We start from the raw sequence: 57,671 nt of genomic DNA, 5'->3' as shown, positions 1-57,671 counted from the left end.
GTGGCTTGAAGCACAGTACCCAGGGCTGGCGAGTTCCAGCGATGATGCTGGCTCGGAGAAAGTTCTTGGGTCCATTGGCAAGAAGATGAGAGACGTTTTCACATGGCTGCGTTTCGGCGACCAGAAGAGCGGCAGTAGTTCTGTGGCGTCATGGCCAGTCGGGACCGCCCAAGCTGTGGATCTCTGGAAGGCCGTGCTACTCACTCTCTCGTCTGGCCCAGACATAAAAGAAGAAGCGCTCGTGCGAGCCTTCGACGCCTCTTTCGCAGATCGCATTATTCCGCAAATGGGAACACTGCGGGCATCACACATTGCCCTGATCCAAGAATACTTTGATAGCGAGCAAGATTCCCTTCGAGAGACGCGGCGAGCAATTCGCCATCTCCGCAACACGCAATCTGTGCGTTAGCGGGGAGTTCAGAGCATGAGCATTTCCGAAATGGAAACCAAGAAGGGCTATTTTGATGGAGCTGGCCGTCAAGCAGCAGCTCTAGCTGCCTTGCCGTTGCTAGGTACCTACTTTTCGCGCGGCGTCCGGGAGAAGCTCAAAGAAGCCGAAGGAGGAGTCGCTAGGTCGAGCGAAGAGAATTCCAGCAGTGCACTAGAGCAAGCTGTCGCTGGGCTGCGCTTTCGGGTGGCACTAGCCGCCGGGGAAAAGCTAGTCGAAATATTGGAATCTGTGCTTAACCGCCCCAACTTCAGATACAACGTTGAGCGCCGAGAATCTGCAGGGGTCCTAGCTGGCAAGCTGGATGTCACTCGCTGGCTAACGCGGAGATGGGAAGTGAGAGCACCCGAAACCTATCCGGTACTGAGGGTGGAACGCTCTTCGCGTACGCCTGAAAACTTGCTCGCCGCTTACAGCCTCCTCTGGATGATATTGGAAACGGAAGATTCCTATCTAAGGTCTGGGGCGCCGTCGAATAGTCGGGAGGGTAAGGCTGCTGTCGCCCTCCTTGAACGGCTTGACCACCTTATGGCTGCCTCCCATTTCGCAGATCACCGGAAGGAACTGGCACAGATCGGTACCCATGAGTGGGCGTTCGATGTTCTGGAGGATGTCGAGAGCCGCCTCAGTTCTGGTCGTGTCGGCAGCCGAGAGACCTACGAATCCCTTGCGATTTGGGTTCGGCGCACTATGTCGAGCAAACCCGTAATGCAGGACGGTGAGACGGATTGGCTATTCTACGACGCTTCGTTTGACGCCACCTTGTTTGAACTATGGTGCCTAATCGCGCTGGGTGAAACCGTGTCGCAGTTGCTTGGTCAGGAGCGGCAGATTCCTGATATGCGAACCTCATCCAAAGCCCCGAGCTATCGCTGGATTACTGCCGGCTCAGAGATCGCCATTCATTTTCAGTATGACCTGGCGAATACTGCTACTGGCGGAGAGGTAGTCTGGAAGCGCAAGGGAGGGAAACTGGGTGGTCGACCGGACCTGACAGCGATCATTAGCCCTCTGACACCCGTAGCATCGCCGCAGATCTCTGGTTCAGTCATCTACATCGATCCTAAGCTGAGAAAGCGAGATCGAGTTCCGACCGAAGAGATTTACAAATTGCTCGGATATTTCACGAATGCGGGAGTGGGCTCTGCCGGGTTGGGCGCTATCCTTTTTTATACCCCACACAGGACCCCGCAGCCGGTATATGAGTTCACCTCAGCAGAAGGTGGTCACGTGATTGCAGTCGGGCTGGACCCCGAGCGTTCCGATGACAACCGCGCCGGCCTGGAGGCGGTGGTCAAGTTGATCGTGCAACAGGCTCATCAGCCGGAGGCAACGTGATCGCTGTGAGGTTACGAGTCAGCGCACCTCGCGCGATCGCGGTCGACAGCGAAGGCCATGGTTGCGGTTCGTCACATGCCGTCAGCCCACTGAGCTTCTTCGACTTGGCCACCGATCGGGTGATGGGGCGTGAAGCGCAACGAGCGAGGCCCCCGGGCTGTTGATCGAGATGTCTGACGTCTCAATCACGTTGCTCGGGGGCCTCGTTGGTTATCCATCCTGCCGCACTCGACCTGCCGCATGCACTCGTGGAGTGGGTCACCATGCTGATCGTCACCCGTGAGGGCGACCGGCGCTGCAAGCTCCGCCCGTCCCAGCGCGCGATGGTGGCACTGGTGTACCTGCGCGAGCACACCACTCTGGCGAAGATCGCCGCCGGGTTCGGGATCAGCGAGTCCACCGCCCACGCCTACACCAGTGCGGTCGTCGGCCTGCTCGCCGAACGCGCACCGGGCCTGCTGAAGACGCTCCGCGCGCACGACCCCGAGTTCGTCCTGCTCGACGGAACCCTCGCCGAGTGCGACCGGGTCGGCGACGGCCGGGCCGACTACTCCCACAAACACCGGCGCCACGGCGTGAACGTGCAGGTCGTCACCGACCCCGGCGGCCGGCTGCTGTGGCTCTCGCCCGCCCTGCCGGGCCGCACCCACGACCTGACCGCCGCCCGCACCCACCAGATCATCCGAATCTGCGAGCGCCAGGGCGTTCCCGTCCTGGCCGATCTCGCCTACCAGGGCGCCGGCCCGTGGCTGACCACCGGCATCAGCGCAGACCCCTGCAGGAACTCGCTCCCACCGAAAAGACCCTCAACCGGGCACTGGCCGCAGCACGAGCGCCCGTCGAACGCGGCGTCGCGAGGCTGAAGTCCTGGCGTATCTTCCGCCGGTCCCGATGCAGCCCCTACCGCATGACGTCAATCGCCAAGGCCATCCTCACACTGGAGCGGCAACGCTGAAGAAGCTCATTGCTGCGCATCCGGCCGTGCATCATCGCAGCCGATGGTCGGCGTCTGCGGCCGACGGCACTAGGGTCTGTTGTGAAAGTGCTGGTCACAGCCACTCGTTGATGGCTGCGACCAGCACGGTCGCTTCGTAGCGGACGGCGAGTTTGTCGTACCTTGTGGCGACGGCCCGGTGGCGCTTGAGCCGGTTGATCCCGCACTCGACCGCGTGCCGCTGCTTGTAGTCGTCCTTGTCGAACTTCGGCGGCCGCCCGCCATGCGATCCGCGCTTGAGGCGGTTGCGGACCCGGTCCGCCGGCACCGGGATGGTGGCCTTGATCCCGCGTCTGGGCAGGTAGGAGCGATTACCGCGCGAGTCGTACGCCTTGTCGGCCCGGACCCGGTCCGGGCGCTTGCGCGGCCTGCCGGGCCCCAGGCGAGGGACCCGGATGGCCTCCAGGACCGGCTCGAACTGCGGGGAGTCACCCCGCTGCCCTGCCGTGATCACCACCGACAAGGGCTTCTGCCCCTGCTCGACCGCGAGATGGATTTTGCTGCTCAGTCCGCCGCGGGACCGTCCGAGACCGTGGTCGGCCGGCTCGACGAAGACCCCACCGGGCGACTCCTTCTGCAAGTCCCCCTTTTCACCGCCCCGGCGGCGTGCTGATGGGCCCGGCAGACCGTCGAGTCGACGTTCACGTCCCAGGTGATCAGGCCCTTCGCGTCCGCCTCGGCCTGGAGCTGAGTGAGGATCCTCGCCCAGGTGCCGTCCCGCTGCCAGCGCCGGAACAGGTCATAGACCCGGTCCCACGGCCCATAACGTTCGGGCACGTCCCGCCACGGAGCACCGGCCCGGGTCCGCCACCGTATGCCGTCTATCAGCTGCGGCCTCGACCACACCTGCGGCCGGCCCGGCTTGATGCCCCGCGGCAGCAACGGCTCAAGCCGGGCCCACTGCCCATTCGTCAGATCCCCACGTCCCACAGAACGTGATCATCAACGAACAAGATCCACTTTCGCAACAGACCCTAGGCGTCGCGTTCGCGGAGCCACAGGACGCCGAACCACGTGGCACCAACCCGTTGGACGCGCTGGGTATCGTTGTCGACCTTGACGCCGGTTACGCGCAGAACTCGCAGTGGTCCCGACGCGTTCTCGACTGGCTGCGGAAACAGGGCAGTCTCGTACGGCGTGACGACACTGCGGCCGTACTGAGCCGAATCGAACGGATGGGCCGCGGTGGTAGACGAATCGGAGGTGAGACGGGGAGCGGAGTCGAGCAACTCGTCGCCATCCAGGCAGCCTTGGGAGAGGTATCGAAGAAGGTGCGGGAGCGACTCGGTCCCGGGATCGGAAGCGCCTTACTCCTCGATGGCTATGAGCACGACTCAGACGGCAACGAAAAGCCGTGCAAGGTGCCGCCTACACACGCCTACCTTCCCCAGATGCTGCAGAGCACTGACGGAGATCGTTTCGCTGTTGCCGCAGGAAAGACTCCAGGCATCAAGTGGGTGCATCGGTCCTACTCACGCACCCTGTTGTCCCAAGCACAGTGCGGGCTGAGCCGTACGGCCTTCCTACGTGTCCTCGGGGTTGCGGACGCACCCAGGCTCATGGAGCTACAGCCGAGCGGGGAGACCAAGAAGTACGAGGCGGACTTCCGCATCGGTCTGTCCCGGGGCTGCTGGATGTCGCCAACTGCGCGCACGATAGAGCTGCGCCGATTGGGTGCGGACTACACATTGGACGACCGCAGCAGTCCGGACTTGGACGCTGTGGTGCAACACATCATCGCCGAGCAGATCCCTCAGGAGCGCAGACGTCGTACAGCGGCCCTGCTACAGACGCTTGGCAGGCCCGGCATGATCACCTCCTCCGAGCACACGGATGTACAAGCAGCTGAGGCGCGCCGACGATGGATCTCACGCGGCCAGACGGCGGCCCTCTGGGTCTGGCGGCTTCGGGAGAGCGCCTGGCTGGAGGACACCGGTGGCAAACTTCGTACTCCGGCGCAGGTGCACTTGTGCACACGCGACGCGCAGGCGCTAGATGGCCAGGACGACCCGGGGTACCTGCACCCTGCGATCCAAGAGGCCACGTCTAACCGTATCGATGTCCTGGCGGCTCTCGGGGTGAATGGAGACCCCGACGTTCCCCAGCTGATCAGTCGATTGCGGGAACTTCGGAAGCGCTCTGGGGCTCCGGGCATGGTGGACGACCGTCTCAAAGCCGAGGTCTACCTCGTTTATCGGGCTCTGGCGGGGCGGCTGAAGAGTGAGCCGGCAGGTACGTCCCGCAGCGAACTGCGGAAAGTTCGGGACGCCTTCAACGGCTCGGACTTTGTGCTCACCGACCAGGGGTGGCGAAGGGCGGGCGACTGCTTCCGTGGCCCCACAATCCTCCGCGGCTTCCGCCCCTTCACCATCCCTGATCCCGAGTTGAACCCGCTCTGGGATGCTCTCTGGATCAAGGAGCCGAAACCCGAAGACCTCGCTAATGTGCTGAAGGAGATTGCGCAGTATGGCACCCAGCTCCAGGCGGACCAGCAGCGCGTGATGCTGGAGGCGCTGAGGTCCCTCGCCGACACCGTCACTTCGACTGATGGCCCCATCTCACTTGGCCTGCGTTCCAAGCTGCGCTGGCTGCCGCTGCGCACCACCCTCGGCTGGACGCAGGAACGGCCCGTCTACGCGGTAGACCACCCCGCCATCGCGCGTACGCTCGGCCAGCACCTGCACGTTTGGCAGCCGGGCGGAGATCTCCAGCAATTCACCGACCTGCTGAGTGTCCTTAAGGTGCACAAGCTGGAGTCATCGGCAGCGCGTGTCGTCGCCCCGGACCGGGCAAGTCCTGATCGGCAGTTGACCGAGGGCTTCCGTTGGGCCGTGACCAGCCTGCAGGACAATCTCGTTCGGGATGAGCCAGCCGCTGCGGAGGCGTTCACGGACTGGGCCTGGCTGACGGAGCTTGAGGTACGGGTCTTGCCGGGGCTGAGGATCCGGTTGAACCCGGGCGAGGACCATGAGGTGATCGAGGTCCCGGTCGACGCACACGTCGATGGGGAAGCCAAGGCGCTCTTCGTCAGTAGTCCCGAGGCGCTAAGAACCAAGCCGGGAGGAGGGCTGGCCGTGGCCTCTCTCTTCTCCCGGGAGCGCATTCATGTCAGCCACCGCTGGCGCGATCTCTGGGAGATGGACTGGCAGCAGGATGGTCCCGGTACTCCGCTCGTCCCGTCCGGTCTACAAGATCATGAGGACCGCGAGCGTTTGGCCTCGCAGTTGCGGGAGCGGGAACTGTCACGGCCCCCGGGCCCCACGGTTCCGGCCCAGCCAAGTGGTCCGGCGAAGCCGCCAACGGGAGCCCCGTCACCTCGGTCCATCCCTGTTCCTCCGTCGATTCCCATGCCTTCCGGGGTGGGGTCCCCACCTGCCCCTCCGTCTGTTGAGCCTCGCAAGCTGGTCTCCTTGGCTGAATTGCAGGCGCGTACTCCGAAGGCCACCCGTACGGCTTTCTCGCCGCAGCCTCGCTCTGCGTCCTCCGAGAGGAGCCAGCGTGCCGCCTCGCTGCCGCAACCGCGCCAGGGCGGGGCTGCGCCCCACGAGCGTTCCGGCCTGCTCGGCTACCAGGACCGGGACAAGGAGAAGACAGCGCTGGCACTGCTTGCCAAAATTCTGGACGCGAGCGGACGGACCCTGGAAGACCAGCGAGGTCTTCAACGACTGGGTGCTGACGCCGTCGACTCAACAGGCCACTTCTACGAGATCAAGGCTCATGGCGGGGCAGAACCCGCCGAGGTTTCTCTCACTAGCGCGGAACTCACGCGTGCGCTTGCAGAGGGAGATAACTACTCGCTCGTCATCGCCTCGAACCTGGAAGAGGGCAGAGGTGCCCCGACACTGCGGATCATCACCGATCCATTGCGCTTCTTCGAGGTCGAATCCATGGCTGACGTGAGACTGAGGGGTGTACGTGACGCGGATGTTGACGCGACAGTGTGGCAATGGCCAGATGCCGGGGTGTGAGAGACCTGGCCCCGTGATCACGGGTGGACCGCCGAGCGTGGTGCATGATCGAGCGGCCTTGGCGACGGGGTGATGGGAGCCGTTTGGGAGCCGGGAAATGGAGTCGGCTCCCAAAACAGCCCTCGGAACCACTCAGGGGCCCGACCCGCTGAGCGGATCAGGCCCCTGACCTGGTACTTTGGCTGTCGGGGTGGCGGGATTTGAACCCACGACCTCTTCGTCCCGAACGAAGCGCGCTGCCAAGCTGCGCTACACCCCGATGTCACTGCTTGTCGCGGCGACGTCGTTTACTTTAGCCCACTGGGGGCCAGGAAACGAAATCCGGTTCAGAGGTGGCGGCTGATCGGGGTCGGGCGGGTGTGGTCGAGGGCCACGAGGAGGGCGGCCAGGGCGTAGGTCGCCAGGCCCAGCAGGAGCGCGTTGGCCAGGGTGATGCGGTAGCCGTGGGCGGCGGGGTCCAGGAAGGGGTAGAGGTAGGGGGCCCCGCGGGTGAGGTAGAAGGCCAGGTAGGCCAGGGGGTAGAGGAGCCAGGTCGTGGCCTGGTTCAGATGCAGCCGGGGTGCCGGGGTCAGGCACAGCCAGTCCAGCACGGCCGCCGCGGGAGCCACCGTGTGCAGGAGCTGGAGGGTGATCCACTGCGTGTGCCAGCGCTCCGGGGGCGTCGACAGCGCCGTCATGGAGAACGGGGTCCCGGCCAGGAGCAGGTGGTAGGTCAGCGCGGACACCACGGCGTACAGCAGGGCCGCGCCGCTCAGCCAGGAGGGGAGGGCGCGGTGGCCGCGCCACGTGCGGGACGCGGACAGGAGCATCGTCACGGCCAGGATCACGCCCGCCTGCACACCGAAGTAGCTCAGCGCGTGCGCCGGGGTGCTCCGCAGCACGGCGAGGGCCACGCCCGCCGCCGCGAGCAGCGCCGTCAGCAGGCGGTACGCCGCGGTCCGGGGGCTGTGGGACGGCACCGGCACCGCCCTCGCCGGCGCCGGGGAACGCGGGAGCAGGGGGGAGGATGCCGAGACGGGGGGCAGGCCCGGGATCTCCCTGGGTATCTGGGCGGTCATGCCCTCACGCTAGGAAGGGGCCCGCGTGAGGGCCATGTGGGCTACGCCAGGTGAGTTACCGGATGCGTCACGACCTCGGCACCAGCGTCAGCAGCGTCGCCTCCGGGGGGCACGCGAAGCGGACCGGGGTGTAGCGGTTGGTGCCGCAGCCCGCCGAGACGTGCAGATAGGAGGTACGGCCCTCCGCCGTGTGCGTGGACAGGCCCTTCACCCGGTCCGTGTCCAGGTCGCAGTTGGTGACCAGGGCGCCGTAGAAGGGGATGCACAGCTGCCCGCCGTGCGTGTGGCCGGCCAGGATCAGCGGGTAGTCGTCCGCCGTGAAGGCGTCCAGGACGCGCAGGTAGGGGGCGTGGACGACGCCGAGCGAGAAGTCGTACGACTCCGTCGGGCCGCCGGCCACCTTGGCGTAGCGGTCGCGCTTGATGTGCGGGTCGTCCAGGCCGGTCAGCTCGATCGACACGCCCTCGATCTTCAGGGCGCCGCGGGTGTTGGTCAGGTTCACCCAGCCCGCCTCGTCGAAGCCGTCCCGCAGGTCCTCCCACGGGTTGTGGATCGCGCCGACCGCCGGGGCGTTGCCGTTCAGACCGTGGCGGCCGCTCGTCCTCTCCATCAAGTAGCGGGCGGGGTTGCGGAGTTTGGGGCCGTAGTAGTCGTTGGAGCCGAAGACGTACGCCCCCGGGAACTCCATCAGCGGTCCCAGCGCGTCCAGCACCTCCGGCACGCCCTCCGGGTCCGACAGATTGTCGCCCGTGTTGATCACGAAGTCCGGCCGCAGGCCCGCCAGCGAGCGCAGCCAGCGCTGCTTCTTGCGCTGGCCGCCGACCATGTGGATGTCGGAGACCTGGAGCACGCGCAGCGGATGCATGCCCGGCGGCAGGACGGGGACGGTCACCCGTCGCAGGCGGAAGGAGCGGGCCTCGAAGCCCACCGAGTACGCCAGACCGGCGGCGCCTGCCGCCATGATTCCCAGGGGAATTCCGTATCGCGCGCGCATATGACCATCGTGTCAGACCGCGGCCGCCACCCGGGACCGGCCGCCCGTTAAATCGGCAGGCACCGCCCGCCCCGCACCTGAGACAATCGACCACATGACCACCACGCTCAAGTCGAAGCTCCAGGACGACCTCAACACCGCGATCAAGGAGCGCAACGAGCTCCGCTCCTCGACGCTCCGGCTGACCCTCTCGGCGATCACCAATGAGGAGGTCGCGGGCAAGGAGAAGCGGGAGCTGTCCGACGACGAGGTCCTCAAGGTGATCACCCGCGAGGCGAAGAAGCGCCGCGAGGCGGCCGACGCCTTCGCGAAGGGCGGCCGCGCCGAGTCCGCCGAGCGGGAGAAGGCGGAGGGCGAGGTGCTCGCCGAGTACCTGCCCCAGCAGCTGTCCGACGACGAGCTGAACGCGATCGTCGCCGAGGCCGTCGCGGAGGCCCGGGCGGCGGGTGCCGAGGGGCCGCGGGCCATGGGCGCCGTCATGAAGATCGTGAACCCCAAGGTGGCCGGCCGGGCCGAGGGCGGCCGCGTCGCCGCCGCGGTGAAGAAGCTCCTCCAGGGCTGACCCCGGGGACCGAGAGCGGCACGACCAGGACAGTACGGCGGCGGGGCCGCACCCGGAACAAAGGGTGCGGCCCCGCCGTCGTACGAGATCCGAAGGAGCGGCCCTAGCGGCGGCCGCCGGTCCCTCCGACCGCCCGGCCGTTCGCGCCGCCGTTCGTCTGCCCCTGGATGACGGTGCCGGGCGGCACCGCGCCGCCGTTGTCACCGCCGCCGGTCGCGCCGCCGCCGGTCAGACCGCCGAGCAGGCCGCCGATCAGCTGTCCGCGGCCGCCGCCGTCGGCGCCGCCGTGCTGACCGCCGTTGTTGCCCTGACCCTGACCCTGACCCTGCCCTTGCCCCTGGCCCTGCCCCGGGACCTGTCCCTGGTGGTTGTCGCCGGAGCCGTTGTCGTCCGGGATGTCGACCAGGTTGAAGTCCTCGGTCGGCTTGCCCTCCAGGGCGCCGTTCATCATGTCGCGCCAGATCGGGCCGGGGACCTCACCGCCGTAGACCTTGTCGTGCGGGATGCCGCCGATGGTGATGTCGACCATGTGGCGCCGGTGCTGCGGGTCGCCGACCCAGACCGCGCCCGCCATGTTCGGCGTGTAGCCGACGAACCAGGCGGCGAAGCGCTCGTCCGTCGTACCGGTCTTGCCCGCGCTCGGGCGGTCGCCGAGACCCGCCTCCTGGCCGGTGCCGTCCTCGACCACGCCCTTGAGGAGCGTGCTGACGGTGTCCGCCGTCCTCTCGGACATCGCGCGCGAGCAGGTCGAACGCGGCACCGGCAGGGACTTCACCCGGCTGCCGGTCGTCTGGGTGACCGACTCGATGGCGACCGGGGTGCAGTACATGCCGCGCGAGGCGAAGGTGGCGTACGCGTTCGCCATCGTCAGCGGGGACATCTCCTGGGTGCCGAGCGCGATCGAGGGGGCCTGGTCGATCTGGCGGCCGTCGGCGCGCGCCACGCCCATCTTCTTCGCCATGTCGATCACCGGGCAGATGCCGATGTCGCTGATCAGCTGCACGTAGTAGGTGTTGACCGACTTGGCGGTCGCCTCCTTCATGCCGTACGGCCCGTGCTCCGACTCGTTCTCGTTGGTCAGCTTGGCCGGCTTGGCCGGGTCGTTGCGCCAGATCTTGCCGTTGCAGGCGGCCACCGGGCTCGGGTACGGCATCTCGTACGGCGACGAGTACTGCTGTGTCGGGGACTTGCCGCCCTCGATCGCGGCCGCCGCGACGATCGGCTTGAACGTCGAACCCGGCTGGTAGCCCGCGCCGCCGCCCATGCCCTGGTTCACCGACAGGTTGATCTGCGTCTCGTTCGTGCCGAAGCCGTACGGCCGGGACTGGCCCATGGCGAGGATCTTGCCGGTGCCCGGCTCGACGATCGTCGCGGCCGTCGCCACCTGGTCGGACTTGTAGACGTGCTCCTTGATGGAGTTCTGCACGGACTGCTGGGCCTGCGGGTCGAGCGTCGTACGGATCGTCAGACCGCCCTGGTTCCACAGCTTCGCGCGCGCCTCCTTGGTCTTGCCGAAGACCGGGTCGGTGAGGAAGACCTCGCGCACGTAGTCGCAGAAGAAACCGGCGCCCTGGACGGCGGTGATGCAGCCGTTCTTCGGCTGGCTGGGCTTGAGGCCGAGCGGCTCGCGCTTGGCCTGGGCGGCTTCCTGCGGGGAGATGTCGCCCAGCTCCGCCATGCGCTGGAGCACGGTGTTGCGGCGCTTGGTGGCCTCCGCCTCGTCGTTGACCGGGTCGTAGCGGCTCGGGGACTGCACGATGCCGGCCAGCAGCGCGGACTCCTGGAGGCTCAGGTCCTTGGCGTGCTTGGAGAAGTACCGCTCGGAGGCGGCCTCCACGCCGTACGCCTGCTCACCGAAGAAGGTGATGTTCAGGTAGTTCTCGAGGATCTTCTTCTTGCCGAGCTCTTCCTCGATCTGGATCGCGTACTTCAGCTCCCGGACCTTGCGGCCCATGGTCTGCTGGGTGGCCTCGGCGACCTTCGTCGGGTCGTCGCCGGCCTCCTCGATGAAGTAGTTCTTCACCAGCTGCTGGGTGAGCGTGGAGGCGCCCTGCGCGACCCCGCCCTCCTGCGCGTTCTTGTTCAGGGCGCGCAGCACGCCCTTGAGGTCGATCGCGCCGTGCTGGTAGAAGCGCGAGTCCTCGATCGCGACGATCGCCTTCTGCATGTACGGCGAGATGTCCTTGAGGTCGACCACCGTACGGTCCCTGCTGTACACGCTCGCGATCTGCGCGCCCTTGGCGTCCAGGATCGTCGTGCGCTGACTGAGCTGGGGACTCTTCAGGTTGGCCGGGATCTCGTCGAAGCTCTTGACCGAGCCCTTGGCCGCGAGGCCCAGGGCGCCGGCCGCGGGCAGCGCGATGCCCGCCATCACGGCTCCCGCGAGCACACTGACACCGAGGAACTTCGCGGCCTGCTGCAACGGCGACAGACCACCGCCCGAGCGCTTCTTTGGCATGGGGGCAGCCTAATCCGTACTCCTGAGCGTTCTGAGGGAGCGGCTTGCCTTCGGGATGTTCCGTGACCGGTACGGGGCCCCGCGGGCCGCCTGACCTGCCTACGTTTCCATTTGCCGGACAGGCGTGCAGCCCTTGGCCTAAGCTGCTCCCAACTGTCACAGCGGTGCGGCCCCGTACCACTGCGTCCGGCGTCCCGAAGCGTCGCGAACCACCCGTGTCGTGCCCCGAGCCGCGTCCGATTGCGCCTCGTGTGTCACCTGATGCCCGCTGTGGCGCACCGTAGCTGTCCTGGTTTGCCGGGACAGTCGCATATGTCGCCAGCTCACTCCCGCGGGTGATCTGCCGCTTACCCATAGTCCGTTCGGGCCATTCAAGATTGGGCCCGACGGGGGTGTTGCGCTGTCCCCACCTTCCGTAACGTCCTCAACTGGCGGCGGTGAATATGCCGCTGCCGCCGTGGGGGAGCCTCGATTCGGGAGAGGACGGCGCCGGTATGGGCTGGGTAACCGACTGGAGTGCGCAGGCTGCCTGCCGCACTACCGATCCGGATGAACTGTTCGTTCAAGGAGCAGCGCAGAACAGAGCCAAGGCGGTGTGCACCGGATGTCCGGTACGCACCGAGTGCCTGGCGGACGCGCTGGACAATCGCGTCGAGTTCGGCGTGTGGGGAGGCATGACGGAGCGGGAGCGCCGCGCCCTGCTGCGCCGGCGGCCCACCGTGACCTCCTGGCGCAGGCTGCTGGAGACCGCCCGCTCGGAGTACGAGCGCGGCAGCGGCTTCGTGAGCCTCGACAGCGACGAGGTGTACGAGAACTACGCGGCCGTGAGCTGAGCACCGCGGGCCCGAGGCCTCTCGGGTCCGGCCAGGAGACCAGGTGAGCGCGACCGCGTCCGCTGGGACGGGCCGTGTCCGCCGTGCGGAACGTGTTCGCCGTGCGGGCCGCGTCCGCTAGGACGGTTCCGCGCGCTCCGTGGGCTCCGTGGGCGCGCCCGCCGCGAGGCGGTCGCCGATGTCGCGCAGGCCCGTGAGGTCGTGCACATCGCCGGGCAGGGCGGGTACGTCGACCACCGCCACCTCGGGGTGGCGGGCGGTGAAGCGGTCACGCGTGCGCTGCTCGCGTGCCAGGAGATGCATGCGTTCGGCGTGCAGCCTCAGCAGGCCCTCGGCGAGCCGGTCGACGGAACGTTCCTCGTCGGTGGGGGAGCCGTCGTGGGAAGTGCCGGATGTGTCGGTGCCGGTTGCGCTCTCGGATGCGTGAGGTTGTGAACTGCCGTACGTGTCGGGAGAGTTACGAAGTCCAGCTTTCCCGCCCCCCTGATCCACAATGCCGTGGTCCGCAAGATTTTCCGCGGCGTCCAGCGCCCGCTCGGCCGACAGCCGGCCCGCGCCGCTGCCGTGCACCCGGTTGAGCACCAGACCCACCAGCGGCATGTCCTCCGCGGCCAGCCGCTCCACGAAGTACGCGGCCTCGCGCAGCGCGTCCCGCTCCGGGGCCGCCACCACCAGGAACGCGGTGCCGGGCGCCTGGAGCAGCTTGTACGTGGCGTCCGCGCGGGTGCGGAAGCCGCCGAAGGTGGTGTCCATCGCGGACACGAACGTCTGGACGTCCTTCAGGAGTTGGCCGCCGAGCAGCTTGCCCAGGGTGCCGGTCATCATCGACATCCCGACGTTCAGGAACGCCATGCCCGCGCGGCCGCCCAGCTTGGCGGGGGCGGTGAGCAGGCGGATCAGCCGGCCGTCCAGGAACGAGCCGAGCCGCTTGGGGGCGTCCAGGAAGTCCAGGGCCGAGCGGGAGGGCGGGGTGTCGACCACGATCAGGTCCCATTCGTCCCGCGCCCGCAGCTGGCCCAGCTTCTCCATGGCCATGTACTCCTGCGTGCCCGCGAAGCCCGCCGAGAGCGACTGGTAGAAGGGGTTCGCCAGGATCGCGGCCGCCCGCTCGCGGTCCGCGTGCGCCTCCACGACCTCGTCGAAGGTGCGCTTCATGTCGAGCATCATGGCGTGCAGCTCGCCGTCGCCGTCGGTGCCCTTCACCCGGCGGGGAACGTTGTCGAGGGAGTCGATGCCCATCGACTGGGCCAGTCTGCGGGCCGGGTCGATGGTGAGCACGACCACCTTGCGGCCCCGCTCGGCCGCGCGCAGGCCCAGGGCGGCGGCGGTGGTCGTCTTGCCGACGCCGCCGGAGCCGCAGCACACCACGATGCGCGTCTTCGGGTCGTCCAGCAGCGCGTCGACGTCGAGCGTCCGGGAGGACGCCAGCCGCCGGGCCGCCGCCTCCCGCCCCTCGGCCCCGCCCCGGCCCCCGGCCCCGTCGCGGCCCTCGCCCCGGTCCTCGGCCGCCGTCTCGCGCTTGGCGGCCGTGCCCTGCTCCTCGGCTGTCATGACACCTCCTGCTCACGCAGCTCGGCGGCGAGTTCGTACAGGCCCGCCAGGTCCATTCCCTCGGCGAGCAGCGGCAGTTCGTGCAGCGGCAGCCCCAGCTCGCCGAGCACACCGCGCTGCTCCTGCTCCAGGGCGTGGCGCTCGGCGTACTCCGCGGCCTGGGCCAGCAGCGGGTCCACCAGTTTCTCCGCGTTCCCGCCGCGCCGCGCGCCGCCGAGGCCGGCGGCCGACAGGGAGCGGGCCAGGGCGGTGTGGTCCACCGTCCGGACGAGTTCCAGATCCTCGGTGTCCAACACCTCGGGCCGCACCATGTTCACGATGACCCGGCCCACCGGCAGCCGCGCCGCGCGCAGTTCGGCGATGCCGTCGGCGGTCTCCTGGACCGGCATCTCCTCCAGCAGCGTCACCAGGTGCACCGCCGTCTCCGGCGACTTGAGGACCCGCATCACGGCCTGCGCCTGATTGTGTATCGGGCCGATCTTCGCCAGGCCCGCCACCTCGTCGTTGACATTGAGGAAGCGGGTGATCCGGCCGGTCGGGGGCGCGTCCATGACCACGTAGTCGTAGACGAACCGGCCGCCGCGGTCCTTGCGGCGCACCGCCTCGCACGCCTTGCCGGTCAGCAGGACGTCCCGGATGCCGGGCGCGATGGTGGTGGCGAAGTCGATGGCGCCGAGCTTCTTCAGGGCTCGGCCGGCGCCGCCCAGTTTGTAGAACATCTGGAGGTAGTCCAGAAGGGCCAGTTCGGCGTCTATGGCCAGTGCGTACACCTCCCCGCCCCCGGGAGCCACCGCGATCTTCCGCTCCTCGTACGGCAACGCCTCCGTCTCGAAGAGCTGTGCGATTCCCTGCCGGCCCTCGACCTCCACGAGAAGCGTCCGCTTCCCCTCGGTCGCGAGGGCCAGCGCGAGTGCGGCGGCGACCGTCGTCTTTCCGGTCCCGCCCTTGCCGCTGACGACCTGGAGCCTGCTCACGTCTTCGAGACTAACCAGTCCGGCCGACCGTCACGCAGGAGGCTGTGGATAACGGGGAGACGACGAGGGAGTGATCGGTCACAGCGGATACAGTCGGCCCATGACCAAGTGGGAATACTCAACCGTGCCGCTGCTCGTCCATGCCACGAAGCAGATTCTGGACAACTGGGGCGAGGACGGCTGGGAGCTCGTCCAGGTCGTGCCCGGACCGAACCCCGAGCAGCTGGTCGCCTACCTGAAGCGGGAGAAGCAGGCATGAGCGCGGTCGAGGAGAGGCTGGCCGGTCTGGGCCTGAGCCTGCCGGAGGTCGTACCGCCGCTGGCCGCCTACCAGCCGGCCGTGCGGTCCGGTGCCTACGTGTACACCGCGGGCCAGCTGCCGATGGTCGAGGGCAAGCTGCCCGTCACCGGCAAGGTGGGCGCCGAGGTCACCGCCGACGAGGCCAAGGACCTGGCCCGCACCTGCGCGCTGAACGCGCTGGCGGCCGTGAAGTCCGTCGCCGGCGACCTGGACCGGATCGCGCGCGTGGTCAAGGTCACCGGGTTCGTCGCCTCCGCGCCCGACTTCACCGGCCAGCCCGGTGTGCTCAACGGCGCCAGCGAACTGCTCGGCGAGATCCTCGGCGACAAGGGCGTGCACGCCCGCAGCGCGGTCGGCGTCGCGGTGCTCCCGATGGACGCGCCGGTCGAGGTCGAGATCCAGGTCGAGCTGGTCCCGTAGCCCCGTCCCGCACCGCCGACACGGCCCGCGCCGCCCGGCGCCTCGGGTACCTCTCGAACATTCGCCCTACACGGGATAGCCTCCGGCCATGGCGAACGGTCAGTGGTACCCCCCGGAGTGGCCGGACCGTATCCGCGCGCTCGCGGACGGCACCCTCACCCCGGTGTCCCCCAAGCGCGCGGCGACGGTGCTCCTGCTGAAGGACACCGAGGCCGGACCGGCCGTCCACATGCTGCGCAGACGCGCCTCCATGGCCTTCGCCGGAGGCGCGTACGCGTATCCCGGGGGCGGCGTCGACCCGCGCGACGACGACACGCGGATCCGCTGGGCGGGCCCCCCGCGCGCGTGGTGGGCCGAACGGCTCGGAGTCGACGAGGCCGGCGCCCAGGCGATCGTCTGCGCGGCGGTCCGGGAGACGTACGAGGAGGCGGGCGTCCTGCTCGCCGGGCCCGGCCCGGACACGGTCGTCGGCGACACCACGGGCGACGACTGGGAGGCGGACCGCGCCGCCCTGGTCGCGCGCGAGCAGTCCTTCGCCGAGTTCCTGCACCGGCGCGGCCTGGTGCTGCGCTCGGACCTGCTGGGCGCCTGGGCGCGCTGGATCACCCCGGAGTTCGAGGCGCGCCGCTACGACACCTGGTTCTTCGTTGCCGTCCTCCCGAAGGGGCAGCGCACCCGGAACGCCTCCACGGAGGCCGACCGCACGGTGTGGATCCGCCCGGCCGAGGCCGCCGCCGGATACGACCGGGGCGAGCTGCTGATGATGCCGCCCACCATCGCCGCGCTGCGCGAGCTGCTGCCGTACGGCACCGCCGCCGAGGCCCTCGCGGCCGCCGCCGCGCGCGATCTGACGCCGGTGCAGGCCACCGCCCGGCTGGCGGACGGCGAGATCGTGCTGTCCTGGCCGGGGCACGAGGAGTTCACCAAGCACGTTCCGTCGAGTCCGGCGCCCGCCGACGCGACCGGGGGAGGCCGCGCATGACCGACGCGAGCGCGCTGCCCGGCCAGCCCAGGGGCGCGGTCGGCTCCGGGCCCGCCACCGCCCGGGCCGTCAACGTCCTCGCGCCCAACGCCTCCGCGATGACCCTGGACGGCACCAACACCTGGATCGTCGCCGAGCCGGACTCCGATCTGGCCGTGGTGATCGACCCGGGCCCGCTGGACGAGGGCCATCTGCGCGCGGTCGTGGACACGGCGGAGAAGGCGGGCCGCCGGATAGCCCTGACCCTGCTCACGCACGGGCACGAGGACCACGCCGAGGGCGCGGGCCGCTTCGCCGAGCTGACCGGCACCCGGGTACGGGCCCTGGACCCGGCCCTCCGCCTCGGCGACGAGGGCCTGGCAGCGGGCGACGTGATCACCACCGGCGGCCTGGAGCTGAGGGTCGTACCGACCCCCGGGCACACCTCGGACTCGCTGTCCTTCCACCTCCCGGCCGACCGGGCGGTGCTGACCGGCGACACCATCCTCGGGCGCGGCACGACGATGGTGGCGCACCCCGACGGGCGGCTCGGCGACTACCTGGACTCCCTGCGCCGGCTGCGCTCCCTCACGGTGGACGACGGCGTGCACACCGTGCTGCCGGGGCACGGTCCGGTCCTGGAGGACGCCCAGGGCGCCGTGGAGTTCTACCTCGCCCACCGCGCCCACCGGCTCGCCCAGGTGGAGACCGCCGTCGAGAACGGCCACCGCACCGCGGCCGATGTCGTCGCCCATGTCTACGCCGACGTCGACCGCTCCCTGTGGCCGGCCGCGGAACTCTCGGTCCGGGCCCAGCTGGAGTACCTCGGCGAGCACGGCCTGATCTAGAGCCGGTCCAGGGCCGGTCTAGGCCGCGCCCTCCGGCCCCTGGCTCTTCACGCCGTGCACGCGCGCGTACTCGGCGGCGAGCCAGGGGCCCAGGTCGTCGACGTGGCCGCGCAGCACCCGCGGGTCGCCCACGGGCTCCCGGCCGTACTCGGCCGCCGTGAGCAGCTGTGCGGCCCGCTCGGGGTAGTACGCGCCGCAGACCTCGGCCATCTCGCGCAGATCGCTCGTCCAGCCGTTCCAGCGGGTCATGACGAGCGTGAAGCCGGTGCGGACGAGGTGGCGGGACATGTAGCGCACCAGGCGCCGCCGGGCGGCCTCGTCGTCCCCGGCGGCCGCGATCCGCTCGCGCCAGCGGGGCAGCAGCCGGGCGAGGTCGCCGTTGGTCCCGCGGGCCAGCGGGGAGTCGGGGCGGTAGCGGGGCAGCCGCCCGGCCAGGTCGTTGCCGAGCAGCGGGGTGCACAGACAGGCCAGGAACCAGCCCATGTCGTACCGCTCCGGCTCGCTCAGCAGCCGCTCCCGGCCGTACAGCAGCGTCCCGGCCCCGTCGATCTCCGGGAACCGCCGGTCCAGGTCCTCGCCGAGGGCGCGTACGGCGGCGCGGTCGGCGTCGGCCGGTTCCTCGCGCAGGACGATCAGCAGGTCCAGGTCGCTGCGGCCCACCCGCGCGGTGCCCCGGGGGATCGACCCGTAGAGGTACGCCCCGTCCAGGCGCGCCCCGAACACCTCCGGCAACCGCTCCCGTACGGCGGCCACGACCGGCCGGAAGGCGGCGGGCACGCGCGCGAGGGAGCCCTCGCGGAGGAAGAAGCCGTCGGGGTCGAGGCCGTGGGGGCGGGGTGGGGCGGGCGGTCCGGGCATGGCGCCATCGTGCCGTGTCCGACCGGTCCGGGGCAGCCGGTTTATGCGGGGAGGGACGACTCAGGGCGCGGCCCCCGAGGAGCCGCGCCCTGGATGTCGTACCGGGGAAGGACCGCGCGTCAGCGGGACCGCTTGGCCAGTCGCTCCACGTCCAGCAGGATGACCGCGCGCGCCTCCAGGCGCAGCCAGCCGCGCTGGGCGAAGTCGGCCAGGGCCTTGTTGACGGTCTCGCGGGAGGCGCCGACCAGCTGGGCCAGCTCCTCCTGGGTGAGGTCGTGGACGACGTGGATGCCCTCTTCGGACTGCACGCCGAAGCGGCGCGACAGGTCGAGCAGGGCGCGCGCCACGCGGCCGGGGACGTCGGAGAAGACCAGGTCCGACATGGCGTCGTTGGTCTTGCGCAGCCGGCGGGCGACGGCGCGCAGCAGGGCGCCGGCCACCTCGGGGCGGGCGTTCAGCCAGGGCTGGAGGTCGCCGTGGCCGAGGCCGAGCAGCTTGACCTCGGTCAGCGCGGTCGCGGTGGCCGTGCGCGGGCCCGGGTCGAACAGCGACAGCTCGCCGATCAGCTCACCGGGACCGACGACGGCGAGCATGTTCTCGCGGCCGTCGGGGGAGGTGCGGTGCAGCTTCACCTTGCCCTCGGTGACGACATACAGGCGGTCGCCCGGGTCGCCCTCGTGGAACAGGGAGTCGCCGCGAGCGAGGGTGACCTCGCCCATCGAGGCGCGAAGCTCCGCGGCCTGCTCATCGTCGAGCGCCGCGAAGAGCGGGTTGCGCCGCAGAACGTCGTCCACGAGTTCTCTCCTTGTCGACCTGCTCAGGGGAACGTGCTCCCCCTGTGTGCCAGGGACCGTGTTCTCATTTTGCCGGACGGTCCAAACAGTGTGATCTGTCACAAGGATGCCGCACCGGTGTGCCGGGGTAAGCGTCAGGGGTCCAATCGGGGGCCGATCTTCGGGGTCCGGGGCGGATGTCGGTGCCGGGCTCTAGGCTGGCCGGGTGTCCAAATCGCCGGTGAGAGCACAGGCCAAGGGGGCTTAGCGGGTGGTTGTACGTCGCGATTCCGCTGTGGGCGAACAGGGCCCCGGAGGCAGTAGGAAAAGTAGAAAAAAGGCTGACATGGCGGAAGAGACCGGTTCGGCAGGGAAGGCAGGGTCTGCCGGGAAGGCGGCATCTGCCGCGAAAGCGCCTTCCGTGAAGAAGGCCGCCCCGGCGAGGGAGAAGGCCGCCCCGGCGAAGAAGGCCGTGGCCGCCGGTGGCGCGGTCCCGGTGAAGAAGGCCGTGGCCGCCAAGAAGGTCGCCGTCGAACCGGTGGGCAAGGAGTCGCGGACCGCGCTGGTCCGCCGGGCCCGCCGGATCAACCGCGAACTGGCCGAGGTGTACCCGTACGCCCATCCGGAGCTGGACTTCGAGAACCCCTTCCAGCTGCTGGTCGCGACCGTCCTGTCGGCCCAGACCACCGATCTGCGGGTCAACCAGACGACCCCCGGACTCTTCGGCCGCTATCCCACCCCCGAGGACCTGGCCGCCGCCAACCCGGAGGAGGTCGAGGAGATCCTGCGCCCCTGCGGGTTCTTCCGGGCCAAGACCCGGTCGGTCATAGGGCTCTCCAAGGCGCTGGTGGAGGACTTCGGCGGTGAGGTGCCGGGGCGGCTGGAGGACCTGGTCAAGCTGCCCGGCGTCGGCCGCAAGACCGCCTTCGTGGTGCTCGGCAACGCCTTCGGGCGCCCCGGGATCACCGTGGACACGCACTTCCAGCGGCTGGTGCGGCGCTGGCGCTGGACCGAGGCGACCGACCCCGACAAGATCGAGGCCGCGGTCGGCGCGCTGTTCCCGAAGAGCGACTGGACCGACCTGTCCCACCACGTCATCTGGCACGGCCGCCGCATCTGCCACGCCCGCAAGCCCGCCTGCGGCGCCTGCCCGATCGCCCCGCTCTGCCCGGCCTACGGCGAGGGCGAGACCGATCCGGAGAAGGCGAAGAAGCTGCTGAAGTACGAGAAGGGCGGCCTGCCCGGCCAGCGGCTCAACCCGCCCCAGGCCTATCTGGACGCGGGCGGCAGGCCCGCCCCGCCGCTGGGGGCCGCGTGACGGAACGATCCCGGTGCCCCCGGCGTTGGACGACACGGAATGACGGGGGTGGGCGATGACATGGGCCAGTGAGACGCGAGGCGACGCGGTGGTGCTGGACGGCCGGGGACTGCCGAACTGGCTGGCCCCGGTGGCGCGCGCGGCCGAGACCGTCGAGCCCCGCCAGCTCAGCCGCTTCCTGCCGCCCGAGAACGGCTCGGGCCGCCAGTCGGCCGTGCTCATCCTGTTCGGCGAGGGTCCTCGCGGCCCCGAACTGCTGCTCATGGAGCGCTCCGGCTCGCTGCGCTCGCACGCGGGCCAGCCGTCCTTCCCGGGCGGCTCCCTCGACCCCGAGGACGGCGACCCGCTCGGCGAGGGCCCGCTGCGCGCCGCCCTGCGCGAGGCCGAGGAGGAGACCGGGCTCGACCCCCGGGGCGTGCAGCCGTTCGCCGTGCTGCCCCGGCTGTACATCCCGGTCAGCCGCTTCGTCGTCACGCCCGTCCTCGGCTGGTGGCGCGAGCCCAGCCCGGTCGGCGCGGTGGACCCGAACGAGACGGCGCGGGTGTTCACGGTCCCCGTGGCGGATCTCACGGACCCCGCCAACCGCACCACCGTCGTCCACCCCAGCGGGTTCCGGGGCCCGGCATTCCAGGTCGAATCGACCCTTGTGTGGGGTTTCACGGCCGGGGTGATCGACCGGCTGCTGCACTACGCGGGCTGGGAGCGACCCTGGGACCGGGAGAAGCTGTCCCCGCTCGACTGGAGCTCATGACAGGGTGATCCCCGTGCTGTCTCTTTCCCGGGGACGCGGGGTCCCTCCGTTCCCATGGGGGCGGGCCGGACGCCTTGTTGGAGCCGCGGGAAGCGGAATGGAGTAGGCGAGGGCCTGAAGCGGTGAACGTGCTGGACATCCTGTTGCTGGTCGCTGCCGTGTGGTTCGCCGTCGTGGGCTACCGCCAGGGCTTCGTCGTGGGCATCCTGTCGGTGATCGGCTTCCTGGGCGGCGGCCTCGCGGCGGTGTACGCGCTGCCCGTGGTCTGGGACGCGGTGACCGACAACGCGGAGGTGAGCACCACCGCCGCCGTCGTGGCCGTGGTCGTCGTCATCGTCTGCGCCTCCGTCGGGCAGGCCCTGACCACCCACCTGGGCAACAAACTGCGCAAGCACATCACCTGGTCCCCGGCCCGCGCCCTGGACGCCACCGGCGGCGCGCTGGTCAATGTGGTGGCGATGCTCCTGGTGGCCTGGCTGATCGGCTCCGCCCTGGCCGGCACCACCCTGCCGACCCTCGGCAAGCAGGTGCGCGGCTCCAAGGTGCTGCTCGGGGTCTCCCGGGCGCTGCCCGCCCAGGCCGACGGCTGGTTCGCGGACTTCTCCTCCGTCCTCGCGCAGAACGGCTTCCCGCAGGTCTTCAGCCCGTTCTCCGACGAGCCCATCAAGGACGTCCAGCCACCGGACCCGGCCCTCGCCGGCAGCCCGGTCGCCACCCATGCCCAGCGCTCCATCGTCAAGGTCACCGGCACCGCGCAGAGCTGCGGCAAGGTCCTGGAGGGCACCGGCTTCGTCTTCGCCGACCGCCGCGTGATGACCAACGCGCACGTCGTCGGCGGGGTGGACGCGCCGACCGTGCAGATAGGCGGAGCGGGGCGGCGCTACGACGCCAAGGTGGTGCTGTACGACTGGAAGCGCGACATCGCGGTACTCGACGTACCGGACCTGAAGGCGGACACGCTGAAGTTCGCCGCGCCGGACGCGACCGGGGGCGACGGCGCGATCGTGGCCGGCTTCCCGGAGAACGGCTCGTACGACGTGCGCGCGGCCCGGGTGCGCGGGCGCATCTCGGTCAACGGCCCGGACATCTACCACCGCGGCAGCGTGCGCCGCGATGTCTACTCGCTGTACGCGACCGTCCGCCAGGGAAACTCCGGCGGACCCCTGCTCACCCCTGACGGCAGGGTCTACGGGGTGGTGTTCGCCAAGTCCCTGGACGACGCCGAGACCGGTTACGCGCTGACGGCGGACGAGATCCGGCCGGACATCGCCCGCGGCCGCACGGCGAACGAGCAGGTGGGTACGGACAGCTGCGCGCTGTGAGCGAGCAGCTGGGTACAAACCGCCGCGCGCTGTGAGCCGCGAGGCCGGTTCAGTTGCGCGGGTGACGCAGGCGCACCGAGACCCAGCGGGCCCGGCGGCGCAGGATGCGCGGGATCCCCACCCGCAGTTCGCCTTCCGCGAGTTGCGGGGTGCCTCGCTGAGGCATGCTCAGGCCCGTGGCCGAGCGGCGGTTGCGGGGTGCGTCACTGTAGTCGTGCGTCAAGCCCATACCCGTCCGTGTGCCCCCGCCCCAAGGTCGATAACCGCTTGGACGGCGGCCAATTGGCGTATGCGGCAGGCATGTGGCCGAACGGGGGACAAGCGGCGAGGAACCGGATACTCCGCGCACCGGTCCCGTCACCGTCTCGTCACCGGTCGGGCTCGGGGTCCCGCAGCCAGTTGACCAGCTCCGTCGAGAACGCCACCGGGTCCTCCTCGTGCGGGAAGTGCCCCAGTCCGTCGAACAGCCGCCAGCGGTACGGCGCTTCGACGTACTCCCCGGAACCGGCGGCGCTGCGCGTGCGGCTCACCGGATCGAGTGAACCGTGCAGATGCAGCGTGGGCACCCGCACCGGGCGCTTCATCCTGCGGTAGAACTGCACGCCGTCCGGGCGTGCCAGGGAGCGCACCAGCCAGCGGTACGGCTCGACGGAGCAGTGCGCGGTGGAGGGGATGCACATGGCGCGCCGGTACGTGCGCACCGCCTCGTTTTCCGGCTCGCGCGGCCCGGACCAGTCCCGGATCAGACGGCCCACCAGCTCCCCGTCGTCAGCCGTGAGTTGACGCTCCGGGATCCAGGGGCGCTGGAAGCCCCAGATGTAGGAGTTGGCGGCCGTCTGCCGGGCGTCGCGCAGCATCGCCGCGCGCCAGCGCCTCGGATGGGGCATCGACACCACCGCGAGCCGGCGCACCAGCTTGGGACGCATGGCCGCCGCGGTCCACGCCAGATAGCCGCCGAGGTCGTGCCCGACGAGTGCGGCGTCCGGCTCGCCGAGGGAGCGGATGACGCCGGTGACGTCCAGGGCGAGATTGGCCGGATCGTAGCCGCGCGGTGTGCGGTCGCTGCCGCCGACGCCCCGCAGGTCCATGGCCACCGCCCGGTAGCCGGCCTCCGCGAGGGCGACCAGCTGGTGCCGCCAGGTCCACCAGAACTGCGGGAAGCCATGGAGCAGCAGCACCAGGGGGCCGTCGCCGAGTTCCGCGATGTGGAAGCGGGCGCCGTTCGCGGCGACGTCCCGGTGGATCACCTGGTGTCCGGGCAGGCCGATCCGCACCAGCGAGGCAGGAGCGGGGTCATGAGCGGGGTCCGTCATGACGACGAGCGTGCCACAGCCTCGATGGCCGCGGGGCTGCGATCCTCGGGAAGCTCCGGGCGCGGGTGCGGCTTGGCCTTGCCGAGGACGTTCGCGGTCTCCTTCACGGAGGCGGCGACCTTCTGCGGGCCCCGGCCCTTCTTGGCCTTCTTCGCGAACACCACACCGATCAGGGCCAGCAGACCGGCGACGAGCACGTTGGCCGCGAAGGACAGCACGAAGCAGATCGCCAGGTTCCAGTGGGACCAGGTGCGGATGCCGTACGCCAGGGCGAAGTTGAGCATCGGCAGGGAGAAGACCAGGACCGCGCCCGCCATCGAGAACGCGCCACCGCTGGTCGCGCCGCGCTTCACGTCCTGCTTGAGCTGCGCCTTGGCCAGCGCGATCTCGTCGTGCACCAGCGCCGACAAATCGGTCGTCGCCGAGGCGAACAGCTGGCCGATGCTGCGTTCGGCGCCGACCGGGCTGCCGTCGGGTGCGCTCATCGCGTTCTCCCTTACGAGTTCTTCCGTGTCCCCGGGCCTGCCGGGCGGGCCGCCGCCCTGCCCCGGGTCACCGTCTTGATTTGTACCGTCTCGTCAGATCATGCCGGACGGCCGCCCCCGGCGCCTGCCCCGCCCGCTGCTTCCGCACTCCCGTCGCCCGCCGCGGCCGTCCGTTCGGCGGCGATCCGCCGGTGTTCGGCGGCCCTGCGCTCCAGGATCCGGGCCATGCGCAGGTGGTACGCCGGGTCGTCCTCCTCGTAGACGTCGGGGACGCCGTCCAGGTCGTCGTCGCGGTCCTCGGCCTCGCACAGCCGCCGGTACTTGGCGTTGCGTATCTTCAGCAGCACGGTGGCACAGACCGCGGCGATCAGGGAACCGGCGAGGACGGCGGCCTTGGTCTCGTCGGTGAGCAGCGCGTCGCCGTCGTAGGCCAGTTCGCCGATGAGCAGCGAGACCGTGAAGCCGATGCCGGCGAGCGAGGCGACCGCGAAGACGTCCGCCCAGGCGAGGTCCTCGCTCAGGGAGGCGCGGGTGAAGCGGACGGTCAGCCAGGTGCCGCCGAATATGCCGAGCGCTTTGCCGAGGACCAGGCCCAGAACCACGCCGAGGGTCTCCGGTCGGGTGAACAGGTCGCCGAGCGCCCGCCCGGACACCACCACCCCGGCGCTGAACAGCGCGAACAGCGGCACCGCGAATCCGGCGGACAGGGGCCGCACCAGGTGCTCGACGCGCTCGCCGGGCGAGCGCTCCTCGCCCGCGCGGGTGGTGCAGCGCAGCATCAGGCCCATGGCCACCCCGGCGATGGTGGCGTGCACGCCGCTGTTGTACATCAGCGCCCAGTTGACGGCCGCGAGTGGCAGGTAGACGTACCAGCCGCGTACGCCCTTGCGCAGCAGCAGCCAGAAGACGGCGAGGCCGAGGAACGCGCCGCCGAGGGCGGCGAAGTTCAGCCGGTCGGTGAAGAAGACCGCGATGATCAGGATCGCGAAGAGGTCGTCGACGACGGCGAGGGTGAGCAGGAAGGCGCGCAGGGCGCTGGGCAGCGAGGTGCCGATCACCGCGAGGACGGCGAGCGCGAAGGCGATGTCGGTGGCGGTGGGCACCGCCCAGCCTTGTGTGGAGCCGTGTCCGGCGAGGTTGGTGACGGTGTAGACGAGGGCGGGTACGGCCATGCCGCACAGGGCGGCCACCACGGGGAGCACGGCCGCCCTGGGGTCGCGCAGGTCGCCGGCGACCAGTTCGCGTTTGAGCTCGATACCGGCGACGAAGAAGAAGATCGCGAGGACGCCGTCGGCGGCCCAGTGGGCGACCGACAGGTCGAGGCCGAGGGCGGCGGGGCCGAAGCTGAAGTGGCTGACCGCCTCGTAGCTGTGGCGCAGCGCCGGGACGTTCGCCCAGATCAGGGCGGTCACGGCGGCGATCAGCAGGAGCACTCCGCCGACGGTCTCCGTGCGCAGGGCGTCCGCGACATAGGTCCGCTCGGGCAGGGACAGGCGTCCGAGGGCCTTGCGGGCGGGGTGCGGGATGCGGGGCGCGGTCACGATGGGGGACCTCCGGAAGCGGGCAGGACGACGTACCTGCCGACCAGACTTCCCGGCGCACCTCATGCGGATCTTGTTGACTTCTTGACGCTTTGGTTACTTTACCTAACTTCTCGGGCGAGGGAAAGGCGAGCCGGACCGGTGGGCCCTGACGTGCGGAAGGGGCGCCCGGCGAGTGCCGGGCGCCCCTTGTCCGTCGTACGGGATCAGTCCTCGCTGGGGGCGGCGGGGAGCTTGGACTGGATCAGGTCCATGACGCCGGAGTCGGTCAGCGTCGTCACGTCACCGAGCTGGCGGTTCTCGGCGACGTCGCGCAGGAGGCGGCGCATGATCTTGCCGGAGCGGGTCTTGGGGAGTTCCGCGACGGGGAGGATCCGCTTGGGCTTGGCGATCGGGCCGAGGGTGGCGCCGACGTGGTCGCGGAGCTTGCCGATCAGGGTCTCGTCGTCCGCCGATGCCGTGCCGCGCAGGATGACGAAGGCGACGATGGCCTGGCCGGTGGTCTCGTCGGCGGCTCCGACCACCGCCGCCTCGGCGACCGCCGGGTGGGACACGAGCGCCGATTCGACCTCGGTGGTGGAGATGTTGTGGCCGGACACCAGCATCACGTCGTCCACCCGGCCCAGGAGCCAGATGTCGCCGTCCTGGTCCTTCTTGGCGCCGTCGCCGGCGAAGTACTTGCCTTCGAAGCGGGACCAGTAGGTGTCCTTGAAGCGCTGGTCGTCGCCCCAGATGGTGCGCAGCATCGACGGCCACGGCTCGGTGAGGACGAGGTAGCCGCCTTTGCCGTCGGGCACCTCGCGGGCTTCGTCGTCGACGACGGTGGCGCTGATGCCGGGCAGCGGGCGCTGGGCGGAGCCGGGCTTGGCGTCGGTGACGCCGGGGAGGGGGGAGATCATCATGGCGCCGGTCTCGGTCTGCCACCAGGTGTCCACGACGGGAGTGCGGTCGGCGCCGATGTGCTTGCGGTACCAGATCCAGGCTTCGGGGTTGATGGGTTCGCCGACCGAGCCGAGGATGCGCAGGCTGGTGAGGTCGAACTTGGCGGGGATGTCGTCTCCCCACTTCATGAAGGTGCGGATCGCGGTGGGGGCGGTGTAGAGGACGGACACCTTGTACTTCTGGACGATCTCCCAGAAGCGGCCCTGGTGGGGAGTGTCGGGGGTGCCCTCGTACATGACCTGGGTGGCGCCGTTGGCGAGGGGGCCGTAGACGATGTAGGAGTGTCCGGTGACCCAGCCGACGTCGGCGGTGCACCAGTAGACGTCGGTCTCGGGCTTGAGGTCGAAGACGGCCCAGTGGGTGTAGGCGACCTGGGTGAGGTAGCCGCCGGAGGTGTGCAGGATGCCCTTGGGCTTCCCCGTCGTGCCCGAGGTGTAGAGGATGAACAGGGGGTGTTCGGCGTCGAACGCCTCGGGGGTGTGCTCGGCCGGCTGGGCGGCGACGAGGTCGTGCCACCACACGTCGCGGGTGTCGTTCCAGGCGACGTCCTGGCCGGTGCGGCGGACGACGAGGACGTGTTCGACGGTGCCGGCCTTGTCGGCGGCTTCGTCGACGGCGGGTTTGAGGGCGGAGGGCTTGCCGCGGCGGTAGCCGCCGTCGGAGGTGATGACGACCCGGGCGTCGGCGTCCTTGATGCGGGTGGCCAGCGCGTCGGCGGAGAAGCCGCCGAAGACGACGGAGTGGGCGGCGCCGATCCGGGCGCAGGCCAGCATGGCGATGGCGGTCTCGGGGATCATCGGCATGTAGACGGCGACGCGGTCGCCCTTGCGGACGCCGAGCCGGAGGAGGGCGTTCGCGGCGCGGGAGACCTCGTCCTTGAGTTCGGCGTAGGTGATGGCGCGGCTGTCGCCGGGTTCGCCTTCGAAGTGGATGGCGACGCGGTCACCGTGGCCGGCCTCGACATGGCGGTCGACGCAGTTGTAGGCGACGTTGAGCCGACCGTCCTTGAACCACTTCGCGAACGGGGGGTTCGACCAGTCCAGCGTCTCGGTCGGCTCCGTGGCCCAGGTCAGCCGGCGGGCCTGCGCGGCCCAGAAGCCGAGCCGGTCAGCCTTGGCCTGCTCGTACGCCTCCGCCGTGACGTTGGCGTGTGCGGCCAGGTCGGCGGGGGGCGCGAACCTGCGTTCTTCCTTCAGCAGGTTGGCCAGGCTCTCATTGCTCACGACATCCGCCTTTCGAGGGTGTCCGATGTGTCCCAGGCCACAGCTCATCAGACGTGAGGGTGCGGTGACAAGGGTCGTCGGAGAAATTGGTTTAGACCTGTGCGATCAGGAGGGGGAGGGATGGAGTAACGATTCGTAAAGGATCAGTAATGACACGTAAAGATCATTCCTGATTTTTCGGGGCAAATGGCCTAGGCGATCCCTCGCAATGGTGAATAAGTAATTTGATCGGCTTGTCATCCTCACTCCTTCTCGGGTCCGTGTGATCTTGGGTGGTGCCGTCGGCGCAAACCCGGCGGATCACCACAAAAAACCCTCGTCAGCGTTCGTCTGAGAGAAGGAAGAAGGTGGGCGGAACATGGCCGCCAACCAGAGGATCGCCGTCGGCGTGGTCGCCGCGGCCTGTGCCGTCTCGCTCGCGGCGTGCGGGACCGGCACCCATGGAGCGCGGGAAGGGGCGTCCGGCCCGCAGAAGGGGGCACCCGCGGCCCCCGCGGCCCCCGCGCCCAAGAGCGTGCTCCGGCTGCTCGGCGACGGATCGACCGCGTACACCGGTACGCAGCCCCATCTGCCCAGGCCCGAGCGGCTGAAGCCGGGTCAGAAGCCCCCGCAGTTCGTCGTCTTCTCCTGGGACGGCGCGGGCGAGGACAGCCAGAAGCTGTTCTCGCACTTCCGCAAGGTCGCCAAGGAGAACAACGCCAATATGACGTTCTTCCTCAGCGGTGTTTATCTGCTGCCGGAGGACAAACGCGACCTCTACAAGCCCCCGCAGCACTCGCCGGGCAGCTCCGACATCGGCTTCAACGACCAGCAGGGGATCAGCGACACCGTCAAGCAGGCCCGGCTCGCCTGGCTGGACGGCAACGAGATCGGCACCCACTTCAACGGCCACTTCTGCGGACCCGACGGCGGGGTCGGCACCTGGTCGGTGGACGAGTGGAAGAGCGAGATCGCCCAGGCCAAGCAGTTCGTGGAGAACTGGAAGACCAACTCCGGCATGAAGAACGCGGCCCCGCTGCCCTTCGACTACGACAAGGAGCTCATCGGCGGCCGCACCCCCTGCCTGGAGGGCCAGAAGAACTTCGTGCAGGCGGCCCGCCAGCTGGGCTTCCGCTACGACTCCAGCGGGGTCGACAACCAGCTCTGGCCGAAGAAGAAGAACGGCCTGTGGGACCTGTCGATGCAGCTGGTCCCCTTCCCCGGGCACAACTTCGAAGAGTTGACCATGGACTACAACTACATGATCAACCAGTCGGGCACCAAGACCCAGGGCGACCCCGACCAGTTCGACACCTGGGGCGACCAGGTGCGCGACAGCCTCCTCCAGGGCTTCGACCGGGTCTACGACGGCAACCGCGCGCCCCTGGTCATCGGCAACCACTTCGAGTCCTGGAACGGCGGCACGTACATGCGCGCCGTCGAGGACGTGGTGAAGAAGGTCTGTGGCAAGCCCGAGGTGCGCTGCGTCTCCTTCCACCAGCTGGCCGACTGGCTGGACGCGCAGGACCCCAAGACCCTGGAGAAGCTGCGGAGCCTGAAGGTGGGCGAGGCGCCCAGACAGGGCTGGGCGTCCTACCTCTCCGGCCGTCCGGCCCCGGCGCCCAAGGGAGTCCCCGGGGCGCCGGCGGTCAAGGGGTAGAAGCCGGGCGGGCGTTGCCGGATGAGAGCGGTCGGGCGGGAGCCGACCCGCCCGGGTGGGGCGGGTGCCGACCCGCCCGGTCAGGCGGGTGCCGACACGCCCGCTTCGAGGCCCTCGCCGAGCACGAAGTCGGGGTCGACCTGCGCCGCCAGGTCGGCCCCGGTGCGCTCGTTGCCCCACGACTCGGCGTTCTTCAGATGGAAGTGCACCATCTGGCGCATGTAGCGCTCCCGGTCCCGCCGCTCGTACGTGGCGTCCGCGGTGGCCCGCAGGGTCGCGAGCGCATGGGCGTTGGCTTCCTCCAGGAGGTCGAACCGCGGCGGGCGGCCCTTCTCCATGGCCCGCACCCAGTCCGAGCGCCCGACCGTGACCAGCAGGTCGTCCCCGACCTCCGCGCGCAGGAAGTCGATGTCGTCCTGCTCCTGGATCTTGTTGCCGACGACCTTCAGGGCGACGCCGAAGTCCCGGGCGTACTCCTTGTACTGGCGGTAGACGGAGACCCCCTTGCGGGTCGGCTCGGCGACGAGGAACGTCATGTCGAAGCGGGTGAACATGCCGGAGGCGAAGGAGTCCGAGCCCGCGGTCATGTCGACCACCACGTACTCGTCGGGGCCGTCGACCAGGTGGTTCAGGTACAGCTCCACCGCTCCGGTCTTGGAGTGGTAGCAGGCGACGCCGAGATCGGCGTCGGTGAAGGGCCCGGTGACCATCAGGCGGACGGCGCCGCCGTCGAGCTCCACCGGACGCGCGCAGGCGTCGTAGACCGGATTGGGCTCGCGCACCCCCACCAGCCGCGAACCCTGCCCCGGCGGGGTCGTCTTGATCATGGTGGCGGCGGAGGCGATGCGCGGGTTGCTGCCGCGCAGGTAGTCCTTGATCAGCGGCAGCCGCTCGCCCATGGCGGGCAGCGCGGCCGCCTCGGCCTCGTCCAGGCCGAGCGCGGGGCCGAGGTGCTGGTTGATGTCCGCGTCGATCGCGACGGCGGCGGCCCCGGACGCGGCGAGATGACGGATGAAAAGGGAGGAGAGCGTGGTCTTGCCGCTCCCGCCCTTCCCGACGAAAGCAATTTTCATGTTCACCAAGCGTAGTTGGGTGATAGCTGTAGGTGGCATGGTTGAGTGAAGAAGACCACTCCTTCGTGGGGTCCGCCGGTCGGGTGCGTACTGTCGTACTCATGAGTACGACAGGCGCGACCGCCGATCCGCTCGCGGCCCTGGGCGCACTGCCCGGCGTGCCCGAGTCCGTGGAGTCCGTGCGCAAGGCCGTGGACCGGGTCTACGGGCACCGGATCATGCGCCGCCGCAGCAACGCGATCACCTCCGAGGCGGCCCTGCGCGCCGCCCGCGGCTCGGCGGCGCTGTCCGGCGCCGACTGGGCGCTGGAGGAGGTGCGACGGCGCACCGACTTCGGCACCGACGACGAGGCGCGGGCCATGGGCGCGGCCCTGCGGCTGACGGCCGAGGCGGGCCAACTGCTGTCCATCTGGCGGCAGTCCCCGCTGCGGGTGCTGGCCCGGCTGCACCTGGTGGCCGCGGCCAGCGACGAGAGCCGGGTCGGCCGGCCGCGGCAGGCCGGGGAGGCGGTGGACGAGCCGCTGATCGAGCTGCCGCTGCCGGACGCGCGGGAGGTCTCCGGGCGGCTGGACGGCCTCGCGGACCTGATCATCGCGGGCAGCTCCGCCCCCGCCCTGGTGACGGCGGCCGTGGTGCACGGCGAACTGCTCGCGCTGCGCCCCTTCACCTCGTACAACGGGCTGGTCGCGCGCGCCGCCGAGCGGATCGTGCTGATCGGCAGCGGCCTGGACCCGAAGGCGGTCTGCCCGGCCGAGGTCGGCCACGCGGAGCAGGGGCGCGCCGAGTACCTGGCGGCGCTGGAGGGCTATGTCTCCGGCACTCCCGAGGGCATGGCGGCGTGGATCGCGCACTGCGGGCGCGCGGTCGAGTTCGGGGTGCGGGAGTCGACGGCGGTGTGCGAGGCGCTTCAGCGCGGCGCGGCCTGAGGTTTCGTCCCCGGGTGCGGACAGAGATGCGGCGGTACGAGTTCTCGTACCGCCGCTGGCATGAGCGCCGGGTTACCAAGCGTCCTCGATGAGTTGCCCATCAGGACGGGGACTTTGCCCGTACCTGGTGCGGCTGGCCCGTATTCGACGGGTCGACGTCGCGTGGGTGCCCGGTGTTCATGCAGTGGTCCGTGGGCCGAATGCGTAGTGACTGGGGATCCTCTCGGATGTCCATGGTCGCGCGGGCCGCTGATTTCTTTGTACCGCCGGGCGGGGACAAGCGGAACCCCTGCCCGCACTTCTTTACTTTCCGGCGCGAGCAGGGGTGAAGGGGCGAAAGGGCGTCCGGCGGCGGGTGGTACGCGCCTACGGGCGCCGGGCGGGGCTCGTCAGGCGGTGCCGCGGCGGCGGTTGGCGTACCAGACGAGTCCGGCGGTCGCGGCCGCCGCTCCCACGGCCGCCGCCGCGACCAGCGCGGGGCGCGGTGGTACGGAGAGGGTGGGCAGCCGCTTCTTGAGCGGCACGGGGCGGCGGAACTCCAGCACCGGCCAGTCCCGCGCGACGGCCTCGCGGCGCAGCGCCCGGTCCGGGTTGACGGCGTGCGGGTGGCCGACCGCCTGGAGCATCGGCAGATCGGTCGCCGAGTCGCTGTAGGCGAAGCAGCGGTCGAGGTCGTAGCCCTCGGAGACGGCCAGCTCGCGGACCGCCTCCGCCTTGGTCGGACCGTAGGCGTAGTACTCCACCTCGCCGGTGAAGCAGCCGTCCTCGCCGACGACCATGCGGGTGGCCACCACCCGGTCCGCGCCCAGGAGTTCACCGACCGGCTCGACCACCTCGGCGCCCGAGGTGGACACGATCACCACGTCCCGGCCGGCCGTGTGGTGCTCCTCGATGAGCGAGGCGGCCTCGTCGTAGATGATCGGATCGATCAGGTCGTGCAGGGTCTCGGCGACGATCTCCCGCACCTGTTGCTGGTTCCAGCCCCGGACCATGTCCGAGAGATAGGCGCGCATACGCTCCATCTGGTCATGGTCCAGACCGCCGACCAGGAACACGAACTGGGCATAGGCGGTGCGCAACGCGGCCCTGCGGTTGATCAGCCCGCCTTGGTAGAAGGACTTGCTGAAGGTGAGTGTGCTGGACTTCGCAATGACCGTCTTGTCCAGGTCGAAGAAGGCCGCCGCGCGAGGCAAGGAGTGGTTTTCCACGTCCCCGAGCATAGGCGCCCACCATTCGGCGTAAGGTGGGGCGCGTGGGTTTGCCTGAGAAGGCTCTCGGGTACACCATGGAAGTCACGGATCGTTCGCGACCGTGCTAACCCGGTCCGGCTCCTCCCCCCCCGAGTCGGCCGTGGGGACGACCCCCGCTCTCCCCCCCGGCGGGGGTCGTCGCATGTCCGGACGCGTTTTTCCGTCTCTTTCCTTCCCCCGTACGGCCCAGCGGCCGACGCTTCCGCGTCGCGACCGCCGCTTCCGCGCGCCCAAGATCCGTTACTCCGGGTAATCGTAGGGCTGCGCTGTGGATGCCGCACAGGGGTCGGTACCGGCGTCACCGGTACGGGTGACGAAGTTATTCACAGGGCCTGAGTTGTCCACGGTTTTCCACCAAGATCCACACGATTTCGCGGATCGCCGCACCGTGTTTCCCATGCGCTCCCGCCGCGGCGAGTTCACGGCCGGTTCCGTTTGCGGGAGGCGTACGGCCGATTCCGGTCGGCCTTCACGCAGTCGTTCATGCAGTCGTTCATGCAGTCGTTCATGACGCCGTTCAAGTCGCCGTTCATATGGAAGCCGCCCGCCGGTTCTCCATAGGTCGGGAAAACGCGTGGTCGAGGGGCCGCGCGGCGAAGGGGGAACACCGTGTCCGGAACCATCACCCATGATCCACCGCCCGCCTGCGGCGGCGGTCCGCTCATCCTCACCGAGGACGCCGCGCTCCTGGACGACCTGCTGCGCCTGTGCGCCGCCGCGGGCGCGACACCCGAGGTGCGGCACGGCGTCCCCGAGCAGGGTGACACCTGGGCGGCGGCCCCGCTCGTGCTGGTCGGGGACGACGCCGCGCACCGGCTGCTCGGGGCCGCCCGCCGGCGCCAGGTGGTGCTGATCGGCCGGGACAAGGAGGACCCGGACGTGTGGCGGCGCGGCATGGAGATCGGCGCCGACCACGTCCTGATCCTCCCCGAGGGCGAGCAGTGGCTGGTCGACCGGATCGCCGATGTCGCCGAGGGGGTCGGCCGCCCGGCCCTGACCGTCGGCGTGATCGGCGGCCGGGGCGGGGCCGGCGCGTCCACCCTGGCCTGCGCGCTCGCCGTCACCGCCGCCCGTGAGGGGCTGCGCACCCTGCTCGTGGACGCCGATCCGCTCGGCGGCGGGCTCGATGTGCTGCTCGGCGGCGAGGGCGCCGAGGGCCTGCGCTGGCCGGCCTTCGCCGCCTCCCGGGGCCGGGTCGGCGGCGGCGCCCTGGAGGAGTCGCTGCCCGCGCTGCACTCCCTGCGGGTGCTCAGCTGGGACCGGGGCGACTGCGTCGCCGTGCCGCCCCAGGCCGTGCGCGCGGTGCTCGCCGCCGCCCGGCGCCGCGGCGGCGCCGTCGTGGTCGATCTGCCGCGCCGCCTGGACGACGGGGTCGGCGAGGTCCTCGCCCAGCTCGACCTGGCCCTCCTGGTCGTGCCCGCCGAACTGCGGGCGGTCGCCGCGGCCGGCCGGATCGCCACCGCCGTCGGCCTGGCCGTCCGCGATCTGCGGGTCGCGGTGCGCGGTCCGTACGCGCCCGGTCTGGACGACCGCGAGGTGGCCCGCCTGCTCGGCCTGCCGCTCGCGGGCGAGGTACCGGTGGAACCCGGGCTGCTGCGGCCGCGGGGCGGCGGGAGACCGCCGGGCGCGAGCGGGCGCGGCCCACTGGCCCGGTTCTGCGCGGAGTTCTGGGAGCGGGCGCTGGTGGAGTCCGGGGGTGCGCGGTGAGCTTCGTGGCGCTCGACCAGGCCGCCCTGCTCGACGGCGTGCGCCGACGGCTCGCCGAGAGCGGCGCCGAACCCACCCCGGCGCGGGTCGCCCAGGCGCTGCGCGCCCAGGGGCGGGTGCTCGGGGACGCCGAGATCCTCGGGGTGGCCGAGCGGCTGAGATCCGAACTCGTCGGCACCGGGCCCCTGGAGCCGCTGCTCGCGGACCCCGAGGTCACCGACGTCCTGGTGTCCGCACCGGACCGGGTGTGGGTGGACCGGGGCAGCGGCCTGGAGCTGACGCCGGTCACCTTCCCCGACGCGGCGGCGGTACGACGCCTCGCGCAGCGGCTGGCCGCGGTGGCCGGACGCCGGCTGGACGACGCCCGGCCGTGGGCGGACGCCCGGCTGCCCGACGGCACCCGGCTGCACGCCGTGCTGCCCCCGGTCGCCGTCGGCTGCACCTGCCTGGCCCTGCGGGTGGTACGGCCCCGGGCCTTCACCCTCGCCGAACTGGTGGCGGCCGGCACGGTCCCGCCCGGCGGCGACCGGCTCCTCGCCGCCCTGCTGGCCGCCCGGCTGTCCTTCCTGGTCAGCGGCGGAACCGGCAGCGGCAAGACCACGTTGCTGAGCGCCCTGCTGGGCCTGGTCGGCGCCGAGGAGCGGATCGTGCTCGCCGAGGACTCCGCCGAGCTGAGACCCGACCACCCGCATGTCGTCCGGCTGGAGACCCGCCCCGCGAACCAGGAGGGCGCGGGCCTGGTCACCCTGGAGGACCTGGTGCGCCAGGCCCTGCGGATGCGGCCGGACCGGCTGGTCGTCGGAGAGGTGCGCGGACCCGAGGTCGTCCATCTGCTCGCCGCGCTCAACACGGGCCACGAGGGCGGTTGCTGCACGGTGCACGCCAACACCGCCGGGGACGTACCGGCCCGCCTGGAGGCGCTGGCCACGGCCGCGGGCCTCGACCGCGCCGCCCTGCACAGCCAGTTGGCGGCCGCCCTGTCCGTGGTGCTCCACCTGGCGCGGGACCGCTCGGGGCGGCGCCGGATCGCCGAGGTGCACGTCCTGGAGCGGGACGCCACGGGTTTGGTGCGGACGGTGCCCGCGCTGCGGTGGGGGGAGCGGGCGTTCGTGCGGGAGGAGGGGTGGGGGCGGCTGGCCCGACTGCTGGGTGGGACGGGGGAGTTCGTGGACCGGGGCGGTGGTGGGGGCGGAGGCGGCGGACGGGGTGGAGGCGGAGGCGGCGGGTTCGGGGACGGCCGGGGTGGCGGTTTCGGGGACGGCCGAGACGACGGGCCCGGGGACGGCCGGGGCGATGGATTCGGAGGTGGCGAAGGTGAGGGGTGAGATGGCGATGGGGGCCGCGCTGGTCTGTCTGGCCGCGCTGGGGTGGCTGCTGTGCGAGCGGCACCACGGGGTGCGGCGGGCACGGCTGCTGCTGGCCGGGGACACGGGACCGGGGGCCGGGCCGTCGGTCCAGGATCAACTCGTCTCCGCGTTACGGCGGTTGCGCGACCGTTGGGGAGCCGAGTGGTGGGCCCTGGCCGCCGGGCTGCTGCTCGCGCTGCTGGGCGGCTCGGTGCTTCCGGCCGTCGCGGGGGCGGCCGGGGTGCCCGTGCTGCGCCGGGTGCGGCTGGCCGGGGAGGCGGGACGCGCCCGGGAGCGGCGGGTGGACCAAGTGATCTCCCTGTGCGGGGTCTGCGCCGGTGAGGTGCGGGCCGGACGGCAGCCCGGCGAGGCGCTGCTGCGGGCGGCGCGGGACTCGGGCGGGCTCGGCGAGGCACAGGCGGCCGTGGTCGCGGCGGCCCGCTTCGGCGGGGATGTGCCCGGTGCCCTCGCCGTGGCGGCCCGGCAGCCGGGTGCCGAGGGGCTGCTCGGACTGGCCGCGTGCTGGCGGGTGGCCGTCGACCAGGGCGCGGGACTCGCGGCCGGACTCGACCGGCTGGACGGCGCCCTGCGCGCCGAACGGGACCAACGCGCCGACCTGCGTGCCCAACTCGCCGGTGCCAGGGCCACCGCCGTCCTCCTCGCCGCCCTCCCCGCCTTGGGTCTCCTCCTCGGTGCGGCCATGGGCGCCGCCCCGCTGCGGGTCCTCCTGCACAGCGGACCCGGCCTCGGCTGCCTGCTGATCGGCGCCGTGTTCGAGACGGCCGGGCTGTGGTGGTCGGCGCGGATCGTGCGGGGAGCGGGGGCGGCGTGAGGCGAGGGAGGGGACACGAAAGGAGGCGTGAGGACGTGAGCGGGGATGTCGTGCACAGGCTGGGGACGGCCGTGGCCGTGGCGGTGGCGCTCGGCTGGGGAGGCCGGCTGGTGGTGTCGGCGCGGCGGGCACGCCGGGCGCGGCAGCGGGCGGCCGGACTGCTGGGGCCGAAACCGGTGGCGGAGAAGCCGCGGTCGGCGGTCCCGGACACGGTACGGCGCTGGCTGCCGCCCGTGGGCGCGGCGGGCGGGGTGTGGGTGCTGGTCGGCGGGGCCGTCGGGGCGCTGCTGGGGCTCGGCGTCGGTGCCGTGCTCTGGCGCTGGCGGGCGGGGCAGGTGGCGGCGGCTGGGGCGGCTCCCGCCGACGCCGCCGAGGCTGCTCGCCAACTGCCGCTCGCCGCCGATCTGCTGGCGGCCTGCATCGCGGCCGGTGCCGGGCCCGTCGTCGCCGCGCAGGCGGTGGGGGAGGCCCTGGGCGGTCCCGTCGGACAGGCGCTGGCGCGGGGCGCGGCGGAGGTACGGCTCGGCGGCACACCGTCGGACGCGTGGCGCGGGCTCGCCGCGCTGCCGGGCGCGGGTGCCCTGGCGCGGCTGCTGGAGCGGGCCGACGAGTCCGGACTGCCCGCCGCCGCCCCGGTGGCCCGTATCGCCTCGGACACCCGCGCGGAATGGGGCCGCACCGCGACGGCACGGGCGCGGCGGGCGGCCGTCCTGATCTCCGCGCCGGTGGGGCTGTGCTTCCTGCCCGCCTTCGTCGCGCTCGGGGTGCTGCCCGTGGTGATCGGGCTGGCGGGAGGGGTGATGGCGGGGAGGTGAGGGGCGGCGGCAGGCAGACACCGAGACGGAAAACGCGAGAACAGACATGGATGTCATGGGAGTTGGAATGAAAAAGAAGATCGCCGAAGTGCTGGCCGGGGTGCGGCGGGTGTGCCGTAGGGACTCCGGAATGGTGACCTCCGAGTACGCGATGGGGATCATCGCGGCCGTCGGATTCGCCTTGCTGCTCTACGAGGTCGTCACCAGCGGCGAGGTCCGGGCGGAGCTCCAGTCCATCGTGAAGAAGGCCCTCAGTGCGCGGATGTGAACGGGGCTCGGACCGGGGCTTCGTGACGGCGGAGGCGGCCATGGTGCTGTGCGTGCTGGTGGCGTTCACGATGGCGCTGGTCTGGGCGCTGCTCATGGCGGCGGCGCAGATCCGGTGCGTGGACGCGGCCCGCGTGGGCGCCCGGTCCGCCGCCCGCCAGGACCCGCCCGCCACGGTGCTGTCGGTGACCCGCCAGGCAGCACCGGGCGGGGCCCGGGTGACGGTCGGACGAGAGGGCGACCAGGTCCGGGTGACGGTGGTGGCGAGACCGCCGGTGCTCAGCGGTCTGCCCTTCGAACTCCGCGAGGAGGCGGTGGCGTTGGCCGAGGAGACGGTCGGAGGGCAGGGGGCGGGTCCGTGAAGCGGCAGGCGGCGCGGGCGCGGGTACGGGCGAGCGGCTGGGGCCGGGCTCCGGCGCGCGCTCGGGGCGGGACTCGGACTTGGGCCCTGGCTCGGCGCACGGCGGGCCGGTACGGCTCCGACCGGGGTTCCGCCACCGTCTGGAGTCTCGGGGCGATCGCGGTGCTCTGCGTGGTGTTCGGCGCGGTGCTGGCGCTGGGGCACGCCGTCACCGTCCGGCACCGGGCGGCGGGCGGCGCGGATCTGGCGGCGCTCGCGGCCGCGGACCACTGGGCGGCGGGCGGCGAGGCGGCCTGCGCGCTGGCCGGCCGCGCGGCGTCGGCGCAGGAGGTTCGGCTGGTGCGCTGCGCGGTGGAGGGCGAGATCGCGGACGTGACCGCGGTCTCGGGAAGCGGCCCGTTCACGGCGGAGGTCCGCTCCAGAGCGGGCCCGGCCGGCCCACCGACCTTCGCTTTCGCCCCGCCGCGTTCCGCCTTGCCGGCACCCGGCCCGCAGTCTCCCGACCCGGCACAGCCCGGCCCGGGAAGCCGATGACGCGGGCGCCGGGCGGAGCGCTCACCGGCCCCGCCTCACCCCGCTGTGCCGGTTGACCGGCCCGCAGTTCCCGATCCGCCATATGCCGTACTGGGGGCCGGTGACGCGGGTGCCGGGCGGAGCGGTCACCGGCCCCCGCCTCGCCCCGCCGTACGGTTTGGCTGGCCCGCAGTCTTCGATCCGCCCACACGCCGTACTGGAGGCCGATGACGCGGGTGCCGGCGGAGCCCTCACGGCCCTCGCTCTGCCCCGCCCCGCCCCACCCCGCCGTGTCAGTGCCCAGCCCGTAGCCCTGGACCGGCCACAGCCGCAGCCTGTGACGTGGGGCCGGGTGCGGACGCCCAGCGGCATCCGGGCGGCGGTTCCAGGGCCTGCTGACTCCCGGCTCGGCTGTTCCTTGACCTCGCCCTCCCCTGCCCCCTCGACCCTCCCTTGCCCTGGGCTCACCGTTCGCCCGCACCCGCCTCCGGCCCACCGAACCCACCTCACCGGCCTGCCGATCTCCGGACCCCTGGCCACTCAGCTCGCCGCCACCGGTGCCACCGGTGCCACCGAGGCTTCCGGCCCACCCAATCCACCTCACCAACCTGCCGATCTCCGGACCCCTCCGCCCGCCGCCACCAGGGCCACCGGCGCTACCGGAGCGTCCGGCCTGCCCACTCCCGGCCGCTCCCACTCGCCCCCGGTCCACGCCCATCAGCCCCCCGCTCCCCAGCCCCCCCGCTCCCCGCTCCCTACCCGTCAGTTGCCGGCACCCTCACCCGTCTCCGCTTCCCATTCCCACCCGTCAGCCCCCGGCCCCCGGGTCCCCGCCCCTAAGCCGACGCGGCTTCCGTTCCCGCCCCGGCCCCCTCCTCCGGGGGATCCGGTGCTTCGCGCAGCAGGGTTGTCAGGAGGCGGACCGCACCGCGTTTGTGGAGGGGGTCGTTGCCGTTGCCGCACTTGGGGGACTGGATGCAGGAGGGGCAGCCGGCGTCGCACTCGCAGGAGGCGATGGCCTCGCGGGTGGCGGTGAGCCAGGCGCGGGCGGTGTGGAAGGCGCGCTCGGCGAAGCCCGCGCCGCCGGGGTGGCCGTCGTACACGAAGACCGTCGGAAGGAGGGTGTCGGGATGCAGCGGGACGGAGACACCGCCGATGTCCCAGCGGTCGCAGGTCGCGAAGAGCGGCAGCATGCCGATGGAGGCGTGCTCGGCGGCGTGCAGGGAGCCGCCGAGGATCTCCGGGCTGATCCGTGCCTCGTCCAGCTGGTCCTCGGTGACCGTCCACCACACCGCGCGGGTCCGCAGCGTTCGAGGCGGCAGGTCGAGCTTCGTCTCGCCCAGCACCTCGCCGGTGAGCAGGCGCCGCCGCAGGAAGGAGACCACCTGGTTGGTGACCTCGACGGAGCCGTAGCAGAGCCGGCCCGCGCCCCAGGGGATCTCGGTGTCGGTCTCCAGGACGGAGATGGCGGTGGTGTCGCGGGCGACCGTCGAGTACGGCGGGTCGGCCTGTTCCACCAGGGCGACCGAGTCCGCGAGGTCGAGGGAGCGCACCAGATAGGTGCGGCCCTGGTGGAGGTGGACCGCGCCCTCGTGGACGGCGGAGTGCGCGGCGGCCTCGTCGACCGTGCCGAGCAGGCGCCCCGTGCCCTCCTCCACGATCTGCACCGGCCGTCCGCCCCCGCCGCGGATGTCGGTGAGGTCGGCGGCCCGTTCCCGGCGGGTCCAGTGCCAGGCCCGGATCCGCCGGCGCAGCAGCTTCGCGGCCTCCAGCTGCGGCAGCACGTCCGCGCAGGCGGGACCGAACAGTTCGAGGTCCTCCTCGGTCAGCGGGAGTTCCGCGGCGGCGGCGCACAGGTGCGGGGCGAGGACGTAGGGGTTGTCGGGGTCGAGGACGGTCGACTCCACCGGCCGGTCGAACAGGGCCTCCGGATGGTGGACGAGGAAGGTGTCCAGCGGATCGTCCCGGGCGACGAGGACCGCGAGGGCGCCCTGCCCGGAACGGCCCGCGCGGCCCGCCTGCTGCCACAGGGAGGCCCTGGTGCCCGGGTAGCCGCAGATCACCACCGCGTCGAGGCCGGAGACGTCCACGCCCAGTTCCAGGGCCGTGGTGGCGGCGAGCCCGAGGAGTTCCCCGGAGTGCAGGGCGCGTTCCAGGGCGCGGCGCTCCTCGGGGAGGTAGCCGCCCCGGTAGGCCGCGACCCGGTGGACCAGGGAGCGGTCGACCTCGGCCAGTTTCTCCTGGGCGATCACCGAGATCAGCTCGGCGCCGCGCCGGGAGCGTACGAAGGCGACCGAGCGCACGCCCCGCACGGTCAGGTCGGTCAGCAGGTCGGCGGTCTCGGCGGTGGCGGTGCGCCGTACGGGCGCGCCCTTCTCGCCGTGCAGTTCGGTGAGCGGAGGCTCCCACAGGGCGAAGACCAGCTCGCCGCGCGGGGAGGCGTCGTCGGCGACCTCCACCACCGGCAGGCCGGTCAGCCGCCGGGCGGCGACGGCGGGCTCGGCGGCGGTCGCGGAGGCCAGCAGGAAGACCGGGGAGGAGCCGTAACGGGCGCAGACGCGGCGCAGCCGGCGCAGCACCTGGGCGACGTGCGAGCCGAAGACGCCCCGGTAGGTGTGGCACTCGTCGATGACGACGTACTTCAGCGACTTCAGGAAGGAGGACCAGCGCGGGTGGGAGGGCAATATCCCGCGATGCAGCATGTCGGGGTTGGTGAGGACGTAGTTGGCGTACTGGCGTACCCACTCGCGTTCCTCGTACGGGGTGTCGCCGTCGTACACGGCGGGGCGGACCGCGGTGCCCAGCGGTTGTGAAAGTTCCTTCACCGATCGGCACTGGTCCGCCGCGAGCGCCTTGGTGGGGGAGAGGTACAGCGCGGTGGCCCCTCGGCCGTTCGGCGCCTTCGAACCCTCCAGAAGGGTGGACAGCACGGGGACGAGATACGCGAGGGACTTGCCGGAGGCGGTGCCGGTGGCGACGACCACCGAATCGCCGTCCAGGGCGTGCTCGGCGGCCAGCGCCTGGTGGGCCCAGGGATGCTCGATGCCGCACTCCCGCACGGCCGCGATCACCTCGGCCCGAATCCGGTCGGGCCAGACGGCATGCCGACCCGCGCGCGGGGGCAAGTGCTCCGTATGAGTGATGCGCGCAGCCCGGCTCGGACCGGAGGCGAGTCCGCCCAGGACAGCGGCCGGGGACGGGCGGGACGCCGGGTCCGGCACGGGTCGATCGGATCGGTGATTCTTGGCCATCGGCACCGAGTGTGTCACTGGCGTGACGGACAATGGGGTCAAGGCGTCGTGCACGCAGGCCGGTAAGTGATTGAATGCCATCGCGGCTGGCGTTGCGTCCCGGGGGCCGCAAGCCAAGGTGCCCGAGGGGCGACCGCTCGATAGCAAGGTGCTGGAGGATCCGTGGACCTGTCCCTGTCGACCCGTACCGTCGGCGATCGTACGGTCGTCGAGGTCGGTGGCGAAATCGATGTATACACCGCGCCCAAGCTGCGCGAGCAGCTGGTCGAGCTGGTGAACGACGGCAATTTCCATCTTGTCGTCGACATGGAGGGCGTGGACTTCCTCGACTCCACCGGACTCGGCGTGCTGGTCGGCGGCCTGAAGCGAGTGCGGGCCCATGAGGGCTCGCTGCGCCTGGTCTGCAACCAGGAGCGCATTCTCAAGATCTTCCGTATCACCGGCCTCACCAAGGTGTTCCCGATCCACACCTCGGTCGAGGAAGCGGTGGCGGCCACCGACTGATCCCGTCCGGTCGACCCTGCCGCCGGTCTGTGCCCGCGGTGGGGCCGCCGGTCGGTCGTGCCTGTTTCCGGCCGTTGTCGCCCGTCTCGCACCCCGTGGGGGGCGGTGCCGGGTGTGCCCCGGCGGATCCGGGTAACGAAGTTCATGAGGGGCGGGCCCGGCGAGCCCGTCCGACCGCAGTCCCGTAGTCGTGAGGGGGATGCATGGCCACCGTCGAACTCCGCTTCAGCGCGCTGCCCGAGCACGTCAGGACCGCCCGGCTGGTGGCGGCCGCGGTGGCGCGCAGGGCCGGAGTGGACGAGGCCGTCCTGGACGAGGTGCGGCTCGCCGTGGGCGAGGCGTGCTCCCGTGCCGTGGGGCTCCACCAGGTCGGCGGCATCGACGCGCCGGTGAAGGTGGCGCTGATCGAGGAGGAGAAACAGTTCTCCATCGAGGTCGGCGACGAAGCCCCGCACGCGGTCCCCGCCGAGCGGGTGGCCGGGGGCGCGGCGGCGGACGCGGACGTGGAGGCCGAGGAGGACGAGATGGGCCTCGCGGTCATCAGCGGCCTCGTGGACGACGTCGAGGTCACCACCGGGAAGAACGGCGGACTGATCCGCATGACCTGGCCCGCCGCCCCGCCGGCGGTCCCCGTCGGCTGACCCCGGCGTGTGCGGCCGACACCGCCGCCCGAAGAACACGAACACACGATCAGGGCCCTGCTCCGGCAGGGCCCTGATCGTGTTTCGGGCAGATCATTTCCGCCGCCTCCGGAATTCGTGAAGAAATTCACGATCAATAGCCGTATCATTTGATCAAGGGTCAATTCGATCAAGGTTCAATGGGACCGACGGCATCCGTCAATGCTTTTGAGGCATTACTTCTTTCGAGTTCGCAGACCGTAGCGGGCAGGCCGATTTCGTTTACCGTGCTCTTTTGACATCACTCAGGGGTACCTACAATCCGTCCACATCTTGAGCTCAGCCCAAGCGTCAAGGAGGACGAATGGCGGGGCTTTCTCACCCCTCTGAGTTGGACCACCCCACATACCTCGCGGCCGCGGTACTCACCAACGGCAACAGGGTCATCGTGGCCGTCATCGCGGCGGTAGCCCTCGCCGCGCTGGTGGTCGCGGGGATCCTGGTGCGCCAGGTGCTCGCCGCGGGCGAGGGCACCGACAGCATGAAGAAGATCGCCGGAGCGGTCCAGGAAGGCGCCAAGGCGTATCTCGCCCGGCAGCTGCGCACGCTCGGCGTATTCGCCGTCGTCGTCTTCTTCCTGCTTCTGCTGCTGCCCGCGGACGACTGGAATCAGCGTGCCGGGCGTTCGGTGTTCTTCCTGATCGGCGCGGTGTTCTCGGCCGCCACCGGTTATATCGGCATGTGGCTCGCGGTACGCAGCAATGTGCGGGTCGCCGCCGCGGCCCGGGAAGCCACCCCGGGCGAGGGCGAACCCGAAAAGGATCTCACGACCGTCTCGCACACCGCGATGAAGATCGCATTTCGCACGGGCGGTGTCGTCGGCATGTTCACGGTGGGCCTCGGCCTGCTGGGCGCCTCCTGTGTGGTGCTCGTCTACGCCGCCGACGCGCCGAAGGTCCTGGAGGGCTTCGGCCTCGGTGCCGCCCTGATCGCCATGTTCATGCGGGTCGGCGGCGGCATCTTCACCAAGGCCGCCGACGTCGGCGCCGACCTGGTCGGCAAGGTCGAGCAGGGCATCCCGGAGGACGACCCGCGCAACGCCGCCACCATCGCCGACAACGTGGGCGACAACGTCGGCGACTGCGCGGGCATGGCGGCCGACCTCTTCGAGTCGTACGCCGTCACCCTGGTGGCCGCGCTGATCCTCGGCAAGGCCGCCTTCGGCGACTCCGGGCTCGCCTTCCCGCTGCTGGTGCCCGCCATCGGCGTGATCACGGCGATGATCGGCATCTTCGCGGTCGCTCCCCGGCGTTCCGACCGCAGCGGCATGACCGCGATCAACCGCGGCTTCTTCATCTCCGCGGTGATCTCCCTCGCGCTGGTCGCCGTCGCCGTCTTCGTCTACCTGCCGTCGAGCTACGCCGGCCTCGGCGGAGTGACGGACGCGGCGATCAAGGCCAAGGACGGCGATCCCCGGATCCTCGCCCTGGTCGCGGTGGCCATCGGCATCCTGCTGGCGGCCGTCATCCAGCAGCTGACCGGCTACTTCACCGAGACCAACCGGCGCCCGGTCCGCGACATCGGCAAGACCTCGCTGACCGGCCCCGCCACCGTCATTCTGTCCGGCATCTCGCTCGGCCTGGAGTCGGCCGTCTACACCGCGCTGCTCATCGCGCTCAGTGTGTACGGCGCGTTCCTGCTCGGCGGTACGTCGATCATGCTCGCGCTGTTCGCGGTCGCGCTGGCCGGCACCGGCCTGCTCACCACGGTCGGGGTGATCGTCGCCATGGACACCTTCGGGCCGGTCTCCGACAACGCCCAGGGCATCGCCGAGATGTCCGGCGACGTCGAGGGCGCGGGCGCGCAGGTGCTCACCAACCTGGACGCGGTCGGCAACACCACCAAGGCGATCACCAAGGGCATCGCGATCGCCACCGCGGTGCTCGCGGCGTCGGCGCTCTTCGGGTCGTACCGCGACGCGATCACCACCAATGTGCAGGATGTCGGGGAGAAGCTCAGCGGGCCCGGCGCGCCGCTGAGCCTGTCCCTGGACATCTCGCAGCCCAACAACCTGGTCGGCCTCATCGCGGGCGCCGCGGTCGTCTTCCTCTTCTCCGGACTGGCCATCAACGCCGTGTCGCGGTCGGCGGGCTCGGTGGTCTTCGAGGTGCGGCGGCAGTTCCGTGAGAAGCCCGGGATCATGGACTTCACGGAGACGCCCGAGTACGGCAAGGTCGTCGACATCTGCACCAAGGACGCCCTGCGGGAGCTGGCCACGCCCGGTCTGCTCGCGGTGATGGCGCCGATCTTCGTCGGGTTCACGCTCGGCGTCGGCTCGCTCGGCTCCTACCTCGCCGGCGCGATCGGCGCGGGCACGCTGATGGCGGTGTTCCTCGCCAATTCCGGCGGCGCCTGGGACAACGCCAAGAAGCTGGTGGAGGACGGCCACCACGGCGGCAAGGGCAGCGAGGCCCACGCCGCCACGGTGATCGGCGACACGGTCGGCGACCCCTTCAAGGACACCGCGGGGCCGGCGATCAACCCGCTGCTGAAGGTCATGAACCTGGTCTCGCTGCTCATCGCGCCCGCGGTGATCAAGTTCTCCTACGGCCATGACAAGAACCTCGGCGTACGGATCGGGGTCGCGATCCTCGCGCTGCTGGTGATCGGCACGGCCGTGTACATCTCCAAGCGGCGCGGCATCGCCGTCGGCGACGACGAGGAGAGCCCCGAACGGGTCGCCAACTCGGCCGACGCGGCGGTGGTTTCGTAGGTTTCGGGAGACGGCCTGCGCAAAGGACGGGCGGGCGGTGCGTTCGAAGGACGCGCCGCCCGCCCGTTCGTGTGCGCGGGCACGGCCCCGTCGTGAGCCTTCTCTCGCGCAAAAAGTACTAAAAGGTACTTAAGGAGCGATCGGCGTGCGGAGGGTGTGCGTCCGCCGTGTAGGGTCCGGGGCCCGAGAGCCATGGAAGGGACCAATCCGGTGAACAAGAAGCTCGCGGCCGCACTGTCCGGCGGTGCGGTACTGGTGGCTGCGCTGTCGGGATGCAGCAGCAACAGCGCCCCCAAGGGGCCCGACCCCAAGCTGGTCTCCTGGGCCAAGTCGGTGTGCGACGCCGTGCCGGCGCAGGACGCGAAGATCAAGGCGGCGAACGCGGCGATCTCCACGACGGCCGCCGACACGGCCAAGCCCGAGACGCTCCAGAAGACCGACTCCCAGGCCTTCCAGGACATGGCCGACGGCTACAAGGCGATCGCGACCGCGGTCAACGAGGCCGGCGCGCCTCCCGGGGTCTCCGGCGGCGCCAAGCGGCTCGGCGATGTCGTGAAGAGCTTCAACAGCCTCTCGGCCTCCTACGCCGACCTGAAGAAGCAGGTCGACGGCCTGGACACCAAGGACCAGGCGAAGTTCGCCTCCGGGCTGCACGACGTCGCCACGCAGATGACCGAGTTGGAGAAGAAGCACCAGAGCGGCACCGCGTCCCTCAAGGCCCTCCAGCAGGGCGAGGTCCAGGACGCCATCGCCCAGCAGCCCAGCTGCAAGAAGGTCGCCGCCACGACGTCGTCCTCGCCCTCCGCGGCGGCCACGGCGGGCTGAGCCGCGCCCCGGGCTTGACGTTCACGGCGGGCTGACCAGCACTCGACGCGTGTGGAGGGACGGCTGTGTGCGCCGTCCCCCCTGGTCCGCGCGGGACACAATGGGACCGTGACTGACTCCGGACCCGCCTCCCTGCCCGCCGCCGACCGTCCCGAGGCCGCCGCGCGGCTGCGGGACGCGCTGCTGGCCGCCTCCTTCACCGCCGACGGGCTGCTCGAACTGCTCGGCGCGCCCGCGTACGCGGCGCTGGCCCGCAGCGAGACCGTGCCCGCGTTGCGGGCGACCCGTGGCGACACGCCGCTGGAGACCCTCGTACGGCTCTTCCTGCTCCAGCAGCCCGTGCCCCGCGCGCGGGTGGCCGCCGTGCTCCCCGTCGAGGAGGCGGTCCAGGCCGGGTGGCTGGCGTGGGTGGGCGGTGACGAGGTGGCCGCCACGGTGGATGTACGGCCGTACGGCGGTCCCGGCGGCGAGGACTGGTTCATCGTCTCCGACCTGGGCTGCGCGGTCGGCGGCGCGGGCGGCATCGGGCAGCGGGCCGAGGGCGTCGTCCTGGGGGTCGGGGGCGCGTCCACCACGCTCGCCGGGATCACCGTGCGCACGCCGGTCGCCGCCGCGCTGGACCTCGGCACCGGCTCCGGCATCCAGGCGCTGCACGCCTCCCGGCACGCCACGCGCGTGACGGCGACCGACCTCAACCCCCGCGCGCTGCACATCACGGCGCTCACGCTGGCGCTCTCCGGCGCGCCCGCCGCCGAGCTGCGCGAGGGCTCGCTGTTCGAACCGGTGCGCGACGACGAGAAGTTCGACCTGATCGTCTCCAACCCGCCGTTCGTGATCTCCCCCGGCGCCCGGCTCACCTACCGCGACGGCGGCATGGGCGGGGACGACCTGTGCCGCTCCCTCGTCCAGCAGGCGGGAGAGCGGCTGAACGAGGGCGGGTTCGCGCACTTCCTCGCCAACTGGCAGCACGTGGCGGGGGAGGACTGGCAGGACCGGCTCAGGTCGTGGGTGCCGCGCGGGTGCGACGCCTGGATCGTGCAGCGCGAGGTGCAGGACGTCACGCAGTACGCCGAGCTGTGGCTGCGGGACGCCGGGGACCACCAGGGGGATCCGGCGGAGTACCAGGCGCGGTACGACGCCTGGCTCGACGAGTTCGAGGCGCGCAAGGTCAAGGCGGTCGGCTTCGGCTGGATCACCCTGCGCAGGACGGGTGCGGCCGAGCCGTCCCTCACGGTGGAGGAGTGGCCGCACCCGGTGGAGCAGCCCCTCGGGGACACCATCCGGGCGCACTTCGAACGCCTCGACTACCTCCGCGGGCACGACGACGCGGCGCTGCTCGCCCACCACTTCAGGCTGGCCGGCGAGGTGGTGCAGGAACAGGTCGGGCTGCCCGGCGCGGAGGACCCCGAGCACGTCGTGCTCCGCCAGCACCGGGGCATGCGCCGCGCCACCAAGGTGGACACGGTCGGCGCGGGCTTCGCCGGCGTCTGCGACGGCACCCTGAGCGCCGGCCGCATCCTGGACGCCATCGCCCAGCTGGTGGGCGAGGACGCCGTCCGCCTCCGCGACCGGACCCCGGCCCAGATCCGCCTCCTGGTGGAACAGGGGTTCCTGGAGCCGGTGATCTGAGGGGGCTCCCTGGAGGCCGCTGAGGGTGCGCGGACCGAGGGCGCGCCCTCCGGCGAGGTCGGCGGGGGTCGTGATCGAAGCGATGGGGCCGCGCACGTCGTCCCGGTCGGCGATGGCCCACGCGTACCGCGGGCGGCGCGCGCCCCCGGCCACCCGGTCGTGCGCGGAGACCACCTCCTCCTCCCGGGCAGCCCCTCGCCCACGACGCTTCTCACCCCCCGGCCCGCCCCCTTGGCACCCCCGCCTCCCCCGCCGATTGCAAAACGGCCGGAAAAATATCTGTGCCGTGGCGAGGAGGCGCGCCCGCGCTCCCCGGCCTCCTAGATCGTCGTACCGCCGGCCCCCCGTTCACCCCGATGTCGCCCGGCCGTCGCCCCCGCGTGTCAGTGTCCACGCGCTGGGCGGACTCGGAAGGGGTGGGCGAGGGATGGAGCGGGGGCCGGCGGCTTTTGTGGGGGTGGTGTTTGTCCTGTTCGGAGGGGCTCTGCTGGTGTGGACCGGGGTGCGGCTGCGGCGGGGTGAGGCGGTGGCCCTCGGTGTGAACCGAGTCGCATCGGCCACCGTCGCGAGCGTGGCCGGAACCCTCGCGCTGGCCCTCGGGGGCTACTGCCTCACGCGCCTCTGACGTCGGCGGGCGCCCCCTCCCCGGTATGCCGTCAGAGCAAGAGGAGCGTCACGCTCCGGACAGACCCGCGCGAGGTACCCGGTACTCCGGGCGGCAGGAATGCCGGTAGTCGGGTTACCGTTCGAGTGGCCGTTGTGGGCTTTTCCCGTTTGACACGGGGGCGGGATGTACCGTCACACTCCGCAGCGTCACACGTGCCAGCAGTACGCCGCGACCCCGGGACCAAGGCCTGGGGAGGCCACAGCGTCGACCGGAGAGAAGAGCCAAGTTGTCCCCGACCAGCGAGACCGCACAGGGCGGCCGCCGACTCGTCATCGTCGAGTCGCCTGCCAAGGCGAAGACGATCAAGGGCTACCTCGGCCCCGGCTACGTAGTCGAAGCGAGCGTCGGGCACATCCGTGACCTCCCCAACGGCGCCGCCGAGGTGCCCGAGAAGTACACCGGCGAGGTGCGCCGCCTCGGCGTGGACGTCGAGCACGACTTCCAGCCCGTCTACGTGGTCAACGCGGACAAGAAGGCACAGGTCAAGAAGCTCAAGGACCTGCTGAAGGACTCCGACGAACTCTTCCTGGCCACCGATGAGGACCGCGAGGGCGAGGCCATCGCCTGGCACCTCCAGGAGGTCCTCAAGCCGAAGATCCCCGTCAAGCGGATGGTCTTCCACGAGATCACCAAGGACGCGATCCGCGAGGCCGTCGCCAACCCGCGCCAGCTCAACCAGAAGCTGGTCGACGCCCAGGAGACCCGCCGCATCCTCGACCGCCTCTACGGCTACGAGGTCTCCCCGGTGCTGTGGAAGAAGGTCATGCCCCGGCTGTCGGCCGGCCGTGTCCAGTCCGTCGCCACCCGGCTCGTCGTCGAGCGGGAACGCGAGCGCATCGCCTTCCGCTCCGCCGAGTACTGGGACCTCACCGGCACCTTCGGCACCGGCCGCGCGGGCGACTCCTCCGACCCGTCGTCGCTGGTCGCGCGCCTGCAGACCGTCGACGGACGGCGGGTCGCGCAGGGCCGCGACTTCGACTCCGTGGGCCGGCTGAAGACCGCGAACACCCTCCACCTGGACGAGCCGACCGCCCGCGCGCTGGCCGCCGCCCTGGAGAACACCCGCTTCGCCGTGCGCTCGGTGGAGTCGAAGCCGTACCGCCGCTCGCCGTACGCGCCGTTCCGTACGACGACGCTCCAGCAGGAGGCCAGCCGCAAGCTCGGCTTCGGCGCCAAGGCGACCATGCAGATCGCCCAGAAGCTGTACGAGAACGGCTACATCACGTACATGCGTACGGACTCCACGACGCTGAGCGAGACCGCCATCGCGGCCGCCCGCGCCCAGGTCACGCAGCTGTACGGCGCCGACTACCTGCCCCCGCAGCCGCGTACGTACGCGGTGAAGGTGAAGAACGCGCAGGAGGCGCACGAGGCGATCCGTCCCTCGGGTGATCGTTTCCGCACCCCCGCGGAGACCGGCCTGACCGGTGACCAGTTCAAGCTGTACGAGCTGATCTGGAAGCGGACCGTCGCCTCCCAGATGAAGGACGCGACCGGCAACAGCGTGACCGTGAAGATCGGTGGCACCGCCGCCGACGGCCGGGACGTGGAGTTCAGCGCCTCCGGCAAGACGATCACCTTCCACGGTTTCCTCAAGGCGTACGTCGAGGGCGCCGACGACCCGAACGCCGAGCTGGACGACCGCGAGCGCCGGCTGCCGCAGGTCACCGAGGGCGACCCGCTGTCCGCCGAGGAGATCACGGTCGACGGCCACGCCACCAAGCCCCCGGCCCGCTACACCGAGGCCTCCCTGGTCAAGGAGCTGGAAGAGCGCGAGATCGGCCGCCCGTCGACCTATGCGTCGATCATCGGCACGATCCTCGACCGCGGCTATGTCTTCAAGAAGGGCACGGCACTCGTGCCGTCCTTCCTGTCCTTCGCCGTCGTAAACCTTCTGGAGAAGCACTTCGGCCGGCTGGTCGACTACGACTTCACCGCCAAGATGGAGGACGACCTCGACCGCATCGCCCGCGGCGAGGCCCAGGCCGTGCCGTGGCTGAAGCGCTTCTACTTCGGCGAGGGCACCATCAGCGGTGCCGCCGCCGACGCGGGCAACGGCGACGGGGACCACCTCGGCGGCCTCAAGGAACTCGTCACCGACCTGGGCGCGATCGACGCCCGCGAGGTGTCCTCCTTCCCGGTGGGCAACGGCATCGTGCTGCGGGTCGGCCGCTACGGGCCGTACATCGAGCGCGGCGAGAAGGACACCGAGGAGCACCAGCGCGCCGACATCCCCGACGACCTGGCGCCGGACGAGCTGACCATCGAGCTGGCCGAGAAGCTGCTGGCCGAGCCCAGCGGCGATGTCGAGCTGGGCACCGACCCGGCCAGCGGCCACCAGATCGTCGCCAAGAAGGGCCGCTACGGGCCGTACGTCACCGAGGTCCTGCCCGAGGGCACCCCGAAGACCGGCAAGAACGCGGTCAAGCCGCGCACCGCCTCCCTCTTCAAGTCCATGGCGCTGGACACGGTGACGCTGGACGACGCGCTGAAGCTGATGTCCCTGCCGCGTGTCGTCGGCACCGACGCCGAGGGCCAGGAGATCACCGCCCAGAACGGCCGCTACGGGCCGTATCTGAAGAAGGGCACGGACTCGCGCTCGCTCCAGGCCGAGGACCAGATCTTCACCATCACGCTGGAAGAGGCCCTGGCGATCTACGCCCAGCCGAAGCAGCGCGGGCGGGCCGCCGCCAAGCCGCCGCTGAAGGAACTGGGCGAGGACCCGGTCTCCAAGAAGCCGGTCGTGGTCAAGGACGGCCGCTTCGGGCCGTACGTCACCGACGGCGAGACCAACGCGACCCTGCGCTCCGGCGACAGCGTCGAGGAGATCACCCCGGAGCGCGGCTTCGAACTTCTTGCCGAGAAGCGCGCGAAGGGCCCGGCCAAGAAGACCGCCAAGAAGGCGCCGGCGAAGAAGACCGCCCCGGCGAAGAAGACCGCCGCCAAGAAGACGGCGGCCAAGAAGACGACGGCGAGCGCCGCGAAGAAGACGACGGCGAAGAAGACCACCGCCAAGAAGGCGACGGCCACCAAGTCGACGGCTTCCGGTTCGGAGGAGTAGTTCCCGCTTCGCAGGAGTGGCCCCGGTCCGGGTTCGGAGGGGCATTCCCGCTTCGGAGGACCGAGCCCGCGGGGCCGAGGCCCCGGGCATCTCGTTGCGCCCCGCGCACGCCCCGGCATCACTTTGGTGTCGGGGCGTGCGCATGCCAGGAGTGCGAGGTGTGGTGTCGGTGGCTGCGGATAGGCTGAACGCATGACGCGAGCCGAGCAGCCAACGGCCCACACTCCAGCACCGGACGACGCCCTGGTCGCGGACTCCCGCGAACGCGCCGTGCGCTCCCTGTTGCGCCGACCGCAGTTGCGGCGCCTGTGGGGCGCGCAGTTGGTGAGCGGTGTCGGCGACACCCTCGCCCTCCTCGTCCTGGTCGTCCTCGTCCTCCAGGCGGCGATCGCCCAGGGATCGTTCGGCGGCGGCTACCGGGGCGTGGCGTTCGCGGTCGCGACGGTCTTCGCGGCCCGCGGCCTCGCCGCGCTGCTCTTCGGCGCGGTCCTGCTCGGCCCGCTGACGACGCTCACCGCCCAGGAGGGCCCGCTCGACCGCCGCTGGACCATGGTCGGCGCCGACGGCCTGCGCGCCGCCCTGCTCATCGTGGCCCCCCTGTGGATCGACTGGACCCCGGCCGACGCCCCGGCCGTGCTGCTGGTCACCGCCTTCGTCACCGGCGTCGCCGAGCGGCTGTGGACGGTGTGCCGGGAGAGCGCGGCTCCGGCCCTGCTGCCCGCCCCGCCGCCGGAGGGCGCGACCGTGCGGCCACTGCCGGACCACATGGACGCCCTGCGCCGCCTCGCGCTGCGCACCGCCTTCCTCGCCGTACCGCTGGCCGCCGCCGCCCTGGTCGTCGCCGGTCTGCTCAACAACCTGCTGGGCACCGGCCTGCCCTGGTTCGACCAGCACCACGCGGCCCTCGCGTCGTACGTGGCGGCGGGCCTGTTCGCCGCCTCCCTCTCCCTGCTGACCTTCCTGGAGCTGCCCGGCACGCGCACCCCGCGCCCCCGGTCCCCGCTGGAGGGCCTGCGCCGCCCGCACACCGGCGCCGGTGTCGACAAGGGGCGCACGGGCGCGATCCCGCTGTTCGTCCTCGCCTGCGCCGCCGTGGCCGGTGTCATCGCCGCCGCCGTCTCCGTGTGCGTGCTGCACGCGACCGACCTGGGCGGCGGCCCGGTCCTGTTCGGCCTGCTGGTGCTCGGCCTGACCGGCGGCGTCGCGGCCGGCATCCGTACGGCCCCCGCGGTGCTGCCCTCGCTGTCCCGCCGCCGGCTGCTGGCCCTGGCGATCGCCTTCACCGGCATCGCGCTGCTGGCCGCCGGGCTGGTCCCGGACGTCACCACGGTGCTGCTGATCGTCACCCTGGCGGGCCTCGGCGCGGGCGTCGCCGCCCACACCGGGCACGCCCTGCTCGACCAGGAGACCGAGGACTACCGCAGGGCGCGGGTCACCGAGCACCTCCAGGCCGTCGTCCGCGTCTTCATAGCGCTCGGCGCGGTGATCGCCCCGGTGGTCGCCGGGCTGATCGGCCGGCACCGGCTGGAGAACGGCCGCTTCGTGTTCGCGCACGGCGGCGCCTCGTTCACCCTGATGCTGGTCGGCGCGCTGCTGCTGCCGGTGGCCGCGCTGGTGCTCGCCAAGGTCGACGACCGGTCCGGCATCCCGCTGCGCCAGGACCTCAAGGACGCGCTGCTCGGCGGCGACGACCCGGTCGAGGCGCAGGCCGTGAACGGCTTCTTCATCGCCCTGGAGGGCGGCGACGGCGCCGGCAAGTCCACCCAGGCCGAGGCCCTCGCCGAGTGGATCCGCGGCAAGGGCCACGAGGTCGTGCTCACCCGCGAGCCGGGGGCCACCCCGGTGGGCAAGCGGCTGCGCTCGATCCTGCTGGACGTCTCCTCGGCCGGCCTGTCCCACCGCGCGGAGGCGCTGCTGTACGCCGCCGACCGCGCCGAGCACGTCGACACCGTCGTACGCCCCGCCCTGGAGCGCGGCGCGGTGGTGATCTCCGACCGCTACATCGACTCCTCCGTCGCCTACCAGGGCGCCGGCCGCGATCTGTCCCCGACCGAGATCGCCCGCATCAACCGCTGGGCGACCGACGGCCTGGTGCCGCACCTGACCGTGCTGCTGGACGTCGCCCCGGAGGCCGCCCGCGAGCGGTTCACCGAGGCGCCGGACCGGCTGGAGTCGGAGCCCGCGGAGTTCCACGCGCGCGTGCGCTCCGGTTTCCTCACCCTGGCCGCCTCCGACCCCGGCCGCTACCTGGTGGTCGACGCCGGGCAGGAGCCCGAGGCCGTCACCACCGTGATCCGGCACCGCCTCGACACCGTGCTGCCGCTGTCCCAGGCCGAGATCGAGGCCCGGGAGGAGGCGCGCAGGAAGGCCGAGGAGGAGGCCCGCCGCAAGGCCGAGGAAGAGGCCGCGCGCAAGGCCGAGGAGGAGCGCCTGGAGCGCGAGCGCCAGGAGGAGCTGGCCCGGCTGCGCGCCGAGGAGGAGGAGCGCAAGCGCCGCGAGCTGGAGGAGGCGCAGCGCCGCGAGGCCGAGCGGCAGGCCGAGGAGGCCCGGCAGCGGGCGGCCGAGGCGGCCCGGCGCGCCGAGGAGGAGCGGCAGCGGCTGCTCGCCGAGGAGAAGGCCCGCGCCGAGGAGGAGGCGCGCCGCAAGGCGGAGGAGGAGCGCCGCCGCAAGCAGGCCGAGGAAGAGGCCCGGCTGCGCGCGGAGGAGGAGGCCCGCCAGGCCCGGATCCGCGCCGAGGAGGAGGCCCGGCAGGCCAAGGAGCGTGCCGAGGAGGCGGCCCGGCGCCTGGAGGCGCAGCGCAAGGCGGAGAGCGCCCTGCTCCGTGCCGAGGAGGCCCGCCGCCTGGCCGCCGAGGCCGCGGCGGCCGCCGATGTGGCCGCCCGCAGGCCCGGCAGCCCCCAGCCGAAGGCCCCCGGCGTGACCTCGGACGCGGTCACGGTCGCCACCCCGGTGGTGTCACCGGGCCCGGGCACGGACGAGACGGTGCCGACGCCGGTCGTCTCGCCGGACCAGCACGAGCGGCCCTCCGGCCGGAAGGCCCGCAACGCGCCCTCCGAGGCCGAGACGACCGCCGAGCTGCCCCAGCCGCCGGCCGTCCCGGGCGCGGCGGACGAGACGGCGGTGCTGCCGCAGGTGCCCGCGAGCGCCGCCGAGGAGACCGCCGTACTGCCGCAGGTGGGCGCGGACGACACGGCCGTACTGCCGCCCGTGCGCGACGACGCTCCGGCCGACCGGATGCCGCGCGGCTTCTTCCGCGACGAGCGGACCGCGGGCCCGGACGTCCGCGACGAGCGGAACGCGGGCCCCGACGGCTCCGAGGGCCGCACCCGCGAGATGCCCCAGCCGGGGGCCGAGGGCGCCGTTCGCCGCCGCCCGCGCCCCGACTGGGCCGAGGAGACCCCGCTGGACGATCTGCCGTCGCTGGCGGACGAGTTGCTGGGGTCGTACGACGACGGGGACGAGCCCCGCAGGGGACGCCGGGACTGACCCCGGAACCCTTCGGGACGGCGCTCGCACCCTGCCGCGGCGGGAGGCGGGCGCCGTCCGCCGTTCCCGGCGTGGTCCGCGTTGTCGGACCCCACCCGCACAATGGAGGTCGGAACGCGGAGTGTGACGGAAGGGCGGCGTGACCCATGACCGTGTGGGACGACCTCGTCGGGCAGGAGAAGGTGAGCGAGGTGCTGGGCGCGGCCGCCCGGGACGCCGACGCCCTGGTCACCGCCGCCGCGGCGGACGAGCCGCTGCCGGAGACGTCCCGGATGACGCACGCGTGGCTGTTCACCGGGCCGCCCGGCGCGGGCCGCAACCAGGCGGCGCGGGCCTTCGCCGCCGCCCTCCAGTGCGTCAGCCCCGACCGGGCCCTCGGCGGCGCCCCCGGCTGCGGGTTCTGCGACGGCTGCCACACCGCGCTGCTCGGCACCCACGCGGACGTCAGCGCGGTCGCCGCGGTCGGCGCCGAGATCCTGGTGAAGGACATGCGGGACACCGTCCGCAAGTCGTTCACCGCGCCGGCCAACGGCCGCTGGCAGATCATCCTGGTCGAGGACGCCGAGCGGCTGAACGAGAAGTCGGCGAACGCCGTGCTCAAGGCCGTCGAGGAGCCCGCCCCCCGCACGGTGTGGCTGCTGTGCGCCCCCTCCATCGAGGACGTCCTGCCGACCATCCGCTCCCGCTGCCGCCATCTGAACCTGCGCACCCCGTCCGTGGACGCGGTCGCCGACATGCTCGTACGACGCGACGGCGTGGACCCGCGGGCCGCAGCCGACGCGGCCCGCGCCACCCAGGGGCACGTGGACCGCGCCCGGCGCCTGGCCACCGACCCGGCGGCCCGCGAGCGCCGCGCCGCCGTCCTGAAGCTGCCGCTGCGCCTGGACGAGGTCGGCGCCTGCCTGCGGGCCGCCCAGGAACTGGTCGACGCGGCCGCGGAGGACGCCAGGCAGCTCGCCGAGGAGATGGACGGCAAGGAGTCCGAGGAACTGAAGGCGGCGCTCGGCGCGGTCCAGGGCGGCCGGCTGCCGCGCGGCACGGCGGGCGTGATGAAGGACCTGGAGGACATGCAGAAGCGCCGCAGGACCCGTACCCAGCGCGACAGCCTGGACGTGGCCCTCGGCGACCTCACCGCCTTCTACCGCGACGTCCTCGCCCTTCAGCTCGGCTCCCGCGTCGCGATCGCCAACGCCGACGCGCAGGACGCCCTGGACCGCCTGGCCCGCGCCGGCTCCCCGGAGTCCACCCTGCGCCGCATCGAGGCGATCGCCGCGTGCCGCGAGGCCCTGGACCGCAATGTGGCTCCGCTGCTGGCGGTGGAGGCGATGACGATGGCGTTGCGGGCGGGGTGACGACGCCCTGCCCGGCCCTCCCGCCGGGGCCCGTCCCTCGTACGGGGCGACAATCCGCACTCCCCGCGTCCGTCGCGTCGCCCAGCGTTACGCTCGCCTGATGCAGACCAGGTCCTCACCCTTCCGGCCGCGCGGCGGGCGCCCCGTGGCCCGCGCCCGGTTCACGGCCGTCGCCCTGCTGACCGCGGCCCTCCTCGCGTCCGCGTGCTCCCCTGGCAGCAGCTCGATCGAGCCGTCCTCGGCGGCGTCGGCGCGGACCGACGCGGCGAGCGCCCCCGTCCTGGCCCCGCTGCCGCGCGCGATCCCGGCCGTGCTTGCGCCGTACTACACACAGCGTCTGACGTGGCGCGACTGCGGCGCATCCGGCTTCCGATGCGCCACGATGAAGGCGCCGCTGGACTACGACCGGCCGGGCGCGGGCGAGGTACGGCTCGCGGTGACCCGCAAGGCCGCCACCGGCAAGGGCAAGCCGCTCGGTTCGCTGCTGGTCAACCCGGGCGGCCCGGGCGGCTCGGCGGTGGGCTACCTCCAGCAGTACGCC

Annotated in this window: 46 protein-coding genes, 1 tRNA gene and 1 pseudogene (2 of these 48 only partly in view); 31 read left to right on the top strand and 17 right to left on the bottom strand. The window is 71.4% G+C overall.

Annotated elements, in window-relative coordinates:
- From QHG49_RS16370 to QHG49_RS16360, 3 genes and pseudogenes are all read left to right on the top strand, one after another.
- Positions 1-409 carry the final stretch of an AAA family ATPase gene (locus tag QHG49_RS16370; protein ID WP_301490149.1) on the top strand. 1,448 nt of this gene lie to the left of the window's left edge, so only the last 409 of its 1,857 coding nucleotides appear in the window; the start codon falls outside the window, past its left edge; the stop codon is at positions 407-409.
- A 15-nt stretch (positions 410-424) separates the two neighbouring features.
- Entirely contained in the window at positions 425-1,786 is a 1,362-nt protein-coding gene (locus QHG49_RS16365; RefSeq protein WP_301490148.1) for a hypothetical protein, read from the top strand.
- 206 nt (positions 1,787-1,992) lie between these two features.
- Positions 1,993-2,741 (top strand): annotated as a pseudogene (locus tag QHG49_RS16360) (transposase family protein).
- A 94-nt stretch (positions 2,742-2,835) separates the two neighbouring features.
- Here the strand turns inward: QHG49_RS16360 and QHG49_RS16355 are convergent.
- Positions 2,836-3,710 (bottom strand): IS5 family transposase gene (locus QHG49_RS16355; protein WP_370530469.1). Its coding sequence is split into 2 segments (ribosomal slippage): positions 2,836-3,317 and positions 3,317-3,710, totalling 876 coding nucleotides; the frame shifts between segments, so codons are not numbered across the junction.
- Positions 3,711-3,715: 5 nt separating this feature from the next.
- Between QHG49_RS16355 and QHG49_RS16350 the strand changes: the two genes are divergently transcribed.
- Positions 3,716-6,748, top strand: a complete 3,033-nt coding sequence (locus tag QHG49_RS16350; protein ID WP_301490146.1) for a hypothetical protein — start codon at positions 3,716-3,718, stop codon at positions 6,746-6,748.
- A gap of 185 nt (positions 6,749-6,933) precedes the next feature.
- On the opposite strand, the gene QHG49_RS16345 is transcribed toward QHG49_RS16350, so the two are convergent.
- The 3 genes from QHG49_RS16345 to QHG49_RS16335 form a co-directional block, all read right to left on the bottom strand.
- Positions 6,934-7,007, bottom strand: a tRNA-Pro gene (locus QHG49_RS16345).
- Between the two features lie 67 nt (positions 7,008-7,074).
- On the bottom strand, positions 7,075-7,806 hold the full coding sequence (locus tag QHG49_RS16340; protein ID WP_145488092.1) for a Pr6Pr family membrane protein: 732 nt from the start codon (positions 7,804-7,806) through the stop codon (positions 7,075-7,077).
- Positions 7,807-7,873: 67 nt separating this feature from the next.
- A complete protein-coding gene (locus tag QHG49_RS16335; RefSeq protein WP_159703612.1) occupies positions 7,874-8,800 on the bottom strand; it encodes a metallophosphoesterase in 927 nt (308 codons plus the stop codon).
- Between the two features lie 94 nt (positions 8,801-8,894).
- Between QHG49_RS16335 and QHG49_RS16330 the strand changes: the two genes are divergently transcribed.
- On the top strand, positions 8,895-9,362 hold the full coding sequence (locus QHG49_RS16330; protein ID WP_159703615.1) for a GatB/YqeY domain-containing protein: 468 nt from the start codon (positions 8,895-8,897) through the stop codon (positions 9,360-9,362).
- A 103-nt stretch (positions 9,363-9,465) separates the two neighbouring features.
- Here QHG49_RS16330 and QHG49_RS16325 read toward each other — a convergent pair whose 3' ends face one another.
- Positions 9,466-11,820, bottom strand: a complete 2,355-nt coding sequence (locus tag QHG49_RS16325; protein WP_301490145.1) for a transglycosylase domain-containing protein — start codon at positions 11,818-11,820, stop codon at positions 9,466-9,468.
- A gap of 494 nt (positions 11,821-12,314) precedes the next feature.
- Between QHG49_RS16325 and wblA the strand changes: the two genes are divergently transcribed.
- Complete coding sequence (gene wblA / locus QHG49_RS16320) at positions 12,315-12,653, top strand: transcriptional regulator WblA (RefSeq protein ID WP_172427591.1); 339 nt, start codon at positions 12,315-12,317, stop codon at positions 12,651-12,653.
- 117 nt (positions 12,654-12,770) lie between these two features.
- On the opposite strand, the gene QHG49_RS16315 is transcribed toward wblA, so the two are convergent.
- Positions 12,771-14,204, bottom strand: a complete 1,434-nt coding sequence (locus QHG49_RS16315; RefSeq protein ID WP_301490144.1) for an ArsA family ATPase — start codon at positions 14,202-14,204, stop codon at positions 12,771-12,773.
- A complete protein-coding gene (locus QHG49_RS16310) occupies positions 14,201-15,178 on the bottom strand; it encodes an ArsA-related P-loop ATPase (RefSeq protein ID WP_145488087.1) in 978 nt (325 codons plus the stop codon). The genes QHG49_RS16315 and QHG49_RS16310 overlap by 4 nt, the downstream gene beginning before the upstream one ends.
- 100 nt (positions 15,179-15,278) lie before the next feature.
- Here QHG49_RS16310 and QHG49_RS16305 point away from each other — a divergent pair, with 100 nt between their 5' ends.
- From QHG49_RS16305 to QHG49_RS16290, 4 genes are all read left to right on the top strand, one after another.
- A complete protein-coding gene (locus QHG49_RS16305) occupies positions 15,279-15,437 on the top strand; it encodes a DUF4177 domain-containing protein (protein WP_018547934.1) in 159 nt (52 codons plus the stop codon).
- Positions 15,434-15,898: a RidA family protein gene (locus QHG49_RS16300; RefSeq protein WP_301490142.1), complete on the top strand. Its 465-nt coding sequence runs from the start codon at positions 15,434-15,436 to the stop codon at positions 15,896-15,898. The genes QHG49_RS16305 and QHG49_RS16300 overlap by 4 nt, the downstream gene beginning before the upstream one ends.
- 88 nt (positions 15,899-15,986) lie before the next feature.
- A complete protein-coding gene (locus QHG49_RS16295) occupies positions 15,987-16,880 on the top strand; it encodes an NUDIX hydrolase (RefSeq protein ID WP_145488083.1) in 894 nt (297 codons plus the stop codon).
- Positions 16,877-17,707, top strand: coding sequence for an MBL fold metallo-hydrolase (locus tag QHG49_RS16290; protein ID WP_145488082.1), 831 nt, complete (start codon positions 16,877-16,879; stop codon positions 17,705-17,707). Before QHG49_RS16295 ends, QHG49_RS16290 begins: the two co-directional genes overlap by 4 nt.
- 18 nt (positions 17,708-17,725) lie before the next feature.
- Here QHG49_RS16290 and QHG49_RS16285 read toward each other — a convergent pair whose 3' ends face one another.
- Together QHG49_RS16285 and QHG49_RS16280 are read right to left on the bottom strand one after the other, a co-directional pair.
- Positions 17,726-18,565 (bottom strand): nucleotidyltransferase domain-containing protein, encoded by an 840-nt coding sequence (locus QHG49_RS16285; protein ID WP_301490141.1) that lies wholly within the window; start codon positions 18,563-18,565, stop codon positions 17,726-17,728.
- 119 nt (positions 18,566-18,684) lie between these two features.
- Positions 18,685-19,359 carry a Crp/Fnr family transcriptional regulator gene (locus QHG49_RS16280; protein WP_145488079.1) on the bottom strand — a complete coding sequence of 225 codons (675 nt, stop codon included), beginning with the start codon at positions 19,357-19,359 and terminating at the stop codon, positions 18,685-18,687.
- Positions 19,360-19,684: 325 nt separating this feature from the next.
- Between QHG49_RS16280 and nth the strand changes: the two genes are divergently transcribed.
- The 3 genes from nth to QHG49_RS16265 all read left to right on the top strand — a co-directional run bounded on the left by nth (position 19,685) and on the right by QHG49_RS16265 (position 22,729).
- Positions 19,685-20,656, top strand: coding sequence for an endonuclease III (gene nth, locus QHG49_RS16275; protein ID WP_301490140.1), 972 nt, complete (start codon positions 19,685-19,687; stop codon positions 20,654-20,656).
- Positions 20,657-20,711: 55 nt separating this feature from the next.
- Positions 20,712-21,407, top strand: a complete 696-nt coding sequence (locus tag QHG49_RS16270; protein ID WP_145488075.1) for a CoA pyrophosphatase — start codon at positions 20,712-20,714, stop codon at positions 21,405-21,407.
- A gap of 122 nt (positions 21,408-21,529) precedes the next feature.
- Positions 21,530-22,729 carry a MarP family serine protease gene (locus QHG49_RS16265; protein ID WP_301490139.1) on the top strand — a complete coding sequence of 400 codons (1,200 nt, stop codon included), beginning with the start codon at positions 21,530-21,532 and terminating at the stop codon, positions 22,727-22,729.
- A 49-nt stretch (positions 22,730-22,778) separates the two neighbouring features.
- Here QHG49_RS16265 and QHG49_RS16260 read toward each other — a convergent pair whose 3' ends face one another.
- From QHG49_RS16260 to acs, 5 genes are all read right to left on the bottom strand, one after another.
- Positions 22,779-22,958, bottom strand: a complete 180-nt coding sequence (locus QHG49_RS16260; protein WP_078967505.1) for a hypothetical protein — start codon at positions 22,956-22,958, stop codon at positions 22,779-22,781.
- A gap of 139 nt (positions 22,959-23,097) precedes the next feature.
- Positions 23,098-24,042: an alpha/beta fold hydrolase gene (locus QHG49_RS16255; RefSeq protein WP_301490138.1), complete on the bottom strand. Its 945-nt coding sequence runs from the start codon at positions 24,040-24,042 to the stop codon at positions 23,098-23,100.
- Complete coding sequence (locus tag QHG49_RS16250; RefSeq protein ID WP_145488070.1) at positions 24,039-24,527, bottom strand: phage holin family protein; 489 nt, start codon at positions 24,525-24,527, stop codon at positions 24,039-24,041. The genes QHG49_RS16255 and QHG49_RS16250 overlap by 4 nt, the downstream gene beginning before the upstream one ends.
- 98 nt (positions 24,528-24,625) lie before the next feature.
- Positions 24,626-26,068, bottom strand: coding sequence for a Na+/H+ antiporter NhaA (gene nhaA / locus QHG49_RS16245; RefSeq protein ID WP_301490137.1), 1,443 nt, complete (start codon positions 26,066-26,068; stop codon positions 24,626-24,628).
- Between the two features lie 206 nt (positions 26,069-26,274).
- Positions 26,275-28,233 (bottom strand): acetate--CoA ligase, encoded by a 1,959-nt coding sequence (acs, locus tag QHG49_RS16240; protein ID WP_159703634.1) that lies wholly within the window; start codon positions 28,231-28,233, stop codon positions 26,275-26,277.
- Positions 28,234-28,591: 358 nt separating this feature from the next.
- Between acs and QHG49_RS16235 the strand changes: the two genes are divergently transcribed.
- A complete protein-coding gene (locus QHG49_RS16235; RefSeq protein WP_145488064.1) occupies positions 28,592-29,872 on the top strand; it encodes a hypothetical protein in 1,281 nt (426 codons plus the stop codon).
- Positions 29,873-29,952: 80 nt separating this feature from the next.
- Here QHG49_RS16235 and QHG49_RS16230 read toward each other — a convergent pair whose 3' ends face one another.
- The gene (locus QHG49_RS16230) at positions 29,953-30,945 is read right to left on the bottom strand and encodes an ATP-binding protein (protein WP_301490136.1); all 993 of its coding nucleotides are present in this window, start codon (positions 30,943-30,945) and stop codon (positions 29,953-29,955) included.
- 101 nt (positions 30,946-31,046) lie between these two features.
- On the opposite strand from QHG49_RS16230, the gene QHG49_RS16225 reads away from it, so the two are divergent.
- Entirely contained in the window at positions 31,047-31,871 is an 825-nt protein-coding gene (locus QHG49_RS16225; protein ID WP_159703637.1) for an oxidoreductase, read from the top strand.
- A 389-nt stretch (positions 31,872-32,260) separates the two neighbouring features.
- On the opposite strand, the gene QHG49_RS16220 is transcribed toward QHG49_RS16225, so the two are convergent.
- On the bottom strand, positions 32,261-33,091 hold the full coding sequence (locus QHG49_RS16220; RefSeq protein ID WP_145488061.1) for an HAD family phosphatase: 831 nt from the start codon (positions 33,089-33,091) through the stop codon (positions 32,261-32,263).
- A 639-nt stretch (positions 33,092-33,730) separates the two neighbouring features.
- On the opposite strand from QHG49_RS16220, the gene ssd reads away from it, so the two are divergent.
- From ssd to QHG49_RS16185, 7 genes are all read left to right on the top strand, one after another.
- Complete coding sequence (ssd, locus tag QHG49_RS16215) at positions 33,731-34,828, top strand: septum site-determining protein Ssd (RefSeq protein ID WP_145488059.1); 1,098 nt, start codon at positions 33,731-33,733, stop codon at positions 34,826-34,828.
- Positions 34,825-36,153, top strand: coding sequence for a TadA family conjugal transfer-associated ATPase (locus QHG49_RS16210; protein ID WP_301490135.1), 1,329 nt, complete (start codon positions 34,825-34,827; stop codon positions 36,151-36,153). The genes ssd and QHG49_RS16210 overlap by 4 nt, the downstream gene beginning before the upstream one ends.
- 7 nt (positions 36,154-36,160) lie before the next feature.
- The gene (locus tag QHG49_RS16205) at positions 36,161-37,006 is read left to right on the top strand and encodes a type II secretion system F family protein (protein ID WP_301492806.1); all 846 of its coding nucleotides are present in this window, start codon (positions 36,161-36,163) and stop codon (positions 37,004-37,006) included.
- Positions 37,007-37,041: 35 nt separating this feature from the next.
- Positions 37,042-37,821 carry a type II secretion system F family protein gene (locus QHG49_RS16200; RefSeq protein ID WP_301490134.1) on the top strand — a complete coding sequence of 260 codons (780 nt, stop codon included), beginning with the start codon at positions 37,042-37,044 and terminating at the stop codon, positions 37,819-37,821.
- A gap of 67 nt (positions 37,822-37,888) precedes the next feature.
- Positions 37,889-38,089, top strand: a complete 201-nt coding sequence (locus tag QHG49_RS16195; RefSeq protein WP_244320269.1) for a DUF4244 domain-containing protein — start codon at positions 37,889-37,891, stop codon at positions 38,087-38,089.
- Between the two features lie 40 nt (positions 38,090-38,129).
- Positions 38,130-38,450 carry a TadE family type IV pilus minor pilin gene (locus tag QHG49_RS16190; protein WP_370530579.1) on the top strand — a complete coding sequence of 107 codons (321 nt, stop codon included), beginning with the start codon at positions 38,130-38,132 and terminating at the stop codon, positions 38,448-38,450.
- An 86-nt stretch (positions 38,451-38,536) separates the two neighbouring features.
- A complete protein-coding gene (locus QHG49_RS16185) occupies positions 38,537-38,983 on the top strand; it encodes an Rv3654c family TadE-like protein (protein ID WP_301492805.1) in 447 nt (148 codons plus the stop codon).
- Positions 38,984-39,798: 815 nt separating this feature from the next.
- Here the strand turns inward: QHG49_RS16185 and QHG49_RS16180 are convergent.
- Positions 39,799-42,294: a DEAD/DEAH box helicase gene (locus tag QHG49_RS16180; RefSeq protein ID WP_301490132.1), complete on the bottom strand. Its 2,496-nt coding sequence runs from the start codon at positions 42,292-42,294 to the stop codon at positions 39,799-39,801.
- An 81-nt stretch (positions 42,295-42,375) separates the two neighbouring features.
- Between QHG49_RS16180 and bldG the strand changes: the two genes are divergently transcribed.
- From bldG to QHG49_RS16130, 9 genes are all read left to right on the top strand, one after another.
- A complete protein-coding gene (bldG, locus tag QHG49_RS16175; protein ID WP_010986038.1) occupies positions 42,376-42,717 on the top strand; it encodes an anti-sigma factor antagonist BldG in 342 nt (113 codons plus the stop codon).
- 203 nt (positions 42,718-42,920) lie between these two features.
- On the top strand, positions 42,921-43,358 hold the full coding sequence (locus QHG49_RS16170; RefSeq protein WP_145488049.1) for an ATP-binding protein: 438 nt from the start codon (positions 42,921-42,923) through the stop codon (positions 43,356-43,358).
- 343 nt (positions 43,359-43,701) lie between these two features.
- Positions 43,702-46,110, top strand: a complete 2,409-nt coding sequence (locus QHG49_RS16165; protein WP_301490126.1) for a sodium-translocating pyrophosphatase — start codon at positions 43,702-43,704, stop codon at positions 46,108-46,110.
- Between the two features lie 192 nt (positions 46,111-46,302).
- Complete coding sequence (locus tag QHG49_RS16160; protein ID WP_145488046.1) at positions 46,303-46,935, top strand: small secreted protein; 633 nt, start codon at positions 46,303-46,305, stop codon at positions 46,933-46,935.
- Between the two features lie 108 nt (positions 46,936-47,043).
- Positions 47,044-48,564, top strand: coding sequence for a class I SAM-dependent methyltransferase (locus QHG49_RS16155; protein ID WP_301490125.1), 1,521 nt, complete (start codon positions 47,044-47,046; stop codon positions 48,562-48,564).
- Positions 48,565-49,457: 893 nt separating this feature from the next.
- Positions 49,458-52,292 (top strand): type I DNA topoisomerase, encoded by a 2,835-nt coding sequence (gene topA, locus QHG49_RS16145; RefSeq protein ID WP_301490123.1) that lies wholly within the window; start codon positions 49,458-49,460, stop codon positions 52,290-52,292.
- 192 nt (positions 52,293-52,484) lie between these two features.
- Positions 52,485-55,778: a dTMP kinase gene (gene tmk, locus QHG49_RS16140; RefSeq protein ID WP_301490122.1), complete on the top strand. Its 3,294-nt coding sequence runs from the start codon at positions 52,485-52,487 to the stop codon at positions 55,776-55,778.
- A gap of 146 nt (positions 55,779-55,924) precedes the next feature.
- Positions 55,925-57,130: a DNA polymerase III subunit delta' gene (locus tag QHG49_RS16135; protein ID WP_301490121.1), complete on the top strand. Its 1,206-nt coding sequence runs from the start codon at positions 55,925-55,927 to the stop codon at positions 57,128-57,130.
- A gap of 100 nt (positions 57,131-57,230) precedes the next feature.
- Positions 57,231-57,671: the start of an alpha/beta hydrolase gene (locus tag QHG49_RS16130; protein WP_301490120.1), read on the top strand. 1,185 nt of this gene lie beyond the right edge of the window; the window shows 441 of its 1,626 coding nt (coding positions 1-441); it begins with the start codon at positions 57,231-57,233; the stop codon falls past the right edge of the window.

It is taken from the genome of Streptomyces sp. WP-1, assembly GCF_030450125.1.
Classification (GTDB): domain Bacteria; phylum Actinomycetota; class Actinomycetes; order Streptomycetales; family Streptomycetaceae; genus Streptomyces; species Streptomyces incarnatus.
Note: the sequence above shows the minus strand (reverse complement) of the source record. Positions and strands in the feature narration are given on the sequence as shown.

Coding starts and splice junctions, on each gene's coding strand:
- QHG49_RS16365 (WP_301490148.1), top strand. CDS start 425: ATGAGCATTTCCGAAATGGAAACCAAGAAGGGCTATTTTGATGGAGCT.
- QHG49_RS16340 (WP_145488092.1), bottom strand. CDS start 7,806: ATGACCGCCCAGATACCCAGGGAGATCCCGGGCCTGCCCCCCGTCTCG.
- QHG49_RS16335 (WP_159703612.1), bottom strand. CDS start 8,800: ATGCGCGCGCGATACGGAATTCCCCTGGGAATCATGGCGGCAGGCGCC.
- QHG49_RS16330 (WP_159703615.1), top strand. CDS start 8,895: ATGACCACCACGCTCAAGTCGAAGCTCCAGGACGACCTCAACACCGCG.
- QHG49_RS16325 (WP_301490145.1), bottom strand. CDS start 11,820: ATGCCAAAGAAGCGCTCGGGCGGTGGTCTGTCGCCGTTGCAGCAGGCC.
- wblA (WP_172427591.1), top strand. CDS start 12,315: ATGGGCTGGGTAACCGACTGGAGTGCGCAGGCTGCCTGCCGCACTACC.
- QHG49_RS16315 (WP_301490144.1), bottom strand. CDS start 14,204: ATGACAGCCGAGGAGCAGGGCACGGCCGCCAAGCGCGAGACGGCGGCC.
- QHG49_RS16305 (WP_018547934.1), top strand. CDS start 15,279: ATGACCAAGTGGGAATACTCAACCGTGCCGCTGCTCGTCCATGCCACG.
- QHG49_RS16300 (WP_301490142.1), top strand. CDS start 15,434: ATGAGCGCGGTCGAGGAGAGGCTGGCCGGTCTGGGCCTGAGCCTGCCG.
- QHG49_RS16295 (WP_145488083.1), top strand. CDS start 15,987: ATGGCGAACGGTCAGTGGTACCCCCCGGAGTGGCCGGACCGTATCCGC.
- QHG49_RS16290 (WP_145488082.1), top strand. CDS start 16,877: ATGACCGACGCGAGCGCGCTGCCCGGCCAGCCCAGGGGCGCGGTCGGC.
- QHG49_RS16285 (WP_301490141.1), bottom strand. CDS start 18,565: ATGCCCGGACCGCCCGCCCCACCCCGCCCCCACGGCCTCGACCCCGAC.
- nth (WP_301490140.1), top strand. CDS start 19,685: ATGGCGGAAGAGACCGGTTCGGCAGGGAAGGCAGGGTCTGCCGGGAAG.
- QHG49_RS16270 (WP_145488075.1), top strand. CDS start 20,712: ATGACATGGGCCAGTGAGACGCGAGGCGACGCGGTGGTGCTGGACGGC.
- QHG49_RS16260 (WP_078967505.1), bottom strand. CDS start 22,958: ATGGGCTTGACGCACGACTACAGTGACGCACCCCGCAACCGCCGCTCG.
- QHG49_RS16255 (WP_301490138.1), bottom strand. CDS start 24,042: ATGACGGACCCCGCTCATGACCCCGCTCCTGCCTCGCTGGTGCGGATC.
- QHG49_RS16250 (WP_145488070.1), bottom strand. CDS start 24,527: ATGAGCGCACCCGACGGCAGCCCGGTCGGCGCCGAACGCAGCATCGGC.
- QHG49_RS16235 (WP_145488064.1), top strand. CDS start 28,592: ATGGCCGCCAACCAGAGGATCGCCGTCGGCGTGGTCGCCGCGGCCTGT.
- QHG49_RS16230 (WP_301490136.1), bottom strand. CDS start 30,945: ATGAAAATTGCTTTCGTCGGGAAGGGCGGGAGCGGCAAGACCACGCTC.
- QHG49_RS16225 (WP_159703637.1), top strand. CDS start 31,047: ATGAGTACGACAGGCGCGACCGCCGATCCGCTCGCGGCCCTGGGCGCA.
- QHG49_RS16220 (WP_145488061.1), bottom strand. CDS start 33,091: ATGCTCGGGGACGTGGAAAACCACTCCTTGCCTCGCGCGGCGGCCTTC.
- QHG49_RS16205 (WP_301492806.1), top strand. CDS start 36,161: ATGGGGGCCGCGCTGGTCTGTCTGGCCGCGCTGGGGTGGCTGCTGTGC.
- QHG49_RS16195 (WP_244320269.1), top strand. CDS start 37,889: ATGAAAAAGAAGATCGCCGAAGTGCTGGCCGGGGTGCGGCGGGTGTGC.
- QHG49_RS16190 (WP_370530579.1), top strand. CDS start 38,130: ATGGTGCTGTGCGTGCTGGTGGCGTTCACGATGGCGCTGGTCTGGGCG.
- QHG49_RS16180 (WP_301490132.1), bottom strand. CDS start 42,294: ATGGCATTCAATCACTTACCGGCCTGCGTGCACGACGCCTTGACCCCA.
- QHG49_RS16170 (WP_145488049.1), top strand. CDS start 42,921: ATGGCCACCGTCGAACTCCGCTTCAGCGCGCTGCCCGAGCACGTCAGG.
- QHG49_RS16165 (WP_301490126.1), top strand. CDS start 43,702: ATGGCGGGGCTTTCTCACCCCTCTGAGTTGGACCACCCCACATACCTC.
- QHG49_RS16160 (WP_145488046.1), top strand. CDS start 46,303: ATGGAAGGGACCAATCCGGTGAACAAGAAGCTCGCGGCCGCACTGTCC.
- tmk (WP_301490122.1), top strand. CDS start 52,485: ATGACGCGAGCCGAGCAGCCAACGGCCCACACTCCAGCACCGGACGAC.
- QHG49_RS16135 (WP_301490121.1), top strand. CDS start 55,925: ATGACCGTGTGGGACGACCTCGTCGGGCAGGAGAAGGTGAGCGAGGTG.